The organism is Janthinobacterium sp. GW823-FHT03B06 (assembly GCF_058796955.1).
This window is the reverse complement of sequence record NZ_JBXAJE010000003.1, coordinates 464,663-522,333: the sequence shown is the minus strand read 5'-3', so window position 1 is coordinate 522,333 and position 57,671 is coordinate 464,663. Positions and strand designations below refer to the sequence as shown.

Annotated in this window: 48 protein-coding genes and 1 tRNA gene (1 of these 49 cut by a window edge); 38 read left to right on the top strand and 11 right to left on the bottom strand. The window is 62.7% G+C overall.

Annotated elements, in window-relative coordinates:
- The first annotated feature begins 37 nt into the window (after positions 1 to 37).
- Positions 38 to 2,113 carry a M13 family metallopeptidase gene (locus AC1RBA_RS13400; protein WP_492418605.1) on the top strand — a complete coding sequence of 692 codons (2,076 nt, stop codon included), beginning with the start codon at positions 38 to 40 and terminating at the stop codon, positions 2,111 to 2,113.
- Positions 2,114 to 2,422: 309 nt separating this feature from the next.
- Here AC1RBA_RS13400 and AC1RBA_RS13395 read toward each other — a convergent pair whose 3' ends face one another.
- On the bottom strand, positions 2,423 to 2,986 hold the full coding sequence (locus AC1RBA_RS13395) for a c-type cytochrome (RefSeq protein WP_070219012.1): 564 nt from the start codon (positions 2,984 to 2,986) through the stop codon (positions 2,423 to 2,425).
- Between the two features lie 199 nt (positions 2,987 to 3,185).
- Between AC1RBA_RS13395 and AC1RBA_RS13390 the strand changes: the two genes are divergently transcribed.
- From AC1RBA_RS13390 to AC1RBA_RS13305, 18 genes are all read left to right on the top strand, one after another.
- Positions 3,186 to 3,261: transfer RNA gene (locus AC1RBA_RS13390), tRNA-Arg, on the top strand.
- 195 nt (positions 3,262 to 3,456) lie between these two features.
- Entirely contained in the window at positions 3,457 to 3,921 is a 465-nt protein-coding gene (locus AC1RBA_RS13385) for a helix-turn-helix domain-containing protein (RefSeq protein ID WP_230504224.1), read from the top strand.
- 476 nt (positions 3,922 to 4,397) lie between these two features.
- Positions 4,398 to 7,055, top strand: coding sequence for a TonB-dependent receptor (locus AC1RBA_RS13380; protein WP_492418603.1), 2,658 nt, complete (start codon positions 4,398 to 4,400; stop codon positions 7,053 to 7,055).
- 109 nt (positions 7,056 to 7,164) lie between these two features.
- Entirely contained in the window at positions 7,165 to 8,517 is a 1,353-nt protein-coding gene (locus AC1RBA_RS13375) for an MFS transporter (protein ID WP_492418601.1), read from the top strand.
- 24 nt (positions 8,518 to 8,541) lie between these two features.
- Complete coding sequence (locus AC1RBA_RS13370; protein WP_492418600.1) at positions 8,542 to 9,489, top strand: glycoside hydrolase family 43 protein; 948 nt, start codon at positions 8,542 to 8,544, stop codon at positions 9,487 to 9,489.
- An 18-nt stretch (positions 9,490 to 9,507) separates the two neighbouring features.
- Positions 9,508 to 10,578: an aldose epimerase family protein gene (locus tag AC1RBA_RS13365; RefSeq protein ID WP_492418598.1), complete on the top strand. Its 1,071-nt coding sequence runs from the start codon at positions 9,508 to 9,510 to the stop codon at positions 10,576 to 10,578.
- Between the two features lie 273 nt (positions 10,579 to 10,851).
- Entirely contained in the window at positions 10,852 to 12,594 is a 1,743-nt protein-coding gene (locus AC1RBA_RS13360) for an IlvD/Edd family dehydratase (RefSeq protein WP_070289427.1), read from the top strand.
- 12 nt (positions 12,595 to 12,606) lie between these two features.
- Positions 12,607 to 13,599 carry an AraD1 family protein gene (gene araD1, locus AC1RBA_RS13355; protein ID WP_070289428.1) on the top strand — a complete coding sequence of 331 codons (993 nt, stop codon included), beginning with the start codon at positions 12,607 to 12,609 and terminating at the stop codon, positions 13,597 to 13,599.
- A complete protein-coding gene (locus AC1RBA_RS13350) occupies positions 13,596 to 15,173 on the top strand; it encodes an aldehyde dehydrogenase (NADP(+)) (protein ID WP_492418596.1) in 1,578 nt (525 codons plus the stop codon). The genes araD1 and AC1RBA_RS13350 overlap by 4 nt, the downstream gene beginning before the upstream one ends.
- Before the next feature lie 75 nt (positions 15,174 to 15,248).
- Positions 15,249 to 16,016, top strand: a complete 768-nt coding sequence (locus AC1RBA_RS13345) for an SDR family NAD(P)-dependent oxidoreductase (RefSeq protein WP_492418595.1) — start codon at positions 15,249 to 15,251, stop codon at positions 16,014 to 16,016.
- 208 nt (positions 16,017 to 16,224) lie between these two features.
- Positions 16,225 to 17,775, top strand: coding sequence for an alpha-N-arabinofuranosidase (locus AC1RBA_RS13340; RefSeq protein WP_492418593.1), 1,551 nt, complete (start codon positions 16,225 to 16,227; stop codon positions 17,773 to 17,775).
- Between the two features lie 65 nt (positions 17,776 to 17,840).
- Positions 17,841 to 18,866, top strand: coding sequence for an arabinan endo-1,5-alpha-L-arabinosidase (locus AC1RBA_RS13335; RefSeq protein WP_492418591.1), 1,026 nt, complete (start codon positions 17,841 to 17,843; stop codon positions 18,864 to 18,866).
- A 161-nt stretch (positions 18,867 to 19,027) separates the two neighbouring features.
- Positions 19,028 to 20,002 carry an ABC transporter substrate-binding protein gene (locus AC1RBA_RS13330; RefSeq protein WP_070313064.1) on the top strand — a complete coding sequence of 325 codons (975 nt, stop codon included), beginning with the start codon at positions 19,028 to 19,030 and terminating at the stop codon, positions 20,000 to 20,002.
- A 9-nt stretch (positions 20,003 to 20,011) separates the two neighbouring features.
- Entirely contained in the window at positions 20,012 to 21,553 is a 1,542-nt protein-coding gene (locus tag AC1RBA_RS13325; protein WP_492418589.1) for a sugar ABC transporter ATP-binding protein, read from the top strand.
- Positions 21,550 to 22,635 carry an ABC transporter permease gene (locus AC1RBA_RS13320; protein ID WP_070289434.1) on the top strand — a complete coding sequence of 362 codons (1,086 nt, stop codon included), beginning with the start codon at positions 21,550 to 21,552 and terminating at the stop codon, positions 22,633 to 22,635. The genes AC1RBA_RS13325 and AC1RBA_RS13320 overlap by 4 nt, the downstream gene beginning before the upstream one ends.
- Complete coding sequence (gene yjfF / locus AC1RBA_RS13315) at positions 22,632 to 23,606, top strand: galactofuranose ABC transporter, permease protein YjfF (RefSeq protein WP_070289435.1); 975 nt, start codon at positions 22,632 to 22,634, stop codon at positions 23,604 to 23,606. The genes AC1RBA_RS13320 and yjfF overlap by 4 nt, the downstream gene beginning before the upstream one ends.
- Before the next feature lie 4 nt (positions 23,607 to 23,610).
- Entirely contained in the window at positions 23,611 to 24,582 is a 972-nt protein-coding gene (locus AC1RBA_RS13310; protein WP_070289436.1) for a glycoside hydrolase family 43 protein, read from the top strand.
- A 93-nt stretch (positions 24,583 to 24,675) separates the two neighbouring features.
- Positions 24,676 to 25,617 carry a LysR family transcriptional regulator gene (locus tag AC1RBA_RS13305; protein WP_070219038.1) on the top strand — a complete coding sequence of 314 codons (942 nt, stop codon included), beginning with the start codon at positions 24,676 to 24,678 and terminating at the stop codon, positions 25,615 to 25,617.
- Between the two features lie 115 nt (positions 25,618 to 25,732).
- Here the strand turns inward: AC1RBA_RS13305 and AC1RBA_RS13300 are convergent, their stop codons facing one another.
- The 4 genes from AC1RBA_RS13300 to AC1RBA_RS13285 form a co-directional block, all read right to left on the bottom strand.
- On the bottom strand, positions 25,733 to 26,998 hold the full coding sequence (locus AC1RBA_RS13300) for a DUF6445 family protein (protein WP_492418586.1): 1,266 nt from the start codon (positions 26,996 to 26,998) through the stop codon (positions 25,733 to 25,735).
- A gap of 46 nt (positions 26,999 to 27,044) precedes the next feature.
- Positions 27,045 to 27,776, bottom strand: a complete 732-nt coding sequence (locus AC1RBA_RS13295; RefSeq protein ID WP_492418584.1) for a hypothetical protein — start codon at positions 27,774 to 27,776, stop codon at positions 27,045 to 27,047.
- Positions 27,777 to 27,951: 175 nt separating this feature from the next.
- Positions 27,952 to 28,779 (bottom strand): hypothetical protein, encoded by an 828-nt coding sequence (locus tag AC1RBA_RS13290; RefSeq protein WP_492418582.1) that lies wholly within the window; start codon positions 28,777 to 28,779, stop codon positions 27,952 to 27,954.
- 85 nt (positions 28,780 to 28,864) lie between these two features.
- Complete coding sequence (locus tag AC1RBA_RS13285; RefSeq protein WP_492418581.1) at positions 28,865 to 30,253, bottom strand: caspase family protein; 1,389 nt, start codon at positions 30,251 to 30,253, stop codon at positions 28,865 to 28,867.
- Positions 30,254 to 30,428: 175 nt separating this feature from the next.
- Here AC1RBA_RS13285 and AC1RBA_RS13280 point away from each other — a divergent pair, with 175 nt between their 5' ends.
- The 14 genes from AC1RBA_RS13280 (at position 30,429) to AC1RBA_RS13215 (ending at position 45,355) form a co-directional block, all read left to right on the top strand.
- Positions 30,429 to 31,193 carry a hypothetical protein gene (locus AC1RBA_RS13280; protein ID WP_492418580.1) on the top strand — a complete coding sequence of 255 codons (765 nt, stop codon included), beginning with the start codon at positions 30,429 to 30,431 and terminating at the stop codon, positions 31,191 to 31,193.
- Positions 31,190 to 32,215, top strand: a complete 1,026-nt coding sequence (locus tag AC1RBA_RS13275; RefSeq protein ID WP_492418578.1) for a hypothetical protein — start codon at positions 31,190 to 31,192, stop codon at positions 32,213 to 32,215. Before AC1RBA_RS13280 ends, AC1RBA_RS13275 begins: the two co-directional genes overlap by 4 nt.
- A gap of 28 nt (positions 32,216 to 32,243) precedes the next feature.
- Positions 32,244 to 33,095, top strand: a complete 852-nt coding sequence (locus AC1RBA_RS13270) for a hypothetical protein (RefSeq protein WP_492418576.1) — start codon at positions 32,244 to 32,246, stop codon at positions 33,093 to 33,095.
- A 1-nt stretch (position 33,096) separates the two neighbouring features.
- Positions 33,097 to 34,737 (top strand): hypothetical protein, encoded by a 1,641-nt coding sequence (locus tag AC1RBA_RS13265; protein ID WP_230504189.1) that lies wholly within the window; start codon positions 33,097 to 33,099, stop codon positions 34,735 to 34,737.
- Positions 34,712 to 35,623 (top strand): glycerophosphodiester phosphodiesterase, encoded by a 912-nt coding sequence (locus tag AC1RBA_RS13260; protein ID WP_492418574.1) that lies wholly within the window; start codon positions 34,712 to 34,714, stop codon positions 35,621 to 35,623. Before AC1RBA_RS13265 ends, AC1RBA_RS13260 begins: the two co-directional genes overlap by 26 nt.
- Positions 35,624 to 35,651: 28 nt before the next feature.
- A complete protein-coding gene (locus AC1RBA_RS13255; RefSeq protein ID WP_492418573.1) occupies positions 35,652 to 36,248 on the top strand; it encodes a hypothetical protein in 597 nt (198 codons plus the stop codon).
- A 160-nt stretch (positions 36,249 to 36,408) separates the two neighbouring features.
- The gene (locus tag AC1RBA_RS13250) at positions 36,409 to 37,434 is read left to right on the top strand and encodes a LacI family DNA-binding transcriptional regulator (protein ID WP_492418571.1); all 1,026 of its coding nucleotides are present in this window, start codon (positions 36,409 to 36,411) and stop codon (positions 37,432 to 37,434) included.
- A complete protein-coding gene (locus tag AC1RBA_RS13245) occupies positions 37,434 to 38,921 on the top strand; it encodes a sugar ABC transporter ATP-binding protein (RefSeq protein WP_492418569.1) in 1,488 nt (495 codons plus the stop codon). Before AC1RBA_RS13250 ends, AC1RBA_RS13245 begins: the two co-directional genes overlap by 1 nt.
- Complete coding sequence (locus AC1RBA_RS13240; protein WP_492418568.1) at positions 38,902 to 39,909, top strand: ABC transporter permease; 1,008 nt, start codon at positions 38,902 to 38,904, stop codon at positions 39,907 to 39,909. Before AC1RBA_RS13245 ends, AC1RBA_RS13240 begins: the two co-directional genes overlap by 20 nt.
- 61 nt (positions 39,910 to 39,970) lie before the next feature.
- On the top strand, positions 39,971 to 40,939 hold the full coding sequence (locus tag AC1RBA_RS13235; protein ID WP_492418566.1) for a substrate-binding domain-containing protein: 969 nt from the start codon (positions 39,971 to 39,973) through the stop codon (positions 40,937 to 40,939).
- Positions 40,940 to 41,032: 93 nt separating this feature from the next.
- Positions 41,033 to 42,085 carry a sugar phosphate isomerase/epimerase family protein gene (locus AC1RBA_RS13230; protein WP_492418564.1) on the top strand — a complete coding sequence of 351 codons (1,053 nt, stop codon included), beginning with the start codon at positions 41,033 to 41,035 and terminating at the stop codon, positions 42,083 to 42,085.
- Positions 42,086 to 42,094: 9 nt separating this feature from the next.
- A complete protein-coding gene (locus AC1RBA_RS13225) occupies positions 42,095 to 43,243 on the top strand; it encodes a Gfo/Idh/MocA family protein (RefSeq protein WP_492418562.1) in 1,149 nt (382 codons plus the stop codon).
- Positions 43,244 to 43,259: 16 nt separating this feature from the next.
- The gene (locus AC1RBA_RS13220; protein WP_492418560.1) at positions 43,260 to 43,562 is read left to right on the top strand and encodes a 2Fe-2S iron-sulfur cluster-binding protein; all 303 of its coding nucleotides are present in this window, start codon (positions 43,260 to 43,262) and stop codon (positions 43,560 to 43,562) included.
- A 116-nt stretch (positions 43,563 to 43,678) separates the two neighbouring features.
- A complete protein-coding gene (locus AC1RBA_RS13215) occupies positions 43,679 to 45,355 on the top strand; it encodes an outer membrane protein assembly factor BamB family protein (protein WP_492418558.1) in 1,677 nt (558 codons plus the stop codon).
- An 18-nt stretch (positions 45,356 to 45,373) separates the two neighbouring features.
- Here AC1RBA_RS13215 and AC1RBA_RS13210 read toward each other — a convergent pair whose 3' ends face one another.
- Positions 45,374 to 45,685: a hypothetical protein gene (locus AC1RBA_RS13210; RefSeq protein ID WP_070219056.1), complete on the bottom strand. Its 312-nt coding sequence runs from the start codon at positions 45,683 to 45,685 to the stop codon at positions 45,374 to 45,376.
- Between the two features lie 102 nt (positions 45,686 to 45,787).
- On the opposite strand from AC1RBA_RS13210, the gene AC1RBA_RS13205 reads away from it, so the two are divergent.
- Both AC1RBA_RS13205 and AC1RBA_RS13200 read left to right on the top strand, forming a co-directional pair.
- On the top strand, positions 45,788 to 46,057 hold the full coding sequence (locus tag AC1RBA_RS13205; RefSeq protein ID WP_121670862.1) for a MoaD/ThiS family protein: 270 nt from the start codon (positions 45,788 to 45,790) through the stop codon (positions 46,055 to 46,057).
- 2 nt (positions 46,058 to 46,059) lie between these two features.
- The gene (locus AC1RBA_RS13200) at positions 46,060 to 47,169 is read left to right on the top strand and encodes a WD40/YVTN/BNR-like repeat-containing protein (RefSeq protein ID WP_492418556.1); all 1,110 of its coding nucleotides are present in this window, start codon (positions 46,060 to 46,062) and stop codon (positions 47,167 to 47,169) included.
- Here the strand turns inward: AC1RBA_RS13200 and AC1RBA_RS13195 are convergent.
- On the bottom strand, positions 47,142 to 47,765 hold the full coding sequence (locus AC1RBA_RS13195; RefSeq protein ID WP_070219059.1) for a TetR/AcrR family transcriptional regulator: 624 nt from the start codon (positions 47,763 to 47,765) through the stop codon (positions 47,142 to 47,144). The genes AC1RBA_RS13200 and AC1RBA_RS13195 overlap by 28 nt on opposite strands.
- 151 nt (positions 47,766 to 47,916) lie before the next feature.
- On the opposite strand from AC1RBA_RS13195, the gene AC1RBA_RS13190 reads away from it, so the two are divergent.
- Positions 47,917 to 48,960 (top strand): MBL fold metallo-hydrolase, encoded by a 1,044-nt coding sequence (locus AC1RBA_RS13190; RefSeq protein ID WP_492418554.1) that lies wholly within the window; start codon positions 47,917 to 47,919, stop codon positions 48,958 to 48,960.
- A gap of 6 nt (positions 48,961 to 48,966) precedes the next feature.
- Here the strand turns inward: AC1RBA_RS13190 and AC1RBA_RS13185 are convergent, their stop codons facing one another.
- Positions 48,967 to 49,299, bottom strand: a complete 333-nt coding sequence (locus tag AC1RBA_RS13185; protein WP_070219120.1) for a hypothetical protein — start codon at positions 49,297 to 49,299, stop codon at positions 48,967 to 48,969.
- 435 nt (positions 49,300 to 49,734) lie between these two features.
- Here AC1RBA_RS13185 and AC1RBA_RS13180 point away from each other — a divergent pair, with 435 nt between their 5' ends.
- Entirely contained in the window at positions 49,735 to 50,745 is a 1,011-nt protein-coding gene (locus tag AC1RBA_RS13180; RefSeq protein ID WP_492418552.1) for a substrate-binding domain-containing protein, read from the top strand.
- 32 nt (positions 50,746 to 50,777) lie between these two features.
- Here the strand turns inward: AC1RBA_RS13180 and AC1RBA_RS13175 are convergent, their stop codons facing one another.
- From AC1RBA_RS13175 to AC1RBA_RS13165, 3 genes are all read right to left on the bottom strand, one after another.
- Positions 50,778 to 54,374, bottom strand: a complete 3,597-nt coding sequence (locus AC1RBA_RS13175; RefSeq protein WP_492418550.1) for an indolepyruvate ferredoxin oxidoreductase family protein — start codon at positions 54,372 to 54,374, stop codon at positions 50,778 to 50,780.
- 242 nt (positions 54,375 to 54,616) lie between these two features.
- Positions 54,617 to 55,759 (bottom strand): hypothetical protein, encoded by a 1,143-nt coding sequence (locus AC1RBA_RS13170; protein ID WP_492418548.1) that lies wholly within the window; start codon positions 55,757 to 55,759, stop codon positions 54,617 to 54,619.
- Between the two features lie 74 nt (positions 55,760 to 55,833).
- Positions 55,834 to 56,763, bottom strand: coding sequence for a LysR substrate-binding domain-containing protein (locus AC1RBA_RS13165; RefSeq protein ID WP_070219121.1), 930 nt, complete (start codon positions 56,761 to 56,763; stop codon positions 55,834 to 55,836).
- A 138-nt stretch (positions 56,764 to 56,901) separates the two neighbouring features.
- Between AC1RBA_RS13165 and AC1RBA_RS13160 the strand changes: the two genes are divergently transcribed.
- Positions 56,902 to 57,671, top strand: the 5' portion of a protein-coding gene (locus AC1RBA_RS13160; protein ID WP_070289458.1) for an HD-GYP domain-containing protein. Its footprint extends 457 nt past the window's final position; the window shows 770 of its 1,227 coding nt (coding positions 1-770); the start codon lies at positions 56,902 to 56,904; its stop codon lies off the right edge, out of view.

Below are 57,671 nucleotides of genomic sequence, written 5' to 3'. Positions count from 1 at the left end.
CCCTTATATTTCACACAATACAATATAGAGGACAACCGTGAATCGTTATTTGTTAAGTGCATTGACCCTGAGTTTGCTGGCTGGCGTGTCCGGCATGGCTGGCGCCGCTGATTCTGCCAAGAAAGCCGCCGCCGCTCCCGCCACGGCCGCCGCATCGGCCGCGCTGACCTCCGGCATCGCCATCGAATACGTCGACCCTGCCGTGCGCGCGCAGGACGATTTGTTCCAGCACCTGAACGGCAAATGGCTGGCGGAAACCGTGATTCCTGCTGACAAGTCGAGCTGGGGCAGCTTTGCCAAGCTGGCCGACGATACGCAAACGCAGCTGCGCGGCATCGTCGAAGGCGCTGCCGCCGACAAGGCCCGCGCGGCCGGTTCGAATGCGCAGAAAATCGGTGATTTCTATAACAGCTTCATGGATGAAGCCAAGCTGGAAAGCCTGGGCCTGACGCCCTTGAACGCGGAACTGGCGAAGATCGCCGCGCTGCAGGACAAGGCGGAGTTGCCTGCCGTGATCGCCCACTTCAGCAAGCTGGGCGTGACCTCGCCGTACGACTTCGGCATCCACCAGGACGCCAAGGATTCCACCAAATACGTGGCGGACATCGTGCAAAGCGGCCTGGGCCTGCCTGACCGCGATTACTACCTGGAAGAGGGCAAGGCCGATACGCGCGCCAAATACCTGGCCCACGTGGAAAAAATGCTCAGTTTGGCCGGCGACGCGAACGCGGCCGCGAATGCGAAAGCCATCCTCGCGCTGGAAACGGAGCTGGCCAAGGCGCAATGGAGCAATGTGCAGAACCGTGATCCCGTCAAGACCTACAACAAGGTGGAGCTGGCGAAACTGGCCGCCGTGGCGCCAGGCTACGACTGGGCCCGCTACCTGAAGGACACGGGCATCGCCGGCAAGGTCAATTATGTGATCGTCAGCCAGCCCAGCTACCTGAAAGGTTTTGCCGAGATCGCCAACAAGACGCCGCTGGAAACGTGGAAAGCCTATTTCCAGTGGCACTTGCTGCATGCTAACGCCGGTTACTTGCCGAAAGCCTACGTCGACGAAAACTTCGCGTTCTATGGCACCACCCTGACGGGCGTGACGGAAATGCGTCCGCGCTGGAAACGCGGCGTGGGCGCCGTCGAAGGCGCGCTGGGCGAAGCCGTCGGTCAATTGTACGTGGAGCAGTATTTCCCGGCCGAGCGCAAGGTGCGCATGGAAGCGCTGGTGAAAAACCTGATGACGGCCTACAAGCAAAGCATCGACAAGCTCGACTGGATGAGCCCTGTCACCAAGAAACAGGCGCAAATCAAGCTGGCCAAGTTCACCACCAAGATCGGCTACCCGAACAAATGGCGCGATTACTCGGGCCTGACGGTGGCGCCCGATGATTTGATCGGCAACATCCAGCGTTCGCACCTGCTCAATTACAATCGCGAATTGAACAAGCTGGGTCAGCCTATCGACCGCGACGAGTGGGGCATGACGCCGCAGACCGTGAACGCCTATTACAACCCGGAACTGAACGAAATCGTCTTCCCGGCTGCCATCCTGCAAGCGCCGTTCTTTGACGCCAAGGCGGACGACGCCGTCAACTACGGCGCCATCGGCGGCGTGATCGGCCATGAAATCAGCCACGGCTTCGACGACCAGGGCGCCCAGTACGACGGCGACGGCAATCTGCGCGACTGGTGGACCAAGGCCGACCATAAAAACTTCGCCAAGAAAACCAAGCAGCTGGTGGCGCAGTACAACGGCTTCAGCCCCGTCAAAGGCCACTTCGTCAACGGCGAACTGACCCTGGGCGAGAACATCGCCGACAATTCCGGCGTGGCAATTGCCTACAAGGCGTACAAATTGTCGCTGAACGGCAAGCAAGCCCCCGTCATCGACGGTTTCACGGGCGAACAGCGCTTCTACGCGGGCTTTGCCCAGGTATGGCGCATGAAGATGCGTGAAGCGCAGCAACTGGTGTTGCTGAAAACGGACCCGCATTCGCCAGGCCAGTTCCGCGCCAACGGCACCATGCGCAACCAGCCAGGTTTCTATCAAGCCTTCGACGTGAAACCTGGCGACAAGATGTATCTGCCGCCGAAAGACCGCGTCATCATGTGGTAAGACGCTAAGTAATCCTCGGGGAAATTAGTGTGAATTTATGACGAATAGAACCGGATGCTATGCAAGGCGCTCACTGCGACGCAGTGCGAGCACTGCTAGCGGCGAGCAAGCCTCGTCGGCCACCTTGCAGAGCGCCGGTTATAGAAGTCAGAAATCACAATAATTTATTGGGGGTTACTTAGTTCAAGGCATAAGTTGCCAGCCGCCCCGCGCAAGCCGGGCGGCTTTTTTACGGCCTGATGTAACGCAAACGCCGGGCGAAAAAAAACCGCCCCTGCGGGCGGTTCCTCGATACGGGTGCTGCGCTGCTTACTTGGCAGGCTCGGCGGCTGGTGCACTGGCGCCGTCAGCGGCTGCGGCCGGTGCCGGCACTTCCGGTTCCTTGAACTTGCCGCCCGACGCGTTGGCGATGTAGACCACGGCGCGCGCCACTTCCACATCGTCGAGGTCGGGATTGCCGCCCTTGGCCGGCATCGCGCGCAGGCCTTCGATCGCGTGTTTCAGGACCGTATCGTAGCCCTGGGCCAGGCGGGCCGACCAGCTGCCCGCATCGCCAAATTTCGGTGCACCGGCCACGCCGGCGCCATGGCAGGCCACGCAGGTGGCCGTGTAGACGGCTTCACCGCTTTGCAGCACTTTCGGGCCGCTGGCATCCTTGAAGGTAAAGCCTTCATTGGCCACCGGGCTCAAGCGGGCATCGATGGCTTCCGGCGACTGGCTGTCCGTCCCGGCGCCCGTCAGTTTTTGCGCCGTGACGAACTGCACCAGCAGGATGATGCCGATGACGGTGACGAGGAAGAAGCCCGCTACGGCGGCAAGCAATTGTTTAGGCGTTTTGATCGCTGATTGTTGTTCGTTATGTGCGTCGCTCATGATGTCCTTAGTCCAGATTTGAAACTGATGGCCGTGTAAGGTAGCATTTTTACATGCTTGTATGTAAACCTTTATGAAACCCACAATTATAGGCACAAAAATTGAGCAGTGACATGCAATTGCCAGCGATACGACAGTTTCCGTAGACGTAGGTAAAGAAAAACGGTATCCTTCGCATCACTTCAGAAATTCCCCCTACGCGGCTGTAGCTCAGTGGATAGAGTATTGGCCTCCGAAGCCAAGGGTCGTGGGTTCGATCCCCGCCAGCCGCACCAAGATTTTCCTCATCGTATCCAGATCGTTTCTCCACCATGTCGCGGTTGATGGCACTGACTTTCTGTCGGCCTGTATCTGTTCGCCTTGCCGTTAAAACGTCGTGTCGTACTTGTCCTTGCACAAATTGTTATACTAATTTGGTTGCGTTTATTGCGTTTGCTTCGTAAGCTTCAATGGAAAGTAGGGAGGATGCCATGTCGAATGTGCTTGATCGTCTGGACAATAAAGAAGACCTGGAACTGGCGAAGGCGGCACAGCGCTGCCTGGTGAGTGCGCTTGATCATTCTCGTGCCGTGCAGATTGCGGTTCTGGAAGAGGGCGCGCAGGACTTGGGTGATGTTCCCTTGCTGCGTTTGCCGCCGAATGTGTTGCGCCTGTTTGCCGACGTCTTAGGTACCTTGGCCCAAGGTAAAGCCGTGACGGTCATGCCGAAGGAGCATGACGTGACGACACAGGAAGCGGCCATGTACCTGAATATGTCACGTCCCTACCTGGTGCGCCTGCTTGAGGCAGGGAAGATTCCCCATCATAAGGTGGGTACGCACAGGCGGCTGCGCTTTGAGGATGTGGTGCAGTACAAGGATGAGCGCAAACGGCGTTCGCAACAGGCCTTGCAGGCCTTGGCAGATCAGGCGCAGGAGCTTGAACTGGGGTACTGATGGCTGGATACTACCGTTACACTGCCGTCCTCGATGCCTGTGTGTTGTATCCGGCCCCCTTGCGCGATCTATTGAATCCCTCATATCCGCTACCGAATTGATTGCCACTTACGAAGCGCAAGGTTTGCCGCAGCTGGGCACGTTGCTGCGTTCCGCGGTCGCCTTGCTTTAGCGTCTGCTTCAGCAACCCGGCAATAGCCGCTCCACCGCTCCACCTCCCCTTTAAATACATGCCTCCGCGTCCTGGAGCGTGTACTGCCGTTTTTTTAGGCATGATCACGCCTGAAATGTCCCTGACGCCCCTGCCGTTGTCGCTTCACACCCTCCAAAGCCCCTCCACCGCCGATATCGAAATTGATATCAAAACAGTGGAAAAATTGATTGGAGAGATTATCGCCCAGCCCCTAAGATAAACGCCGAGCATGCGCACGACATGCAAGCGGCATAAAAAATATCAATACAATATCTGGAGATTCATGATGCGCAACGCCACCGGCCCGCTCGCGGCCACTTCCCCTCGTCCATTCACCTTGAAGGCAGCCGTTGCGGCATTGGCCGGTATTGGCTTGCTGAGCACGGCTTCGGTCCGGGCGCAGGATGCGGTGGCGGCCGATGCCGGTGCCGAGCCTGTCGCGGAAGTGGCTGTCGTGACCGTCAGCGGCGTGCGCCGTTCGGCGCAAAACTCGCAGCAGATCAAGATGCGCTCGGACCAGGTCATCGATTCCATCGTGGCCGACGACATCGGCAAGTTTCCGGACAATAACGTGGCCGAGACCCTGGCGCGCATTTCCGGCATCCAGATCCGCCGCGATTCGGGCGAAGCGAGCGCCGTCATGATCCGCGGCTTGCGCGATGTCACGACCCTGCTCAACGGCCGCGAACTGTTCACCACCACGGGCCGCTACGTCAACCTGGCCGACATTCCCGCCACCATGCTGCAGCGCGTGGACGTGTACAAGTCGCAGGGCGCGGACCAGGTCGAAGGCGGCGTGGCCGGCATCATCGACGTGCGCACGAATCGCCCGTTCGATTTCAAGGAGTTCACCGCCAGCGTCAACGCGCGCGCCGTCTACAGCGACAAATCCAGGGCCACCGATCCGAACATCAGCGGCATGCTGTCGAACCGCTGGAGGACGGGCATCGGTGAAGTGGGCGCGCTGCTGGGCTTGTCGCAGCAGCAGCACCGTTACCATGAGGAGCGCGCGTTCAGTACGGCCCCCGTGGATAAAAGTTTCCTGTCGCCGGGTTTGACGGGGCCGGACCAGGTGGGCTTGCTGCCGATCAAGGGCGACCGCCGCCGCAGCACCGCCAATGCCGTGCTGCAATGGCGTCCGAACGCCGACGTCGAACTGTACGCCGAAGGCATGGCCACGCGCTTCCTGCTCGATGCCGAATCCGACTACTTTGTCGGCTTGCCCTGGTGGGGCACGCCCGTGTCGGCCACCAAAATTCCCGGCAGCAACCAGCTGCAAACGCTGACCTCCAAAAACGTCAACACCATCATGTCGACGCAGGCGAACAAGAACCAGACCAAGACGCATCAGTTTGCCGTGGGCGGTTTGTGGGATATCAATCCGGAATGGCGTTTCACGTCGGAAGTGGCCAGCACCAAAAGCAGCTATACCTGGCGCAACCCGATCCTCGATGCGATCACCGTCGTGCCGAACGCCAGCATCAATACCAACCGGAACGGCACCCTGCACGTCGACTACACGGGCATCGATCTGCAAGACCCGTCGAACTACTATCTGAAGGGCTTTTTCGACCGCTACGGCAAAGACAAGGGCAGCGCGAACGATGTGCGCGCCGACCTGGCGTACACGCCGAGTGCCGGCGGTATCTTCAAGGAAATCAGCGTCGGCGTGCGCGGCGTCAAGCGCGAAGCCGAATCGATCAAGAGCTTCGAAGGCAATGCGGAAGCTCCGGACGTGTCCGGCGCGGCGTTTCCGTTCAGCCGCCAGAGCGTGACGTCGATTCCCGGCTTGAATTGCCTGTCGGAACCAATGTCCAGTGGCGGTCCCGACTATGGCTTGAAGCAGTGGTACACGCCATGCGCCAGCTTCCTGCTCAATAACACGGGTACCATCCGCCAAGCCGTCACGGGCAGCAGCGCGGCGCGCGCCATGGACCCGGGCTCGTTCTTCAAGGATACGGAAAAGACGTATTCCATCTACACCAAGGCGAAGATCGCTTTTAAACTGGGCGCCTACCCCGTCGACGGCACCGTCGGCGTGCGCGTCGTGCGCACGGAGCAAAGCCTGCAAGGCAACAGTTCGCAGGATGGCGTCTACACGCCCGTCATCAGCGACACGGCCAGCACCGACGTGTTGCCCAGCGTGGCGCTGAAAATCAAGCTGCGCGCCGACCTGGTCGGCCGCTTCGCTGCGGGCCGCACGATCAGCCGCCCCGGCTTTGCCCAGCTGAACCCGGGCGTGGCTCTGGTCAATTCGACGGAAACGGTGAAGGCGACGGGCGCGGGCGGCAATCCGAATCTGAAACCGGTGACGGGCGACAATGTCGATGCGGCACTGGAATGGTATTTCGCGCCGGCCGGTTCCGTCACGGCCACCGTGTTCCACCACAAGTTCGACGGCTATATCCAGCAACGCATTGCCAGCGAAACCATCGCCGGCAAGACTTATGACGTGGACCGTCCGTACAACACGGCCGCCGGCAAGCTGCAAGGCCTGGAAATTGGCTACCAGCAGTTTTATGACGGCTTGCCGGGTATCTTGAGCGGCCTGGGCTTGCAGGCGAACGGCACTTACATGAGCGGCACCACCGACGACGAGACGGGCAGCCATGCCATCACGGGCGTGTCGCGCTATGCCTACAACCTGGTCGTGCTGTACGAAAAGGACGCCTGGTCGGGCCGCCTGGCTTACAACTGGCGCTCGAAATTCATCGACAGCTACAAGCAGGGCGGCCCCGGCCTGGACTTGAAAGTGGCGCCGACGGCCCAGCTTGACGGTTCGCTGTCATACAAGATCAACGAGCAGTTCACCGTGACCCTCGATGGGAATAACTTGCTCGACACCAAGTTCAAGGATTACTGGAACGAGCCGGGCGTGTATGCGCGCGATACGCGGCGCTATGACCGGACCGTTGGCGTATCACTGCGCTGGAAAATGTAAGTTGATCACATCGTAAAAAATCAAGGGCGTTGCCATGGTTTCGGCCGGCAACGCCCCTGTCAGTTGGGCAGTCACGCACGATTCATCATCAAAAGAATGGACGGAAAGCATGGAGACGCAAAAATTATCCACCGTTGAAAAGGTCGGCTTCGGCGCCGGCGACATGGCGCTCAATGTCGTCATCTCGTCGATGATGCTGATCATCACCTTTTTCTATACCGATATCTATGGCTTGAAAACCACGGACCTGGCCCTGCTGTTCGTGGCCGTGAAAGTCATCGGCGCCATCGCCGACCTGGTCATGGGCCAGATCACCGACCGCTACAGCTTTGCCTCGGGCCGCTACCGCCCGTATCTGCTGTGGCTGGCCGTGCCGTACGGCGTCAGCGTCTTCTTCGTCTTCAGCACGCCCGAGTGGCAGTATGACGCCAAGCTGATCTGGGCATATTCGACGTATATTTTGATGACCATCATGACGGCTGGCGTGGGCATTCCCTACATTTCCCTGATCAGCGGCCTGACCAGCGACCCCCAGGACCGCCTGTCGGCCAACGGCTACCGCCTGTTCTTCGCCAAGATCGGCGCCTTCATGGTGACCATCGTCGTGCCTATCCTGTCGCAGCGCTGGGGCGGCGGCAACCCGGCCGTCGGCTATCAGGCGGCCATGGCCGTGATGGCCGTCATGGGCGTGGCCCTGTTCCTGTTCTGCTATTTCTCCACCACCGAGCGCGTGGTGCACGTGGTGGAAAAGCAATCGTTGCTGGCGCAGTTGAAAGTGCTGCTGCAGAACGACCAGTGGCTGGTACTGTGCGGTGTGTGCGTCACGGGCACCATCGGCTACGTGGTGCGCGGCTCCGTCGCCATTTATTACGCGAAATACTATCTGGGCGGCAGCACGGAAACGGTGGCCGCTTTCCTCACGACCGGCGTGGTGGCCGCCATCCTTGCCATGATCGCCTCGACCTGGATCACCAAGTTTTACTGCAAGGTAAAGCTGTTCCGCTACACGCAGATCGGCGTCGCACTGATCAGCCTGGCGATCTATTTCTTTGTGAAACCGAGCGACACCGTGCTGGCCTTCGCGCTGTATTTCCTGCTGTCCTTTGTCGTGGACTTGCATGCGCCCGTGTTCTGGTCGGCCATCGCGGAAACCATCGATTACGGTCAAGTCAAGACGGGCAAGCGCGTCTCCGGCTTCGCCTTTGGCGGCATCTCCGTCTGCCAGAAGGCGGGCATGGCGGTGGCGGGCGGCCTGGTGGGCGTGCTGCTCGCGTATTTCGACTACCAGCCCAACCATGAGCAAACGCAATTCGCCCTGAACGGCATCGCCCTGATGCTGTCGATCATCCCCGGCTTCTTCCACCTGTTGATGGGCTTGCTGATGTTCAAGTACCGCATCAGCGACAGCTATTACACGGGCGTGAAAACCGAAATGCACAAGCGCGGCTACGTGGCTGCGTAAGAATAATTGAATGGAGCAAGCAACATGGCAGACGTCTTGACCCCGCTGATCGAACAGCGCGCCGACCCGCATATCTACCGCCACAGCGACGGCTATTATTACTTCACGGCCTCCGTGCCCCAGTACGACCGCATCGAACTGCGCCGCGCCGCCAGCATCGCGGGCCTGGCCGACGCGCAAACGGTCGATGTGTGGCACAAGCCAGACACGGGACCGTACAGCGAACTGGTGTGGGCACCTGAGCTGCACTTCAACCAGGGCGCCTGGTATGTGTATTTTGCCGCCGCGCCGAGCTGCGAAATCAAACATAAACTTTTCCAGCACCGCATGTATGCGATCCGTAACACGAACGCCAACCCGCTGGAAGGCGAGTGGGAATTCATGGGACAGATCGACACGGGCATCGACACCTTCTGCCTGGACGCCACCACGTTCGAACACGACGGCGTGCTGTACTACCTGTGGGCGCAGAAGGATGTGGCCATCGAAGGCAATTCCAACCTCTACATCGCACCGATGGCCACGCCGTGGCAGCTGGCCGGCCCGCCCGTCATGCTGAGCAAGCCGGAATTCGACTGGGAAATCCGTGGCTTCTGGGTCAACGAGGGACCGTCCGTGCTGAAACGCAATGGCAAGATCTTCATCAGCTACTCGGCCAGCGCTACCGATGAAAACTATGCGATGGGTCTGCTGTGGGCTGACGAGTCCGCCGACTTGCTCGACCCGTTTTCCTGGACCAAGTCGCCTGATCCCGTGTTTGCCACCTGCTACGAGCACGGCATCTACGGCCCCGGCCACAACAGCTTTACCACGGCCGACGACGGCGACGGCGTATTGCTGGTGTACCATGCCCGCACCTACACGGAAATCGTCGGCGACCCGCTGTGGAACCCGGATCGTCACACCTTTGTGAAGCCGCTGCGCTGGGATGCGCAAGGCATGCCCGTGTTTGGCCGCTCATCGACCCTGTAACGTTCCGGACCCGACGCCATGACCCCAGTTGATTCTGTTTCAGTGACGCAAGCGCCGTTCGGCATCCTGCCCGATGGCCAACAAGTGACGGCCTTTACCCTGACGAACCGCCAGGGCATGCAGGTGAAAGTGCTCGACTTTGGCGCCATCATCAGCGAAATCCACGTGCCTGACCGCGACGGCCGCTTTGCCGACGTGGTGCTCGGTTTCGATCGCCTCGAACCGTATTTGCACAACAGCGCTTTCCTGGGCGCCGTCATCGGCCGTTACGGCAACCGCATCGCGGCGGGCCGTTTCAGTCTCGACGGCAAGGATTACCAGCTGGCCGTGAATAACCCGCCCAATCATTTGCATGGCGGCAACCAGGGCTTTCACCAGGTCATGTGGCAGGCCGCGCCGTTCGCGAACGATGACGCGGTGGGCATCACGTTCACGCGCAGCAGCCCGGACGGCGAAGATGGCTACCCGGGCAAGCTCGACGTCACCTTGACCTATGCACTGGACAACGACAATGCGCTGAGCCTGCGCTACCACGCCGTCACGGACCAGGCCACGCCCATCAACTTGACTAACCACAGCTATTTCAATCTGGCGGGGCAGGGCACTATCCTCGGCCATGTGCTGTCCGTCAACGCGGACCGCTACCTGCCCGTCGACGCGGGGTCGATTCCCACGGGCGAATTGGCGGACGTGGCCGGCACGCCGTTCGACTTGCGCCAGAGTACCGTCATCGGCGACAGCATCGCCTTGCCGCATGAACAGCTGCGCATCGGCCGCGGCTACGACCATAACTTCGTGCTGAATCAAAAGCCGGGGCAGTTGCTGAACCTGGCCGCCACCGTGCGCGAGCCGCAATCGGGGCGGGTGATGCAGGTGTACACACAGGAGCCGGGCATCCAGTTTTATTCGGGCAATTTCCTCGACGGCAGCCAGCACGGCAAGCGGGGCGCCAACAGTTATCGCAGCGCGCTGTGCCTGGAAACCCAGCATTTCCCGGATTCACCGAACCAGGCGCATTTCCCGAACACCATTTTGCGCCCGGGTCAGGTGTATCAGACGGAGACCGTGTACCGGTTTTCCGCAGATTAATCGTCTAACACCAAACGAAATCCGGGGACGTTCCCTGCGGGATCGGAATGCGCCCATTGGACGCATTCCCCCTCAGGGTACGCCGCCCAATACCTTTCACGCCCTGCCGCCATGCGCCCGCAGGGCGTTTTCATTGGCGCATGGTGATATCGTTTTCGATATCGGAACGCATTAAAAATTGATTGGAAAGGCATGGCAGGATTCTTTAGTATTCCAACATCGCTGCCCGGGCCGACGACCTTAGATCCGGCATGGCACAACCAGGAGAATGGCATGTCTGAGACAAAAAAGAAGGTAGCCCTGCGCTCGGCCGAGTGGTTCGGCTCGCAGGACAAGAACGGCTTCATGTACCGCAGCTGGATGAAAAACCAGGGCATACCTGACCATGAATTTCACGGCAAGCCCATCATCGGCATCTGCAATACCTGGTCCGAACTGACGCCCTGCAACGCGCATTTCCGCCAGCTGGCTGAACACGTCAAGCGCGGCATCCTGGAAGCGGGCGGTTTCCCAGTGGAATTCCCCGTCTTCTCGAACGGCGAATCGAATCTGCGCCCGACAGCCATGCTGACGCGCAACTTGGCCTCGATGGACGTGGAAGAATCGATCCGCGGCAATCCGATGGACGCCGTCGTGCTGCTGGTCGGCTGCGACAAGACGACACCGGCATTGCTGATGGGCGCGGCCAGCGTCGACATTCCCACCATCGTCGTCAGCGGCGGCCCCATGCTGAACGGCAAACTCAATGGCAAGGACATCGGTTCCGGCACGGCCGTATGGCAGCTGCACGAGCAGATGAAGGCGGGATCGATCACCTTGCACCAGTTCATGTCGGCCGAATCGGGCATGTCGCGCTCGGCCGGTACCTGCAACACCATGGGCACGGCTTCGACGATGGCCAGCATGGCCGAAGCGCTGGGCACGTCCTTGCCGCACAACGCGGCCATCCCAGCCGTCGATTCGCGCCGCTACGTGCTGGCGCACATGTCGGGCATCCGCATCGTTGAAATGGTGCACGAAGACCTGCGCCTGTCGAAAGTGCTGACGCGCGAGGCATTTGAAAACGCCATCAAGGTCAATGCGGCCATCGGCGGCTCGACCAATGCCGTAATCCACCTGAAGGCGATTGCCGGACGCATCGGCGTGCCTTTGGAACTGGAAGACTGGACGAAAACGGGCCGCGGCACGCCGACCATCGTCGACCTGCTGCCGTCGGGCCGTTTCCTGATGGAAGAGTTTTACTACGCGGGCGGCTTGCCGGCCGTGATACGCCGCCTGGGCGAGGGCGATTTGCTGCCGCACAAGAATGCGCTGACCGTCAACGGCAAGTCGATCTGGGACAACTGCGTCGAAGCGCCGATCTACAACGACGAAGTGGTGCGCACCCTGGACAACCCGTTGCTGGCCGATGGCGGCATCTGCGTGCTGCGCGGCAACCTGGCACCGCGCGGCGCCGTGCTGAAACCATCGGCCGCCTCGCCGCATTTGATGCAGCACCGGGGCAAGGCCGTCGTCTTCGAGGATTTCGAGCACTATAAATCGCGCATCCTCGATCCGGACCTCGACGTGGACGCCAATTCCGTGCTGGTGATGAAAAATTGCGGCCCGAAAGGTTATCCGGGCATGGCGGAAGTGGGCAATATGGGCTTGCCGCCGAAACTGCTGGCGCAAGGCATCACCGACATGGTGCGCATTTCGGATGCGCGCATGAGCGGCACGGCCTACGGCACCGTCGTGCTGCACGTGGCGCCGGAAGCCATGGCGGGCGGCCCGCTGGGCATTGTGCGCGACGGCGACATGATCGCCCTCGATTGCCACGCCGGCAGCCTGAACATCGACATCAGCGACGCGGAAATAGCCGAGCGCCTGGCGGCCCGCGAACTGGGCAGCGCGCCCGGCCCGAAGAGCGGCTACCAGCAGCTGTACATCGAACACGTGTTGCAGGCCGACGAAGGCTGCGATTTCGACTTCCTGGTCGGCAATCGCGGTTCCGCCGTGCCGCGCCACTCACATTAAGCGGAGAATCCCATGCTGTTGCTGCAATTTACGAATGAACATGGCGGCCGCCTCGTCGGTCTGCTGCAAGACGACCAGATCCGCGTCATTGAAGGCTACAACACGACGTATGCGCTGGCGCAAGACGCCATCCGCAAGCGTATCAATCTGGCGGAACTGGTGAACGCCAGCGTCGGCAACACCACGCATGCGTATGCGGACGTGGCCGCCAGCGGCCGCCTGCTGGCGCCGCTCGACCATGCGGACGAGGCGCACTGCTACGTGACGGGCACGGGCCTGACCCATTTGGGCAGCGCCGGCGCGCGCGACGCCATGCACAAGAAGATCGGCGGCGACGCCGAATCCTTGAGCGACTCGATGAAAATGTTCCGCCTGGGCGTGGAAGGCGGCAAGCCCGCCGACGGCACGGCCGGCGCCCAGCCCGAGTGGTTCTACAAGGGCGACGGCTCCATCGTGCGCGCTGGCGGCCAGCCCCTGCGCATGCCGGACTTTGCCCTCGATGGCGGCGAAGAGCCTGAAATTGCCGGCCTGTACGTGATCGGCGATGACGGCCAGCCCTACCGGGTCGGCTACGCCATCGGCAATGAATTCTCGGACCACGTGACGGAACGCCAGAACTATCTGTACCTGGCCCACTCGAAGCTGCGCGTCTGCAGCGTGGGCCCGGCCCTGCTGGTGGGCGAATTGCCCGCGCATATCGCCGGCACCTCGCGCGTGCTCGATACGGCCGGCAATGTGCGCTGGGAAAAAGCGTTCGTCAGCGGCGAAGACAATATGTCGCACACGATCGCCAACCTCGAGCACCATCACTTCAAGTATCCGCTGTTCAAGCGCCCTGGCGACGTGCACGTGCACTTCTTCGGCACGGCCACCCTGAGCTTTGCCGATGGCGTGAGCGTGGCGCCGGGCGAAACCTTTGAAATCGAAGCGCCGGCCTTTGGCCCTGCCTTGCGCAACCGCCTCGACGTCTTCCCAACCGAATTTGCGAAAGTGAGCACATTATGAGTTTCAATATCACCGGTGATGCATTGATCGGCGGCGTCGCCGTCAAGGGCAATGGCGGCTCCTTCGAAGCGTGGGACCCGGCCGCGCGCGCGCACATCGCGCCCGCCTTCCACATGGTTGACGTAGCGCAAATCGACGAAGCCTGCCGTCTGGCGCAAGCCGCGTTCGACCCGTTTCGCGCCACCAGCGATGCGCAGCGTGCCGACTTCCTCGACACCATCGCCGCGCAAATCCTGGAACTGGGCGATGATTTGATCGTGCGCGCCATGACGGAAAGCGGCTTGCCGCGCGCGCGCCTGGAAGGCGAACGCGGCCGCACCGTCGGTCAATTAAAACTGTTTGCGGGCTTGCTGCGCGAGGGTTCCTGGACCGATGCACGCATCGATTCGGCCTTGCCCGACCGCGTGCCGCCGCGTCCTGATTTGCGCTTGCGCATGATCGGCCTGGGCCCCGTCGCCGTGTTTGCGGCCAGTAACTTCCCGCTGGCCTTCTCCGTGGCCGGCGGCGATACGGCCTCGGCCTTGGCTGCCGGCTGCCCCGTCGTCCTGAAAGCCCATTCGGCCCATCCCGGCACGTCCGAGCTGGTGGCGCGCGCCATCGTCAAGGCGATTGAACTCTGCAAGCTGCCGGCAGGCGTGTTCGCCCTGCTGACGGGCACGGGCAACGGTATCGGCCAGGCGCTGGTCGCCCATCCGGCCATCCAGGCCGTGGGCTTTACGGGTTCGCGTTCGGGCGGTATCGCCCTGATGAAGGTGGCGGCCGAACGTCCGCAGCCGATCCCCGTGTATGCGGAAATGAGCAGCATCAACCCCGTGTTCGTGCTGCCGCAAGCCTTGGCTGCCCGTGGCGCGGCGATCGCCAGCGGTTTTGCCGCCTCGCTGACGATGGGCGTGGGCCAGTTCTGCACCAATCCCGGCCTCGTGCTGGGCCTGGAAGGCCCTGACTTCACGGCGTTTGCCGCCGCTGCCGCCGAAGCGCTGGCGCCGGCCCCGGCCGCCACCATGTTGACGGCCGGTATCGCCAGCAGCTATGCCAAGGGCGTCGCCGCGCTGGCGCAGCACGCCGATGTGACGCCGCTGGTGCAAAACACGGGCGAGGAAGGCAAGGGCGCCGCCGCCCTGTTCGTCACCTCGGGCGAGGCCTTCCTGGCCAGGCACGATTTGCGCGATGAAGTGTTCGGTCCCGCCTCCCTGCTGGTGGCGTGCCGCGACATGGAGCAAATGCTGGCGATCACGGAAAGCCTGGAAGGCCAGCTGACGGCCACCTTGCAGATGGATGCGGGCGACCTGGAAGACGCGCGCCGTTTGCTGCCCGTGCTGGAACGCCGCGTGGGCCGCATCCTGGCCAACGGTTTCCCGACGGGCGTGGAAGTGTCGACGGCCATGGTGCACGGCGGCCCGTTCCCGGCCACCTCGGACGGCCGCAGCACCTCGGTAGGCACGGCGGCCATCAACCGCTTCCTGCGTCCCGTGTCGTACCAGAACCTGCCGCAGGACTTGCTGCCGGAGTCGCTGCGCGATGATAATCCGCTCAGTATCTGGCGCCGCAAGGACGGCGTGTTGGGCAAGGAATAACAACACGGCGAGCCGCATATCGAATGCGGTACGCTGTGGTGCACGTGTACATAAAAATAAACAGGCGGAGACAAGATGAAGCAATTGGCGAAATATGGCAGCTTGCAGGGCAAGCGCGTGTTCATCACGGGCGGCGGCAGCGGCATCGGCGAATCCCTGGTGGCGGAGTTTGCCGCCCAGGGTGCGCTGGTGGCGTTTGTCGACATCGCCGTGGAAGCGAGCGAGGCCCTGTGCCGCCGCCTGGCTGAAGCGGGCATGACGGCGCCCCTGTTCCGCTATTGCGACATCACGGATATTCCGTCCTTGCAAGCCGTCATGGCGGAACTGGCGCAGAAGCTGGGCGACTTCGATATTCTCGTCAACAATGCCGCCAACGACCAGCGCCACCAGGCGCAGGACGTCACCCTGGAATACTGGAACGAGCGCATTGCGATCAATCAACGTCCCATGTTCTTCACCTGCCAGGCCGTCTTCGAAGGCATGAAGCGCAAGGGCGGCGGTTCCATCATTAACGTCAGCTCGATTTCCTGGCACATGAAGTCGGGCGGCTATCCTGTGTACGCCACCACCAAGGCGGCCGTCGTGGGCCTCACGCGGGGCCTGGCGCGCGATTACGGCGCTCACAATATCCGCGTCAACACGGTCACGCCCGGCTGGGTCATGACGCAGCGCCAGATCGAGCTGTGGGTCGACGACGCGGCGGAAGTGGAAATCAAGAAAAGCCAGTGCTTGCCCAATAAACTGATGCCGCAGGACATCGCCGCCATGGTGCTGTTCCTTGCGTCGGACGACGGCGCGATGTGCTCCTCCCAGGAATTCATCGTCGATGCCGGCTGGGTCTGACAAAACGTCCAGGGCGTTGTTGCCTTGCCTAGCCGTACTGTCGTACTGTCTTCGGCAAGGCGCCTAGCCCTGGACGTTTTGTCGGCCGCGGGCCTTCCCGCCTTACCCCATTCGTGTATGCCTCCCACTCCGTAGCCGGAGAGGCATCGCCACATCCATTGCCGGCTTGATCCCGGCCCTTGCTTTTCACTAAAAAACAGGAGACAGCATGAAATTCATCCATACCAGCATCGTGGCCCTCAGCCTGGCCATGGCCGTCGGCAGCGCCTTTGCCGCGCCCGTCAATGTCACCATCGACGTGGCCAGGCCCGGTTCCGTGATCAACAAGAACATCTACGGCCAGTTCGCTGAACACCTGGGCACCGGCATCTACGAAGGCATGTGGGTGGGGCCGGAGTCGCCGATCCCGAACACCAAGGGCTGGCGCAATGACGTGCTGGGCGCGCTGAAACAGTTGCACGTGCCGCTGGTGCGCTGGCCGGGCGGCTGCTTTGCCGATGAATACCACTGGAAGGATGGCATCGGCGCGCGCGACAAGCGCCCGACCAAGGTCAACACCAACTGGGGCGGCGTGGAAGAGTCGAATGCCGTCGGCACGCATGAATTCTTCGACCTGGCCGAGCTGCTGGGCGCACAGACCTATATCAACGGCAACCTCGGTTCCGGCACGCCGCAGGAAATGTCCGAATGGCTCGAATACATGACGTCGGACAGCAAATCGACCCTGGCCGAGCTGCGCCGCAAGAATGGCCGCGCCCAGCCGTACAAGGTCGATTATTTCGGCATCGGCAACGAAGCGTGGGGGTGCGGCGGCAACATGCGCCCGCAGTACTATGCCGACCTGTACAAGCACTATCACACCTTCATGAAGACGCCGGAAAGCGCGCGCCCGAAATTCATCGCCAGCGGCGGCAATGACGACGACATCAGCTGGTCCAGCACCCTGAGCCGCGAGATCAAGCCGAACATGATGGATGCCATCAGTTTCCACTACTACACGGTGCCGACCGGTGTGTGGGAAAAGAAGGGCTCCGCCACGGGCTTTGGCGAAAATGAGTGGATTTCCGCCCTGAGCCGCACCCTGCGCATCGATAGCTTGATCAAGAATAATCTCGCCGCCATCGACAAGAACGACCCGTCGAAAAAGACGGGCCTGTACGTCGATGAATGGGGCACTTGGTACGACGTGGAGCCGGGCACCAACACGGGTTTCCTGTTCCAGCAAAACAGCTTGCGCGATGCGCTCGTGGCCGCCTTGAACTTCAATATCTTCCATGCCCACGCGGACAGGGTGCGCATGACGAATATCGCGCAAATGGTCAACGTGCTGCAGGCCATGATCATCACGGACAAGGACAAATATTTCCTCACGCCTACGTATCACGCGTTTGAAATGTACGTGCCGTTTCAAGATGCCACGTCCTTGCCGGTTGCCATTAGCGGCAATGGCAAGTACAGCCTGGGCAAGGTCAGCATTCCTGAAGTGAGCGCCTCGGCCGCGCGCGCCAAGGATGGCAAGGTGTATCTGTCGCTGGTCAACACGAACCCGCACAAGGCCGTCGACGTGAGCGTGGCGCTGGCAGGTCAAAAAGTGACAGCCGTGAATGGCCGCGTGCTGACCGCAGGCAAGATGGATGCCGTCAACAGCTTTGCGCAACCGCAAGCCGTGCAGCCGGTGGCGTTCAATGCCCAGGCGCAAGGCGGCAAGCTGACCGTGTCGGTGCCCGCCAAGGCGGTGGTGGTGGTGGCGGTCGAATAAACCTGCCGGTTTTGATGTATCCAGCCGGCCCGCATGACGGGCCGGCTGGCCATGTGGAGAACACGATGCAATTTTCGACAATGATGGCCTTGGCGGCCATGCTTGCGTTCAGCCCCGTCCAGGCGGCCCAGGTCAGCGTGCACGACCCCGTGATGGCCAAGGAAGGCGACACGTATTATTTGTACAGCACGGGTCCCGGCATCACTTTCTACAGCTCGAGGAATATGCGCGACTGGCAGCCGGAAGGGCGCGTCTTCGCGGGCCAGCCGACCTGGGCCAAGACGGCCGCACCGTCGTTTGACGACCATATCTGGGCGCCCGACGTCCAGTTCCATGACGGCAAATATTACCTGTACTACTCGGTGTCCGGCTTCGGCAAGAACACGTCCGGCATCGGCGTAACCGTCAACACCACCCTGAATCCCCGCTCGCCCGATTACCGCTGGGTCGACCAGGGCATGCTGCTGCAATCGGTGCCCGAGCGCGACGAGTGGAATGCCATCGACTCGAACATCGTCATCGATGCCAAAGGCACGCCGTGGATGGCCTTCGGCTCGTTCTGGAACGGCATCAAGCTGGTGAAACTCAACGCCGACTGGAAAACCATTGCGGAACCGCAAGAGTGGCATTCGCTGGCGCGCCGCGCGCCGCTGCCGCCACGGGCAGGCGAATTCAAGCCCGCGCCCGAGGAAATCGAGGCGCCGTTCATCTTCCAGCGCGGCAACGATTACTTCCTCTTCGTCTCCTGGGGTTTGTGCTGCCAGAAGGAAAAAAGCACGTATCACTTGGCCGTGGGCCGTGCCAAGAGCGTGACGGGGCCGTATCTGGACAAGGATGGCCGCGACATGGCGCAGGGCGGCGGCACGGTGGTATTGAAAGGCGACAAGGATTGGCAGGGACTGGGCCACAACAGCGCCTACACGTTCGATGGCAACGATTACCTGGTGCTGCACGCCTACGAAACGGCGGACAACTATTTGCAGAAGCTCAAGATATTGCCCATGACGTGGGACAAGGAGGGCTGGCCGCAGGTGGACCCGCGCGACTTGAACCGCTACCAGAGCCGCGAATTGCCGGCCGCCAAACGGTAAGCGGAGCAGGGGATGGGCGGCAGGTGATACGTAAATCGGTATCGCAAGCGAAAAAGAATTGATTGGATGGCTATGTTGCTTTCTCCTACCATGGGTTCATAAAAAACCGCCCATCCGGCATCCGGCTGTGATGGTATTCCAAAAAAAAACTGGAGACAAGAATGAAATTGACACGCCGTACACTCCTCGCCAGCGCCATGCTGCTGGCCGCTTCCGCCACCACCTTCGCTACCTCGTCCGCGTTTGCCGCCAAGCCTCTCGTCATGGGCTTTTCGCAGGTAGGCGCCGAGAGCGAATGGCGCACCGCCAATACCGTCTCCATCAAGGAGGCGGCCAAGAAAGATGGCGTCACCCTGAAATTTGCCGATGCGCAGCAAAAACAGGAAAACCAGGTCAAGGCCCTGCGCTCGTTCATCGCGCAAAAGGTCGACGTGATCGCCTTCTCCCCGGTCGTGGAATCGGGCTGGGATACGGTGCTGCGCGAAGCCAAGGCTGCCAAGATCCCCGTCATCCTGACGGACCGCGCCGTTAACGTGGCCGATAAATCGCTGTACGTGACCTTCATCGGTTCCGATTTCGTGGAAGAGGGCCGCCGCGCCGGCCAGTGGCTGCTCGAGTACGCCAAGAAAACCCCGGACGCGCAACTGAACATCGTCGAATTGCAAGGTACGGTCGGTTCCGCGCCGGCCATCGACCGCAAGGAAGGCTTCCAGGAAGTCATCGGCAAGAATCCCAAGCTGAAGATCATCCGTTCGCAAACGGGCGACTTTACGCGCGCCAAGGGCAAGGAAGTGATGGAAGCGTTCCTCAAGGCGGAAGGCAAGAAGATCAACGTGCTCTACGCGCACAATGACGACATGGCCATCGGCGCCATCCAGGCCATTGAAGAAGCGGGCATGAAACCGGGCAAGGACATCATCATCATCTCCATCGATGGCGTCAAAGGCGCGTTCGAAGCCATGATCGCCGGCAAGCTGAACGTCACCGTCGAGTGCAGCCCGCTGCTGGGCCCGCAACTGATGTCCATCGCCCGCGATGTGGTGGCCGGCAAACCCGTGCCAGCGCGCATCACGACGGTGGAAGGCGTGTTCCCTGCCGAGGTGGCCGCCAAGGAATTTCCGAACCGTAAGTACTAAGCTTGCCGCATGATGAACACGCAAGCGCATCACACTGCCGCGCCAGCTCCCTTGCTGGAGTTGCGCGGCATCAGCAAAGCCTTTCCCGGCGTCAAAGCCCTCAGCGATGTTGCCCTGCGCCTGTATCCGGGCGAAGTGCACACTTTGATGGGGCAGAACGGCGCGGGAAAGTCGACCCTGATCAAGGTGCTGACGGGCGTCTACACGCCCGACAGCGGCCAGATTCTGTTTGACGGCAAGCCCATCGCCCCCGCCTCCACCTCGGATGCGCAGGCGCTCGGCATCAGCACCGTGTACCAGGAAGTCAATCTGTGTCCGAACCTGTCGGTGGCGGAAAACATCTTTATCGGCCGCTACCCGCGCCGTTTTGGGGCTATCGACTGGCGTGCCATGCAGCAACAGGCGCGTGCCTTGCTGCAGCAATTGCAGATCGATATCGATGTCACGGCGCAACTGTCCAGTTTTCCGCTGGCCATCCAGCAAATGGTGGCCATTTCGCGCGCGCTGAATATTTCTGCCCGCGTGCTGATCCTCGACGAACCCACGTCCAGCCTGGACGAGGCGGAAGTCCATCTGCTGTTTTCCGTGCTGCGCCGCCTGCGCGAGCAGGGCATGGCGATCCTGTTCGTGACGCACTTCCTCGACCAGACCTACGCCATTTCCGACCGCATCACGGTCATGCGCAACGGCGAGCGCGAAGGCGAATACGCGTGCAGCGAACTGTCGCGCCTGGCGCTGGTGAACAAGATGATCGGCGTGGCGGCCGATACCGTGGCGCAAGAGCTTGATCTGGCGCAAGAAGCGGGCGCCGCCAGCTTCGGCCCGACTGTGCTGGAAGCAACAGGACTGGGCCGCAAGGGCGCCTTGCTGCCCATGGATTTCCACATCCGCCAGGGTGAATTGCTGGGCCTGGCGGGTTTGCTCGGTTCAGGCCGCACGGAACTGGCGCGCTTGCTGTTTGGCGCAGACAAGGCGGACTCGGGCACGATCACCATGCATGGCCAGCCGCGCCAGTTCGCCGTGCCGCGCGACGCGATTGCCCGCGATATCGGTTTTTGCTCGGAAGACCGCAAGCACGAGGGGGCGATTTTGTCGCTGTCCGTGCGCGAAAACATCATCCTGGCCTTGCAAGCCCGTACGGGCTTGCTGCGCGCCATCCCGTTCAAACGCCAGCAGGCGCTGGCCGACGAATATGTGAAAGCGCTGGGCATCAAGACGGCCAGCATCGAAACGCCGATCGGCAGCCTGTCGGGCGGCAATCAGCAGAAGGCCTTGCTGGCGCGCTGGCTGGTGACCTCGCCCGCCATGCTGATTCTCGACGAACCGACGCGCGGCATCGACGTGCGCGCCAAGCAGGAAATCATGAGTTATGTCAGCAAGCTGTGCCGCAAGGGCATGGCGATTCTGTTCATCTCGTCCGAATTGCCCGAAGTGCTGCGCTGCAGCGACCGTATTGTCGTCATGCGCGACCGCAAGGCCTGCGGCGACTATGCGCGGGGCGAGCTCGATGACAGTTCCGTGCTGCAAGTGATTGCCGGAGAGACAGCATGAGCATGACCACACCGTCGCCCGCCACCCCTGCGGCGCGGGCGGCTGCCACCACGGATTCTTCCATTGTGCATACCGTTTTACACCACCCCCTGAGCCGGCCCCTGGCCGCGCTGTGCTTGCTGCTGCTGGTCGATCTTTTTGCCATCCCCGGCTTTTTCCATCTGGAAGTGCGCGATGGCCACCTGTACGGCAGCGTGATCGACATCGTCAACCGCGCCGCACCGCTGATGCTGGCCGCGCTGGGCATGACCCTCGTCATCGCCACGCGCGGCATCGACATTTCCGTGGGCGCCGTCGTGGCCCTGTCGGGCACCGTGGCCGCCATGCTGATCGGCGGCACCATGGTGATGGACAACGGCGTGCCCACTTACGTCAGCAACATCCCCATGGGCTGGGCCCTGGCGGCGGCGCTGGGCGCGGCCCTGCTGTGCGGCGCCTGGAACGGCGTGCTGGTGGCTGGCCTGGGCTTGCAGCCCATCGTCGCCACCCTGATCCTGATGGTGGCGGGGCGTGGCCTGGCGCAATTGCTGACCGATGGCCAGATCGTCACCGTCTACTATCAGCCGTTCTTTTTCATCGGCAGCGGCTACCTGTTCGGCTTGCCGTTCTCCCTGTTCCTCGTCGCGGCCGTGTTTATCATCACCGCCGTGCTGATGCGGAAAACCGCTTTGGGCCTGTTCATCCAGGCCGTCGGCATCAACCCCGTCGCCGCGCGTCTGGCCGGCATCCGGACGGCGACATTGATTTTCTTTGTCTACGTGTTTTGCGCCGCCTGCGCGGGCTTGTCGGGCTTGATGATCAGCTCGAACATCAAGAGCGCGGACGCGAACAATGCGGGCCTGATGCTGGAACTCGACGCCATCCTGGCCGTCACCTTGGGCGGCACGTCCCTGGCCGGCGGCAAGTTCAGCTTGGTCGGCAGCATGATAGGCGCGCTCATCATTCAGACCCTGACCTACACGATCTATTCGCTCGGCGTGCCGCCCGAAGTGAACATGGTCGTCAAGTCGGTCGTCGTCTTCCTCGTCTGCCTGTCGCAATCGTCGGAATTCAAGCAATTGCTGCATCGGAGAAAAGCATGAAGGGCTTGCTGCACACCCCGTATTTCACCTCGCTCGTCACGGTCTTGCTGCTGGTGGTGATGCTGGGCCTGGGCGGCGCCGCCTATCCGGGCTTGCTGTCGACGCAAGTGATCTTTAACCTGTTGATCGATAACGCCTTTTTGCTGGTGATCGCCGTCGGCATGACCTTCGTCATCGTTTCCGGCGGCATCGACCTGTCCGTCGGTTCCGTGTTGGCCCTGTCGACCATGATCGCCGCCTGGCTGCTGAACGTGGCGCACTGGCCGCCGCTCCTGGTGATCGTCACCGTGCTGGCGCTGGGCACCGTGTTTGGCGCCGGCATGGGCGCGCTGATCCATTATTTCAAGTTGCAGCCCTTCATCGTCACCCTGGCCGGCATGTTTTTGGCGCGCGGACTGTGCTATTTGATCAGCATCAACTCCATCACCATCGACGATCCGCTGTTCGTCGCCATGTCGCAGACGCAACTGGGCTTTCTCGGCGGTTTTGTGTCGCCCGGCGTCGTCATCGCCGTGCTGACCCTGCTGCTGGCCATCTGGCTGGCGCACGCCACGCCGTTCGGCCGCGCCGTGTATGCGATCGGCGGCAATGAGCAGTCGGCCCTGATGATGGGCTTGCCCGTGGGCCGCACCAAGGTCTTCATTTATGCCTTCAGCGGCTTTTGTGCTTCGCTCGGCGGCGTGCTGTTTTCGTTCTACATGCTGTCCGGCTATGGCTTGCATGCGCAAGGCACGGAACTGGACGCGATTGCCGCCGTCGTCATCGGCGGCACCCTGCTCAGCGGCGGCTACGGCTATGTGGCGGGCGCCCTGTCCGGCGTGCTGGTGCTGGGCACCATCCAGACCCTGATCGCCTTCGACGGCACGCTCAGTTCGTGGTGGACCAAGATCGTCATCGGCGGCCTGCTGTTCGTCTTTTGCGTCGTGCAAAGACTGATGGCCATGGGCCAGAAAAATACCAACGGGAGTTAATCTGATGTTCAAGCAACACACACGTGCCGCCATCGGCATGGCGGCGGTGCTCGCCTGTGCGGCATGCGGCGCGCAGGCGGCCAACCCCATCGTGAAAAATATCTACACGGGCGATCCGGCCGCGCTGGTCGACAATGGCAGGGTTTATCTGTACGTGGGTCACGATGAAGCGAGCGCCACGGATACGGATTACCGCATGAACGAGTGGCGCGTGTATTCCTCGTGCGACATGGCGAACTGGACCGACCACGGCTCGCCCGTGCGCTTTTCCACTTTTGCCTGGGCCGGCAAGGATGCGTGGGCGGGCGACATCGTCAAGCGCGGCAGCAAGTATTATTTTTACTCGACCGTCGACCATAAAACCATCCCCGGCAAGGCCATCGGCGTGGCCGTGTCCGACAGCCCCACCGGCCCCTTCGTCGACGCGCGCGGCAGCGCCCTGATCACGAATGACATGACGAAACAGACGGCGATCCCGTGGGACGACATCGACCCGGCCGTCTTCATCGATACGGATGGCCAGGCCTACATTTATTGGGGCAACACGGTCTTGAAATACGCCAAGCTCAAGGCCAACATGACGGAGCTCGACGGTCCGATATTGACCTTAGGCATGGATGCGTTTACGGAAGCGGCCTATATGCACAAGCATGCGGGCACGTATTACCTGTCGTACTCGCGTAACTTCCCGGAAGAAACGGCATATTCGACGGGACCCACGCCCACGGGGCCGTGGCATTTCCGTGGCGCCATCATGGACAAGAATGCCGTCGTGAAAACCATCCACCAGGCCATCATCGAGTTCAACGGCAAGTCCTACATCTTCTATCACAACGACAAGTTGCCCGGCGGCGGCGAATACCGGCGCTCCGTGGCCGTGGAAGAGCTGAAATACAAGCCGGACGGCACGATCGAATTCATCCAGCAAACGGCTGGCCCGGCCGCCAACCCGAGCGCCGCCTGCAAGGCATCGTGACCGCTCGTTGACGACGCTCAAAAAGGAGACACACCGATATCAATAAGATCGATATCAGTGAGAAACTGATATCGATCATGATATGATTTATTCATGGATACCCTCAACCCCAACTGGTTCTTGCGAGCCCGCCTGAAGACGCGGCAATTGCTGCTGTTGATCGCCCTTGACGAGCAGCGCAACATCCATCGCGCGGCGGAAGAATTGCACATGACGCAGCCGGCCGCGTCCAAGCAAATCAAGGATCTGGAAGAGATGCTGGACGTGCGCCTGTTCGACAGGTTGCCGCGCGGCATGGAGCCGACCATCTACGGCGAAACGATGATACGCCACGCGCGCATGGCCCTGACGAGTCTATCCTTGGCGCATGACGACATCGTCGCCCTGAAGTCAGGCCTGACGGGCCAGGTGGAAGTGGGCGTCATCATGACGCCGGCCATGGCCTTGCTGCCGCGCGCGATTGCCCGCATCAAGCAGCAGGCGCCGCTGATGCGCATCGGCGTGCACCTGGAGCACAGCAATACCCTGATGGACATGCTGCAGCACGGTACCCTGGATTTCATGATCGGGCGCATCCTGGAAAAGGAAAGCAGCGCCGGCCTCATCTATGAAGAATTGACGGAAGAGCCGGCCAGCGCCGTGGCGCGCAATGGCCATCCGCTGCTGTCGCGCAAGAATCTGCAATTGAAGGACCTGGCGGCCCAGCCGTGGATATTGCCGCCGCAAGGCAGCATCCTGCGCCACCGTTTCGACATGATGTTCCGCCGCGCCAGCCTGGAGCCGCCCGTCGACGTGGTCGACACGACGGCCTTGCTCTTGATCACGTCATTGCTGCAGCAGACGGATTCCCTGCACGTGATGCCGACGGAAGTCGCCCATTACTATGAATCGCTGAACGTGCTGAGCATTTTGCCCATCGAGCTACCGTGCAAGATGGATGCCTTCGGCATCATCCGCCAGCAGGATCATTTGCTGTCGCCGGGGGCGGATATGTTGTTGAAAGCGGTACGGGCGACGGCCGCCGACATGTATTGACCCGAGGCGGTGGTTGTGTCGGATTACGCGTTCCGCTAATCCGACCTACGCATGGTCCGGTGACTGGTAGGTCGGATTAGCCCGCAGGGCGTAATCCGACAATTGCCCGTTACGCCTAATCCGGCACCTCAAAGAAAAACAGCTGCACCAATCGTCCATTTTCCGGCGTGTCGCCAAACACATTGCTGATCGAGTGAAAGTAGTGGCCCTTGTACACGATCAACCGGTTGTGGCGCATCGGCACTTCCAGCAGCGCTTGCCAACTGTCGCGCTGTTCCTGTAAGTCGTTGAATTTCTGTACTTTACTGTTCGGCAGCCAGCGTTTCTGGAAATCCTTGAAGCTGGCGTAGCCGCCCGCTTTCACGTCCGCCTCGGGCAATCGCCGGTACCAGCCGCTGGGCTGGTGGCGCCAGAACGTGGTGCCGCCCTGGCACTGTTCGGGCGGGTTCAGATACAGCACGCCCGCATAGAAATTGAAGTTATTCCCCGTCTCGTTGTCCACGTGGATATCCGTGCGCGCCATCGCGTCCGCATAGCTGAGGCGATACGAGCCATTGTCGGGCGAAATGAAACGGATGGGGCGGCCCAGCGCCGTGGCGATGCGCTCCATGATGGCTTGACTGGGCTGGCCCGCCGTCTGGCTGCCCGGATAATTCTGTCCCGCATAGCGCTGCTGCTCGAACGGCAGCGCCAGCGCCTGCGCGCGCCAGGCGGCCGGATCGGGCAGGAAATCGTCGAGGATGTGCAGGTCGGTTTCACGGATAAAATCGTGCAGGGTGTCCGCGACATTGAGCGGCGTCAATGTTTCTGCCTGTTCCGCTTGCGGACTGGCAAAGCCGATGCAGCACGTTTGCGCCAGCGCCGGATGCAGCGCCAGGGCTTGCGCATAGCGGGCCAAGGCCAGTTCCTGCTGTCCCGTGCGGTAATACAGTTCGGCCAGGCCCTGCAGGGTTTGCCAGCGCTGGGGGCGCAGGGCGTGGGCACGTTCCAGTTCCGCGATGGTCTCCATCAGCCGCTGTTTCCCCATCAGCAATTCGGCATGGCTGATGGCGAAATCGTGTTCGTGCGGCGCCAGCCGCGCCGCCATGGCGTAGCTGGCCAGCGCCGCCTCGCTGTCCGTGCCGCGCAGCACGTTGCCGAGGTTGTAGTGGAACAGAGGGTTCTCCGGCTGCTGCCTGAGCGACAGTTTCAACAGGCCCAGGCCGAAGGCGCCCTGGCCCAGTTCCAGCATCGCCAGGCCCTGGAAATGCTGCGCTTCGGCCAGGGCCGGGTCTTGTTGATACGCGGCCTGGTAGGCGTTGATCGCTTCGATCAGCTTGCCTTGCTGCTGCAGTTGCCGGCCCTTGGCCAGCTGTTGTTCCGCCAGTGTCTGTTCGCCCATGTCGCTATCCCGATGCAATGTGGCGAACAGTGTAACCGAGCTCGTTCTACAGTGCCTGGCTGACAGGAATTTCCTGCCCGTTCAGCTTGATCGCCACCTTGACGATCTGCGCCTTGACCTGGTTGCTGGCCATGTCCGCTTCCTGGGCGTAGGCGTACACGATGATGGCGAAATCCTTGTAGCCGCTGCGCGCCGCCTCGATCTTGCGCGCCGCGTCCTGGTCCACCTTCAGCAGCGCGTAGCCGTCGCCGTTGGTAAATGCCAGCTTGTAGTCGCCGTTGTCGTACATGTAGTAATACGTGCCCGCTTCGGCGAACTTGGCGGGGAAGGCGGCCTTGTCCATCGCGTACGGCGACAGCGCGCCCTGGCCGTTGATCTGATAGCGCAGGTAGCGTTTCGTCTTCGCTTCATTGACCTTGGCGTCGATCTGCGGTTTCAGCGCGTCGAGCACTTCCTGCTTGCGGAAGGCGTCGTTGCTGCCCGCATATTCGCGCGAGACGCGCTGCGCCACGGCCGCATAGTCGGGCGGCACGCCGGACAGGGCGATGTAGCTGTACATCAGCTGGTTGCCGCTGGTGATGTCGACATAGCTGGCGCTTGGCGTGGCCGGGTCCGCTTGCGGCAGGCTGGCGGCCGCCGCTTTTACCTGGGCCTTGGCAGCCATGTCGGCCACGCTGGTGGCGGGCGCCGAGGCCGCAGGCGTTGCATGGTCGGAAGGCTTGCCGCAGGCAGTCAGCAGGACGGCGATGGCGAGCAGAGCGGGCAGGGTACGGTGCATGATATTTCCTTTAAGATCAGTTAAAAGGTAGTGTCGGTTTTAATTTTTAGGGTTGTGAAAGTCACGGCAGCGCTGAAAACCGTAGCGAGCAAGCCCAATGCCGGGTTGAGTAGCGGAACCGTACTTTATGTACGGTGAGCAACGCCGACCCGGAAGTGGGCTGCGCAGTAGGTTTTCAGTGCTTGCCTCCTAAGCGTTTGTATTCGCCTACGCCGTAAGCGGCCAGGACAATGCTGGCCGCCAGCACCAGGTAAAAGCCGATGCCGAACGACAGCCCCTGCCACACTTGTCCCAGCATTTCGCTGGCCATCTGTTCGGCCATGCGGGCCGCGCGGCTGCCCATGATGCCGCCCATGGCGTTGCCCGCGTCGCTGACGGCGCCCTTGATCTTGATGAACAGCAAGCTGCTGTGGACGATGATGAACAGCAGCGGCGCGCACTTGCCCAGCGCCGCTTTCGGGTGGTTGCTGGCCATGGTGGCGCAGCAGGCGGCAATGGCCAGCAGGAAGAAGAATTGGGCCGAGGTAAAACCGCTGCCGCCATCGCGGGCAAAACTTTCCAGGCTGTCGGCGGACAGGCCCAGCAGCTGCCAATAGGTGCGCGAGACGGAGGCGAACAAACGGATGCCGATGGTGTTGAAGATGAAGGCGCCGGCGATCAGCACGCCCAGGCTGGCCAGCACCTGGATGCCGAGCGCCGAGACGGCCCGGCCCCACAGTTGCTGGCCCTTGTCGCGCGCCAGCTTGGCGGCACCGGCCATGTCTTCCTGGGCCAGTTGCTGGGCGGGAATGGCCGTGACGGTGGCGAGGCCGCCGGCATCATCGAAGCGCACGTCGACGACGGCGTTGATGGCGGGCGCCACGTCCGAGCGCCAGTGGGTGGCCACGTCGAAGGCATGCTGGATGCCGGCCACGCTGACGGAACCCTGTCCGCTCGGTTGATAGGCGAGGATACGGCCCCGTTGGCCGGTGGTAATGGTTGCTGCCGGGCTGGATGTGTGCATAAGATTTCCCTGGTCACTGTCATGCTGTATTGCATGTACCCACGGATAACGGGGGCAGTTCAGGGAAATCCAAAATTATTTGCAATTATTTTTTCGGTGGCTGTAATACGTCCTTGGCGGCGCCCTGGTAATCCTTCATCAAGCCCATGAAAGCGTCCTGCAAATGGCGGGCCGCATCCTGCGGCGGTGCGCCCGTGCGCCGCGCCAGGTCGAATTTATACGCATGGGCGGGGCTGTAGCCGGCTTGCGAGGCGGCGTCCAGCAGCACGCCCGCCCGTTTCAATGACGCCGGGTCACCCTTGACCATCAGCAATTCGGCCAGGTAGGTTTGGGCGATAGGAAAATCTTTCGCGGCCGCCTTTTCCAGCCATTGCATGCCCGCCTTCGGCTGTTTTATTCCCGCATCGCCGCCGCCGATGCCGTAGCCGAGCGCCGTCAGCGCCACCAGATCGCCGCCCCGTGCGCGCTTTTCCAGCTGCTGGCGGGGAAACGGCCGTGCCGCGATCTGCATGCGGATTTCATAGTTGATGTCTTGCAGCACATTGCCTGGCCACACCTTGGCCCCCGGTGCGGCCGGCTTTTCCACCGCTGGGGCAGGCGCCGGGACCGGTGCGCGCATGCCGCCCTGTCCTTGCGCGCCGGCCAGCACGCTGGCTGGAGGCTGGCTGACGCCTTTGCCGCTGCCCATGTTCAGCACGAGGCGCGCCGACGTTTCGCCAAATGACACGCGCGGTTTTTGCACGTCGTGCGTCATGGTGGCGACCCTGGCCGCCACTTGCGAGAACACGTCGCTCATCGGCAGACCCGGGGCGTCGAGCGCGTCGAGCAGGGCGCTGGTATACGGGCTGTTGCGCGAATCGGGCGACCAGAAATCGCGCGCCAGGGCGCCGGGACCGGCAGAATAGGCGATCACCACGCCGCGTGGCGCTTGCGTGTCGGCAAAGCCGTGGCTGGCCGCATTGCCGCCGCCAGGGACCATCACGGCGCCGCCGCGCGTATATTCCTGGCGGCAAGCGTCGAGGATCAGCACAGCGCCGCGCGCGCCCGTGCGCTGCAGGTCGCCCGCCAGGCTGGAGACGGACACGCCCTGCGCGGCGATGGCCGCCGCATTCAGCGTATTCATGTTGGCGCCCAGCGGCAACACATAATTGGTTTCGCCCGCCTGTGCGCCGTGGCCCGCGTAAAACACGAGGGCGATATCGGCACCGCGCGCCTGCGTGGAAAACTCGGCCGACGCCTTTTGCAGCTGTTGCGCATTGATGTCCGTGCGCAACAGCACTTCAAAGCCCAGGCGGCGCAGGCGCTCGGCCATGGCGCGCGCATCGTTTACGGGGTTCAATAGCGGCTGCGGATAGGCCGCGTTGCCGATCACCAGGGCGATGCGCTTGCCGGGGGGCGCAGGCGCGGCGGCGTGCGCGACGTTGCTGAGCAGTAAAAAGAACAGGCTGAAAAACAGGGGAATCAGGCGTTGCATCGGGGTCTCGGGGATTGTCGTGAAAGTAACAAAAGTTAGCGATTTTTACTGTGATATGAGAAAATTGCCTAAATGCATTTTACCTTACTGACAAGTTTCTCTTGTCTGGCCAGCGCACGGTGGGTATCGCCGCCGGCCAGTGGCGCGTGCCGCCCAACACACGATCGGACCGGCTTTGCAATCGGAACAATTTGAACGGATTCATGACTTCTGGACGCGCCGCCAGCGGCTGACACAAGGCGAACTGGGCGAGTTTTACCAGCGCGTCATTGCCGCGCTGACGCCGTGCCGCCCGCGCGAGACGGCCTCGCTCGGCGACTCGCTGGCCGACTTGCGCCACCAGTTCTTCATTGAAAAAGTCCTGCACGGCGACAGCGACGCCGCGCCCCACCACGTCGGCGCCTTGTACCTGTACTTCAAGCGCTTCATCATCGACCAGCTGCGCAAACAGCGCGATGACGACGACGCCGATGCGCAGGAGGGCTGCGACTTGCAGGCGCCCGACGCCTATGCCGCGCCGCTGCGCGACTACCAGTTGACTCCGGCATCGGTGCGCGAAGCGGCCGACGTTTTTATCGCCACCTTGCCCCGCGATTTGATCTTGCTGCTGCGCCATTGCGGCTGCGGCGGCATGCCCGTCAAAGAACTGGCCGAGCAGATCGCTTCCGCGCATTATCACGGCGGAAAATTAGGCCTCGTGCACCGGCAGAAGGGCGAGCCCGCCAGCGCGGGACGGCAGATCGTCGAGCCGGCCCACCGCGCCACCTTGCTGGGCAGCTGGGTCTTGACCCTGCTCAAGCTGCGCGTGGGCGATGCGCTGACCGCGCGCGACCTGCAGGCGGCGCAAATAGTTTTGGATATTCTGTGCGTGGCCGCGTTATCCCTGCACATGGACCCCGTGTCCACCCACCCGAACCCTGATGAAAGGCCACCGGCATGACTGCATTGACGCCCTCGCTGGCCATCGTTGCCGCGCGCCTGCCATCGCCGCGGACTTCCGCCGAGCTGCTGGACGCGGACGTGGCGGGTACTCCCCCCGACTGGCGCGGCATTGCCGTGCCGGAGCACTTGATGGAACGCTTTGCGCGCCGCAGCGACGCGGCGCCCTTGGTCGGGCGGCCCATCGCGGGCGGACAAATCCACCTGCTGGCGCGTTGCCCCGGCTTTGGCGCCGTGCTGCTCGACGCCTGGGACAGTTCGGGACAGCGCTGGCGCGGCTGGCTCGTCACGCCCGATACCGCGTATGCGGATGCCTGCGGCCTCGTGGTCGAGGAGCGCGACGCGCCCGCCGACCCCCGCGCGGGCCTGGTGCTGTGCGACATGCCCGTGACCGTGGCCGTGACGGACCTGGGCGCCTGTCTGGGCGTGTTCAGCCAGGAGCGCCTGCAGGCGGCGCGCTGGCTGGAGCTGCATGGCCGTTCCAATGGGGCCACGGCGGCGCCCGGCGTGATCGCCCGCGTGGCCTTGCCCGGCGACGATTACGCCTTGACGGGCACGCCCCTGTCGAGCGAGCTGGGCAAGGATGGCCGCGTGGCGTACCGGCAACTGCTGCGCCAGGGGCTGCAGCAGTTGCAGATCGCTTCGGCCGATGCCGCCGCGCCACAGTTGACGCCAATCAAGGCGGCCAATGCGAACCGCTGGCTGAAAATTGTCACGGCCGTGGCCGCCAGCGTGATGGTGGTGCAATCGGCGTGGCTGTTCCTGCCGAAAGATCAGGCTGTCGTCGGCAATGCGGAATTCCGCAGCGGCAGTGGCAGCGGCGTCGAGACGGGCGTGCGCACGCGCGTGCTGTTCCGCGCCGAGGCGACGGAGGCGGAGATCCGCACCTGGCTGCAGCGCGAGCAGCTGGAAATCGTCGCCGGGCCGGACACCCTGGGCGCCTTCACCGTGCTGTCGCGCAACCGCCAGAAAGTCTTGCCGCCGCCAGGCCCGGGCAATCCGCTGGCCGTCATCAATCCCTGAATCCTGAAATAAGAGAAAGTTATCGAGCATGACAACGTATAAGAGTTTTGCATCCGCGCACTGGCGCACACTGGCCATGGGTGTGGCCGCCGGCATCCTGCTGACGGGTTGCGCCATGACGCCGAACGGCCGTGGCGGCGTGATGATGGGCCTCGATACGGCCGAGCTGTTCGGCACGCCGCTGTCCACCTTCCGCCTGCGCGACGGCACGGAAGGCACCTTGCGCAAGGATCCGCAAGGCAAGTATTCGATCAAGCTGTCGCAGGCGTTTCGCGTCGTGCCGCTGGCCAACGCGATCACGGCCCGCGTGGCGCGCGTGGAAAACGTGGGCGAGCGCACCGTGGTGATCGTGGAAACGCAGGAGCGCGGCTGCGCCTACCGCTATGAAGTGCTGGCTTTCCAGGGCACGGACGTGCTGCAGTGGACGGTGGGCAATTGCAAGGACCGCCCCCGCGTGGAACTGGCGGCGGACGCGAAATCGCTCAATATCGACTTTCCCAACTACAACCGCCTGTCGCGCATGATCTACACGGACAACCGCCTGCTCAACGCCAGCGTGGCCGTGCCGCCCGGCGTCGATACCCGCGCCCAGCCGTTTGCCGACGACGGCTTGCGCGGTACCGGCCCCGTCATCGCCGTCACGCCCGGCAGCGACAGCGGCCGCGTGATTCCCGCGCCGCCGGCCCCGGCATCGGCCCCGGCCGCCGCGCCGAAAGCGGGCAGCCGCGCCAGCGCCAAGCCGCGCCGCCAGGAAACTCCGGCCAGGGCGGCGGCACCCGCCATCAGCGTGCCCGCCCCGCGCGGTGCCGCGCCGGCGGCCGCGCCGATGATCTTCCAGGCTGAAGAGATCAAGCCCGTCGTCATCGATCTGAGGAAATAAGATGGCCGCGAGTCTGCGCAGTCTGCAAATCCGGCAGACCTTGATCCTGATCGTCCTGACGATCATTTATTTGTGCTGCGAGCTGGGCTTCAATGCCCGTTTGCTCGACGTGGTGGGCGGCGACGTCAAGCCGCACGACGTGGAAGGCGTGGAATTCTATGGCCGCAGCCTGTCGGGCATCGCCGCCGCGCTGGTGGTGCTGCAACTGATGTGGCGCCGCCGGCTGAAGAACAATGGCAGCGGCCCCAGCTGGAAAAAGATCATCTTCTGCTGCATCGCCACGGCCGCGGTCGTATTCGGCATCCTGAAGACGACGGTCACGGTGCTGGTGGAAACGCGCGATGCGCAATTTCGCCGCCTGGCCTTCAACACCACCCTGATGCAGCGCTCGCTGGTGGGCGGCAGCCTGCAATTGCAGGGCCTGGTCGACGATGCCACCCTGTTTGCCAAGCCGGAAGGCAAGGCTTTCCTCGCCCTGTTTCCGTTTCTGGCCGTGTCGGTGGGCCACCTCGACGAGCGCATGGAGCCGGCCAAGGAACAGTTGATCAATTTTAACGTCCGCAAGATCGCCGGCGGCGCGGCCGGCTACTACGACAAGTACCAGCAGGCGATCGGCGAAGTGCATGACAAGTGGAAATTGTATTCGGGTATCATTCCCGACGACGACGCGGGCTTGCGCCAGCAGCAGGAATCGGCGTGGAACGATTACCGGCAAAGCCTGTCGCGCCACGGCTGGCAGCCGCATTCCGTGCCGGCGCGGCGCAAGGCGGCCGTCGTCAACAATGTGCGCAAGAAGGTACCCGTGTCGGCCAACTGGCATCCCGCCGATCAGTTGAGCTTCCGCGCCGCCGTCAAGCGCCGCTATGCGTCGGAAGCGGCCGGCAAGGGCTTGACTATCAAAGGCGACCGCATTCCGCCGGGCCTGTCCTTCCCCGCCTTCGTGGCGCGCCCCGGCATCCAGGCCGTGCTGCGCGACGGGCCGGACGGTGGCGACGGCAGCGAGGCGAGCAAGGGCTTGCGGCTGCCGAAGGGCGCCGTGGTGCAGGACGCGTATGCGAGCCCGGCCGAGTTCAGCCGCCTGTTCGACCAGTTCGCCGCGCGCCAGACGGCGGAAAAGCTGGTCGAGTACCGCGCCAGCCGCAGCGATTTCGAAGTGCATGGCAAGTATTATGCGGAGGGCAAGGAAGCGGCGCGCGCGGCCATCGTGCCGCCCGTGGCCCTGTTCTTTTCGCTCCTGGGCGCCATCGGCCACTTTTCGAAACTGCTGTACCTGATCGCCACCGTGGGCTTGCTGGTGCTGGCGGCGCGCCGGGGCGAGCAGGCGGGCGCCGATGGCCAGCTGAGCCGTCGTTCCGCGTGGATCGCCACGGGCGTGCTGGCCGGCGCCTTCCTGGGAACCTGGGGTATTTTTAGCCTGTCGGACAACAATGTCACGAAGAGCGAGCTGTTCCGCCAGATGCTGGACTGGAACCGCCAGGCCGACGGCGACAGCACGCGCTGGCAAATCGCCGGCAAGGGCTTGCTGGCCAATATCACGCACGTCGTGGCGGTGGGGCAGGGCTACAGCTACCCCGTCAACGAAGCGATCCGCATCAATATTTTGCAGGGACTCGAATATGGTTATCACCCGGAAAAGAAATAAGGCGGCCGCCTTGGGCTTGCTGCTGTGCATGGCCAGCACGGCCGTCCAGGCCGACTGCCTGGGCATGAAGGTGCATGCCCACCGTGGCGCCGGCAATGCGCCGGAAAACTCGCTGAGTGCCCTGCGCAACACGTATTTCGGCACCTGGGACGGCGTCGAGACGGATTTGCAGCTGCTCGGTGACGGCAGCTGGGTGGTGCACCACGATCTGCTGACGGGCCGGGTCGTCGACACGGGATCGCCCCGCACCGTGAAACAATTGACGGCCGACGACTGGCGCGCGGCCAGCATGAAGAACCGTGGCGTGGCCACGCCGGAAACGCCGCCGTTCGTCAGCGATGTGGCCGACCTGGCCACGGCGTTCCCGGCCAAGACCCTGAATGCGGAAATCAAGGATGTCGTGCCGTCGTGCGCGCCCATCAATACGCTGGTGGCGCAGTTGCGCGCCAACATCAAGCATGGCAACTGGTTTTTGACCTCGGGCGTGCCGAACAACCTCGCTTGCGCGCGCCGCGCCGATCCGCAGGGTTACCTCGGTCTGCTCGTGTTTGATGCGCGCAATGCGCAGGCGGCCGGCGCCAACCGGGTCAGCCGCTATATCGCGAAAAACGCCCGTCCGCCCAAGCTGGACAAGCCCTGGCTGCAGCGCGTGCAGCAGCAGATCGGCATGCCCACGGGCGTGCACGTGGACGCGCGCAGCCTCGACGCCAATCCGAATTTGCTGGCCGATGCGGCCAGCCTGAACATGCCCGTCTTCGTGTATGCCGTCGACGGCGACTCGGCCCTGGCCGCGTCCCTGCTGCGCGCCCAGCAGCGCAGCCACCGCTGGCCAAGCGGCGTCATCCTTGACGGCAATCCGGAAACGTTTTGCGCGATGATGAAGTAATCACTTTGATTGACCGGGAGACCCTGCCATGACCCTGACACAGACCGCACAGACCGACCCTGCCGCCGCCCTTGCCCGCAGCGCCATCGGCGCCATGTTCTTTTCCGTGTTTGGCGGCCTGTGGGTTGCCGCCTGGTGCGTGCAGACGTATGGCGCGCATCCCTTAAGGTTGCTACCCATTGCCGCCATCACCGTCCTGCTGTTCATGCTGGCGTGGCGCCAGTTCAGCCGCTACCGGGCCGCGCATGCGGCGGCGGAACAGACGCCGGAAGCGAAGCGCGTGGGCCGGCTGTTCAATATCGTGAACGCGGGGCAATGGATTGCCATCTTTATCGTCGGCAATGTCCTGAAAAACTTGGGCTTGCAGGCGTGGTTCATTCCCGCCGTCATTCTGATCGTGGGCCTGCATTTCTTTCCGCTGGCCTGGCTGTTCAAGGCGCGCCGCCATGTGGCCATCGGCATGGCGCTGTGCGTGTGGGCCATCGGCTATCCGTTCACCGTGCGCCACGGCCCCATCCATCCTATCGGTTGCCTCGGTGCCGGCCTGATCCTGTGGGTGGCGGCCCTGTCCGCCGTGCGCGCCGGTTTTGCCGTGCAGCAGAACACCTTCCAAGTCCAGAAGTAGCTGCGTCAGACGGCCCGCGCAGGGCCGTTTTTGTCCCCGTTCGGTCTCCGTTTTTTCTCTTTTCCTGCCTGTTTTTTGCGCATTGCAGCATCGATAATGTTTGCATCGCGCGCCCGGCTGGCCTATAAATGTAATCGATTACATTTATATGAAAAACCCCATGCCGCCAGCCGTCCCGTCTTCCTTGCCCACAGAAACCGTCTCCATCAGCGCCGTCGCCGCGCATGCGGGCGTGTCGGTGGCCACCGTCTCGCGCGTGATGAACGAGCAGGCAGGCGTGCGGGCGCCCACGCGCGACAAGGTGCTCGCGTCCGTGGCCGCGCTCGGCTACCGCATGAACCACCTGGCGCGCAGCCTGCGCACTGCCGAGAGCCGCATGCTGCTCACCATGGTGCCCGACGTGGGCAACCCCTTCTATGCGCAGATCGTGCGCGGCATCGATACGGTGGCGCGCGAGCACGGCTACTTCGTCTTGCTGTGCGACACGGGCGCCGATGCGGGCCGCGAGCGTTCCTATTTCGACCTGCTGCGCATGCACCGCGCCGACGGCGCCATCTGCCTCGATCCGGACACGGTGCAGCATGCCTTGTCGCATGAATCCGTCAGCCTGCCGTGGGTGGCGTGCTGCGAATTCGACCCCGCCGTGGCCGTGCCCTATGTCGGCATCGACAACCACCGGGCCGCGTCCGACGCCGTCGCGCACCTGCTGTCGCGCGGCCACACGCGCATCGGCCTGATCAATTCTGACGAACGCTATCTGTATGCGCGGCAACGCCAGCAAGGCTATCTGGACACACTGGCGGGGGCCGGCCTGCCCGTGCGGCCGCAGTGGGTGCACACGGTGCAAAGCCTCGACTATGAAGCGGGCACGGCCGCCACCTTGCGCATGATGGCGGGGCCTGATGCGCCGACGGCCATCTTTGCCGTCTCCGACACCCTGGCCATTGGCGTGCTGAGCGCGCTGCGCCAGCTGAAAAAACGCGTGCCCGAAGACGTGGCCGTCATCGGCTTCGATGATATCGCCATCGCCGCGCAGATCGACCCGGGTTTGACCACCATCGCGCAGCCGATGCGCGAACTGGGCGAGACGGCGGCGCGCCTGCTGCTGCAGCGGCTGGCTAACCCGGCAGCCAGCGTGCCGGGCGTGCTGCTGGAACATAACTTGGTCTTGCGAGGGAGTGCATAGTGAGCGTTGCCGTCGGTTTCGAGGGAGTGTGCAAGGATTTCGGCCCCGTGCGCGTCTTGCATGGCGTCAGTTTTACCCTGGCGCCCGGGCGCGTGTATGGCTTGCTGGGCGAAAACGGCGCCGGCAAGTCGACCCTGATGAAAATCCTCGCCGGCTACGAGGGCGTGAGCGAAGGCCAGCTGCTGATCGATGGCCAGCCCCGGCGCTTCGCCAGTTCGCGCGCGGCGGAGGCCGCCGGTATCGTGCTGATCCACCAGGAATTCAACCTGGCCGAGCACCTGACGGTGGCGCAAAACATGTTTTTAGGCCACGAAAAGACGCGCGGCTGGCTGCTCGACGAGGCTGCCATGCGCGAGGAAGCGTCGCGCTATTTGAAACAGGTGGGCCTGGACGTGTCGCCCGACACGAAGATCCGCGACCTCATCGTCGCCGAGAAACAGCTGGTGGAAATCGCCAAGGCCCTGTCGCGCCGCGCCCGCTTCCTGATCATGGACGAGCCGACCGCCACCCTGACGTCGTCGGAAACCCAGCGCCTGTTCGCCGTCATGGCGCAGCTGAAAAGCGATGGCGTCACCATCCTCTATATTTCCCACAAGCTCGACGAAGTGGAACGCAACACGGACGAAGTCATCGTCATGCGCGATGGGCGCTTCGTCACGCGCGAGCCGACGGCCAGCCTCACGCGTCAGCAGATGGCGAACCTGATGGTGGGGCGCGAATTGTCCGACATGTTCCCCGCCAAGGTGGCGCTGCCGAAAGAAGCTCCTGTGTTGCTGAAAGTCGAGGGGCTGACGGTGCCGGGTTGGTCCAGGGACTTGTCCTTCGAGGTGCGCGCCGGCGAAGTGCTGGGCTTTGCGGGCCTGGTGGGCGCGGGGCGCACGGAATCGTTCGAGGCGCTGCTGGGCCTGCGCCCGCGCAGCGCGGGCACGATCCATCTCAATGGTCAGCCCGTGGACATCCGCACGCCCAGGCAAGCGATGCAGCACGGCATGACGTATCTGAGCGAAGACCGCAAGGGAAAAGGACTGCACGTAAACCTGGGCTTGCGCGAAAACCTCACGATGATGACGATGGAGCGCTATGCGCGGCCGTGGCTCGACGTGAAGGGCGAGAAACAGGCGCTGGCCAGGGCTGTCGAGGATTTCAATATCCGCACGGGCGACCTGGACAGCCGCGCGCGCATGCTGTCCGGCGGCAACCAGCAAAAGCTGGCGCTGGCGAAATACCTGCATTCGGACCCCCGCGTCGTCGTGCTCGATGAACCGAGCCGTGGCGTGGACGTGGGCGCCAAGCGCGATATTTACTTTCTGATCCACCGCCTGGCCGCCGAAGGGCGCGCCGTGATCGTGATTTCATCGGAATTGATCGAATTGATCGGCCTGTGCCACCGGGTCGCCGTGATGCGCGCCGGCACCTTGCAAGCCACCCTGTCTGCTGACCACCTGACCGAAGAGGAGTTGATTGCCCATGCAACCGGCACGCACTGACACCACCGTATCCCCAATCTCCCGATTCGGCGCGCGCATCAAGGGCTTCGGCCCCGTGCTGGGCTTGTTATCTCTGTGCATCGCGGGCACCTTGCTCAATGGCGACTTCGCCACCGTGGACAACCTGATGAACGTGCTCACGCGCACGGCCTTCATCGGCATCATCGCCGTCGGCATGACCTTCGTCATCATCTCGGGCGGCATCGATCTGTCGGTCGGCTCCATGGCGGCGCTGATCGCCGGCTGCATGATTTATTTCATGAATGCGCTGGCGCAAGGCGCGGGCGGCAACCTGGCACCGATCACCATGCTGGTGCTGGGCATCGCCATGGCCTTGATCCTCGGTGCCGGTTTCGGCCTGATGCACGGTTTATTAATCAGCAAGGGCAATATCGAACCGTTCATCGTGACCCTGGGCACCCTGGGCATCTTCCGCGCCGTGCTCACATATCTGGCCGACGGCGGCGCGCTGACCCTGGACGCCACCTTGTCCGAGCTGTACAGCCCCGTCTACTACACGAGCGTGCTGGGCGCGCCGATCCCGATCTGGATCTTCCTGTTCGTTGCGGCAGCCGGCGCCGTCATATTGAACCGCACCACGTTCGGCCGCCACGTGCAGGCGATTGGTTCCAACGAGCAAGTGGCGCGCTATGCGGCCATCAACGTCGACAGAGTCAAGATCGCCACCTACATGCTGCTGGGCGTGTGCGTCGGCATCGCCACGGTGCTGTACGTGCCGCGCCTGGGCTCGGCCACGCCGACCACGGGCTTGCTGTGGGAACTCGAAGCGATCGCCGCCGTCGTCGTCGGCGGCACGGCCCTGAAAGGGGGAGAAGGGCGCATCGTCGGCACCGTGATCGGCGCCATCCTGCTCTCCGTGATCAGCAATATCCTGAATTTGACCAGCATCATCAGTGTCTACCTGAATGCCGCAGTGCAAGGCGTGGTGATCATCGCCGTCGCCTTCCTGCAGCGAGGCCGCAAATAAAACAAGAGCGGCGTTCTGAAAGGGCGGCCAACGGGCGCCCACAACCTTGGAGGAGAGCAGCATGAAGAGCTTTATACGGGTAGCAGGAATGGCAGTGCTGGTGATGCAGGCGTGGGCGCTGCCGATGGGGCCGGCGCAAGCCGCTGACAAGCTCGTCGTCGGCGTGGCCATCCCCACGGCCACGCACAGTTTTACCTCGGGCATCGTCTGGTGGGCGAACCAGGCCAAGGCGGAGCTGGAAAAAGCCCATCCTGGCGTGAAAATCATCGTCAAGACGGCCGCCACGGCGCCCGAGCAGGCGAACCAGCTGCAGGATATGTTGACGGTGAACAAGATCAACACCCTGGTGATCTTCCCCATCGAATCGGCCTCGCTGACGCAGCCCGTCGCGCAAGTGAAAAGCAAGGGCGTGTATGTGACGGTGGTGGACCGTGGCTTGACGAACACGCAGTCGCAGGATGCGTACATCGCGGGCGACAACACGGCCTTCGGCAAGCTGCCGGCCGAATACCTGGCGAAAAGCCTGAATGGCAAGGGCAATATCGTCGTGTTGCGCGGCATGCCGACCACGCTCGACAACGAGCGCTTTGACGCGTTTTCCGCCGTGATGAAGGGCCATCCCGATATCAAGGTGCTCGACGCCAAGTACGGCAACTGGAACCGCGACGATGCCTTCAAGGTCATGCAGGATTACCTGACCCGTTTCAAGCAGATCGACGCCGTCTGGGCCGCCGATGACGACATGGCCATCGGCGTGCAGAAAGCCATCGCGCAAGCCAAGCGCACGGACATCAAGCAGGTGTTCGGCGGCGCGGGCGCGAAGGGCGCGGTGAAAAAGATCATGGACGGTTCCGACCCTCTGATCGTGGCTGACGTGTCGTACTCGCCGAAATTCATGTACGACGCCATCAAGCTGACGACGGAAGCGCGCCTGAAAGGTGATAAATTGCCGGCCAACACGATCATCCCCTCGGTGCTGATCACGCGCGAGAACGCCAAGCAGTTTTACTTTCCGAACTCGCCTTTTTAAATTCTGGGGTCAGACCCCCTCGCCCGCCAGCAATGACCTTTGCGTTAGCGGCATTGAGGGTCTGACCCCGGCTTTCTCCAACAGGACATTGACATGAAAACCATCCAGGGCCCGGCCATTTTCCTGGCCCAGTTTCTCGGCGACGCGCCGCCGTTCGACTCGCTCGAGCACCTGGCGCAATGGGCGGCCGGCCTGGGCTACAAGGGCTTGCAGCTGCCGACGGCGCCGCGTTTGTTCGACCTGGAGCAGGCGGCCGCCAGCCAGCAGTACTGCGACGACGTGGTCGCCTTGCTGGCGCGCCACGGCTTGCAGGTGACGGAATTGTCGACGCATTTGCAGGGCCAGCTGATCGCCGTGCATCCGGCCTACGACGCGCTGTTCGACGGCTTTGCGCCAGAACAGGTCCGCGGTGATCCTGCCGCGCGCACGGCCTGGGCCACGCAGCAGCTGCTGTGGGCGGCCACCGCCTCGCGGCGCCTGGGTTTGCAGGCGCACGTGACGTTTTCCGGCGCGCTGGCCTGGCCGTATCTGTATCCGTGGCCGCAGCGCCCGGCCGGACTGGTGGAGACGGCATTTGCCGAGCTGGCGAAACGCTGGCTGCCCATCCTCGACGCGTTCGACGCGGCCGGCGTGGACCTTTGCTATGAATTGCATCCGGGCGAGGACTTGCACGACGGCGTGACCTTCGAGCGTTTCCTGGCCGCCGTCCACGACCACCCGCGCGCCTCGATTCTGTACGACCCCAGCCACTTCGTGCTGCAGCAGCTCGATTACCTGGCGTTCATCGACATCTATCATGCGCGCATCAAGGCCTTCCACGTCAAGGACGCGGAGTTCCGGCCCAACGGGCGCCAGGGCGTGTATGGCGGCTATGGCGACTGGCAAGACCGGGCCGGACGCTTCCGCTCGCTCGGTGACGGGCAGATCGACTTCAAGGCGATTTTCTCGAAGATGGCGCAGTACGACTTCCCCGGCTGGGCCGTGCTGGAGTGGGAATGCTGTTTGAAACACCCGGAGGACGGGGCGGCCGAAGGGGCGCGTTTCATCCGTGACCACATCATCCACGTGGCCGAACATGCGTTCGACGATTTCGCGGGCAGCGCGGTAGACCAGGGCCAGATCAACCATTTGTTGGGATTGAAATAGGGAGACGACATGCAGCGACGCTTACGGCTGGGCATGGTAGGGGGCGGGCAGGGCGCATTTATCGGCGCCGTGCACCGTATCGCGGCGCGCATCGACGACCAGTACGAACTGGTGGCGGGCGCCCTGTCGTCCGACCCGCAGCGCGCGCGCGACAGCGGCGCGGCGCTGCACCTGGCGCCCGACCGTTGCTACAGCGATTACCGCGCCATGGCGCAGGCGGAAAGCCTGCGGCCCGACGGCATCGAGGCCGTGGCCATCGTCACGCCGAATCACCTGCATGCGCCCGTCGCCACGGCGTTCCTGGAAGCGGGCATCCACGTGATCTGCGACAAGCCGCTGGGCATCTCGCTGGCGGAAGGCCAGGCGCTGGCGGCGCTGGCCAAGCAGAAAAATCTGCTGTTTGCGCTCACGCATACCTACAGTGGTTATCCGCTGCTGCGCCACGCGAAAGCCATGGTCGAGGCGGGCGACATCGGCGAGCTGCGCCTTGTGCAGGTGGAATATTCACAGGACTGGCTGGCCGACGCGATACACGCGGGTGGCATGAGCGAAGGCAACTGGCATAACGACCCGCAGAAGGCCGGCCCGGGCGGCACCCTGCTCGACGTGGGCTTGCACGCGTATCACCTGGCGCAGTTCGTCAGCGGCTTGACGCCGCATGCCGTGCTGGCGGAATTGTCGACTTTTGTTCCGCACCGCACCCTGGACGACCACGTGCAGGTGATGCTGCGCTATGCCAATGGGGCCAAGGGCACCCTGTGGGCCAGCCAGGTGGCGACCGGTTGCGAAAACACGGTGCGCTTGCGCCTGTTCGGCAGCAAGGCGCAGCTGGACTTCGACCAGGAACAGCCGAACGCGTTATGGTTCACGCCGCAGGGCGGCAACCGCAAGCTGCTGCGTCCGGGCCGGGTCGACAGCGCCGCCGCGCGCCACGCCACGCGCGTGCCGGCCGGCCATCCGGAAGGGTATCTGGAAGCGTTCGCCCAGCTGTACCTCGATGCTGCCTTGGCCATTCGCGCCCTGCAGGCGGAGACGCCGATACCGGAAGCGGCGCGCTGGCTGCCGACGGTGGCCGATGGCGTGGCGGGTCTGGCCTTTGCGGAGGCCGTGCTGCGCAGCCATGCGGGAGGGGGGCGCTGGACGACCCTGGCAAGCTGACTGTTACACTGGGCGCATGAGCGCGCCCCTCACCATCCCCACCTTTACCGTCACCATCGTCCCGCAAGGCTGGCAATTCCCGGCCGAGGCGGGCACCACCGTGCTGGCCGCCGCCGAGCTGGCCGGCATCCGCCTGCTCAGTTCCTGCCGCAACGGCACGTGCCGCACGTGCATTTGTCACATGCCCGAAGGAAAGATCCGCTACACGGTGGACTGGCCCGGCATCAGCCCCGATGAACGGCTCGACGGCTACATCCTGCCCTGCGTGGCCGTGGCCGAAAGCGATATCACCATCCAGGCGCGCGCCGTGCGCAAGTAAAGCGTTGTTGTGAGTATCTGTTAGATTTTAACAATGTTTCTCATGCTATAACATTCAGTCCAGGTTTCCAGCACACCTCCATTGGGGAGGAAATGAAACCTCAACATGGACATTGCATGCGCACATTATTCCCTTCGTTGTGGCAGGCCGCCGCATTGGCGTTGGCCATCATGACTACCTTGTCCGCCTGTGGCGGCGGTTCCGGCAGCGCCGTTGGCGTGCCGCCTGGCTTGCAAGAAAAACCCGGCATGACGCTGGCGGAGGTGAGCGGCAGCTGCACGGCCCAGCCTGGTGCCACCTGCGATGATATTCGCGTGACAGTGCGCCTGGCCGATGGCGTGAGCGATGCGCGTCCCCAGCCGCAGGAAAAACCCGCCAGCGGCACGGCGCTCGTGCTGCAGGCGGCCGACCGCCAGAAGCAGGCCGATGGCAGCTGGCGGCTGACGTTCAAAACGGTGCCTGGCCTGCTTCCCGGCGAGTACACGGGCAAGATCGAGCTGTTCTTGCCCGCCACGGTAGGCCTGTACAAGACGGAAAGCATGGATTACAAGGTCATTGTCGCGCCGCTCGCCGGCAGCATGGGCGCCTTGCAAGCCCTGCCCGGCGTGGACGACTGGGAAGGCGTGAATGGCAATGCCGCGCATACGGGCCTGGTGCCGGCCACCTTCGACAGCCGCCGCTTCACGCGCCGCTGGACCTGGCTGGGCGCGAGCTCCCCGCGCGCGGTCGTCGGCAGTCCCGTGGTGACGGCCAACGGCCTCGTGTATGTCAGCCAGCAGTCCGCCGCGCCGGCGGACGGCAGAAGCAAATATGTGACCACGTCGACGGTGACGGCGCTCAGCGAGAGCGACAGCCAGGCGCGCTGGACCCAGTCGCTCACGTCGGACGGTTACCTGGGCGCGCCGGCCGTGTCGGGCGGCAAGCTGGCCATGGCGGGCAGCGATACCGTGTATGTCTTTGACGCGCTTGCTGGTGGCGCGCCGCTCGGCGTGCGTCCGCCGAATACGAATGGCGCACTGCTGGGTGTTTCCCTGGCGACGGCGCCCACCTTTTTGGACGGCAATGTCTACCTGGGCGGGAATAACGACGTAAGTGCCATCGGTGCGGCGACGGGCCAGACACGCTGGTCTGCCAGTCTGGGCTTGTCCAAGCTGGGCAATGTTGATGAGTGGACACCCGCCGTCAATGCGAGCACGGTGTACAGCCATGCGGCAGGGACATTGACGGCGTTCAATATCGCCGATGGCACGACGCGCTTCAGCGTGGCGGTGCCGGGCCAGGTGCTGGGCGGCTTGAACAAGAGCAGCCTGCGCCAGGCGCCCGTGCTGGCCGAGGCGGGCAGCGTGCTGGTGCTCAATCAGCGACCGCTGGCCGGCGAGGCGGCGGATAACAGCCTGAGCCTGGTTGACGTGGATAGCCGCGCCGTGCGCTGGACGGTGCAGGGGCAGTTCAGCACGCAGCCAGTGGTGGCGCGGGGCGTCGTGTACGTGGGCAACCAGGCCGGTCAGGCGCTCGAAGCACGCCAGCTCGCCGACGGTGCGCTCCTATGGCGCTGGCCCCTGGATACGGCCCTTGATGGGTATTTTGGCGGCGATCTGATCGTCACCGGCAATCTGCTGTTTGTTGGCGGGCGCAACAATACCTATGCGATCGACCTGGCCAGCCGCAAGACCGTCTGGACCTACCGCATGGGCGGCAGCCTGGCGCTGTCGCGGCATGGCGTGCTGTACATCCGCCAAGGCACGGATTTACCTGGCAGCAGCATGGTGTTGACCGCCATCAACCTGCAATAGCGGCTTGCCGCGCCGTAGTCAGGGCTTGCCCGGGTTCTTCAAACGCTGCAGCAGCGCTTCCACGCCGTCGCTGACGGGCAAGCCGTGGCGGCGCAGCAACTGCACGTGCAATACGAGGTTTTCCAGCACCAGCTTGGCCGCCACGGCCAGCAGGGCCAGGTTGCGGTCTTCCGGGCTGAAACTTTCCATGGCGTCGGCCATCTCGCACAGGTGGTTGGCGATCAGTCCGCGCAATTCCTGCTCGTTGAAGGGCAGGTCGGCAAAATCGATCGGGTCGGCCACTTCCACTTCCTGCATCAGCACCGCTAGTTCTTCCGGGGTAATCGTCATGCCTGGCCTCCTTGTGTGCTTGCCGCTATTTTAGCGGTATCGTCGTTGCATCGTCGGCGAATCGGACTAGAATGAGTCCAGGCCGATGACGTCGAAGGCAGCATGGCGCAATTGCATTTTACCCAACAACTGGCACGCTTCCTGAACGTCCCCTCGGTGGACGTGTCCGCGCCACGCCTGCGTGCCGCCTTGGACAGCGTCTTTGCCCAGCAGCCGCGCCTGCGCGGCTACGTGCTCGACGAACAGGGCGCGTTGCGTCCCAATGTGGTGATCTTCATCGACGGCGTGCGCTGCCGCGAGCGCAGCGTGCTGGACGACGCCTTGCGGCCCGACAGCCAGGTATACATCTTGCAGGCACTTTCCGGAGGTTAATCATGGGACCAGGCAGGGCGCAACGCGCGTATTTCGGCACCCGCAAGGGGCTGTTCCGGTTCGATGTCGATGCGGCCGGCGCCTGGCAGCTGGCGCTGGTGCAATTCGCCGGCGATCCCGTCTCCATGCTGCTGCACGATGGCCGCGACGGCACCGTGTACGCGGCCCTGAACCTGGGCCACTTCGGCGCCAAGCTGCACCGCCTCGATGCGGGCGCCGGCGCGTGGCAGGAAGTCGCCGTGCCCGCCTATCCCGCCAAGCCCGAGGGCAGCAGCGATAGCGTGGACTGGACGGTGCGGCAGATCTGGTCGCTGGCGGCCGGCGGCGCGGACCAGCCCGGCGTGCTGTGGGCGGGCACCCTGCCTGGCGGCCTGTTCCGCTCAAGCGACCGCGGCGACAGCTGGCAACTGGTGGAAGCGTTGTGGGACGTGCCGCAGCGGGCGCAGTGGTTTGGCGGCGGCTACGACGTGCCCGGCATCCACAGCATCTGCGTCGACCCGCGCGACAGCAATACCGTGCTGGTCGGCGTGTCCTGCGGCGGTGTGTGGCAAACGGCTGATGGCGGCGCCAGCTGGGCCTTGAGCGCGACGGGCATGCGCGCCGACTACATGCCGCCCGAACTCGATGAAAACGAGGCCGTGCAAGACCCGCACCGCATCGTGCGCAGCGCCGGCACGCCGGACGCGTTGTGGTGCCAGCACCATAACGGTATCTGGCGCTCGCTTGACGCGGGCTGGCACTGGCAGGAAGTGACGACGGCGCCGCTGTCGCATTTCGGCTTTGCCGTGGCCGTGCATCCGCGCGATGGCGACACGGCCTGGTTCGTGCCGGCGCAGGCGGACGTGCTGCGCATACCCATCGATGGCGCGCTGGCCGTGACGCGCACGCGCGACGGCGGGAAAACGTTTGAAGTGTTGCGCGCGGGATTGCCGCAGCAGCATTGCTACGACCTCATCTACCGCCACGGGCTGGCGCTGGCCGACGACGGGCGCAGTTTATTGATGGCGTCGACGACGGGCGGCGCCTGGTATTCGGGCGACGAGGGCGAACATTGGCAGACGCTGTCTGCCCACTTGCCGCCCGTTTATGCCGTCTGTTTTGCCACGCCGTAATAGCACAGGAAGATATCGACGGCCAGTGCCGTCACTTCGCGCTGGCGTGCCGGGCTCAGCAGCGGTTCACCGAGGGTGATCTGTGGCCAGAAGGCAAAGGTCTTCAATGGAGCCATCAGCAGGTGTCCCACTTCCAGCGTCTCGCCCGCCTTGATGCGTCCGTCTTGCTGCGCCGCGCGGATCCAGATATTCAGGCCCGTTTCCTTTTCATTCAGGCGCGCCACCATCGCTTGCGCGCGCTCGGGCGAGTGGATCGTTTCGCCAAAGATCACGCGCGCCAGGTCGATGAAGGCCGGATCGCACAGCAAGGCCATCTTCTGCTCGACCAGGGCCAGCACTTGCGGGCGCAGCGGCTGGTCGGCCACATAGGGCACGGCGGGCTGGGCCATGCTGCTTTCCCACATGCGCTGCAGGATTTCCGCGAACAGCTCGTCCTTGCTGGGGAAATGGTTGTACACGGTGCGCTTGGACACGGCGGCCGTGGCGGCGATCTTGTCCATGCTGGTCGCATCGAAACCGTGCTCGCGGAACTCGGCGATGGCGGCATCGACGATGGCGACGCGCTTGCGGTCTGTGAGGCGTTGCGGTGCGGCCATGGCTGAAAATCTCCTTTGAAAACAATATTTTACACCTCCTGGTTTACTTTGCCAGAAATAGGAACTACACTGTGTAGTGTAATTTAATCCTTGTATTTTATTGACCGGGCTGCATATGTACCGCATCTTATTCTTGGGAGTTCTGATCATCATGAGTTCTTGCACCTTGCGCGCCGCGCCCGTCGCGCCGACCGAATCACCGCAACGCCTCGAAGGCAAGTTCCGCAATCCCGTGCAAATGCACAAGCTGGGCACGGCGGCAACGCTCAAGCTGATGTGGACATTTCTCTTTGATAAACCGGACAGCACGGTACCGGCTGCGGCCGTGCCCGTGCAAGCGCTGACCCGGGCGCAACTGCTGGCCGCGCCCGACAACAGCCTGTTTCGCCTCGGCCATTCGACCCTGCTGCTGAAACTGAATAACGAATTCTTCCTCACCGACCCCGTGTTTTCCGAGCGCGCCTCACCGGTGCAGTGGGCGGGACCCAAACGTTTCCACCAGCCGCCCATCAGCATCGCCGACTTGCCGCCGATCAAGGCCATCATCCTGTCGCATAACCATTACGACCACCTCGACCATGCCGCCGTGCTGCAACTGGCCGCCAAGACCGAACACTTCGTCGCGCCGCTGGGCGTGGGCGACACCTTGGTCGAATGGGGCGTGCCGAAGGACAAGGTGCAGCAGTTCGACTGGTGGCAGGGGACGACGATTGCGGGCGTGAAACTCGTCGCCACGCCATCGCAGCATTTCTCGGGACGGGGCTTGTTTGACAGCAATCAAACCCTGTGGGCGTCGTGGGTCATCGACGCGCCCGAGGTGCGCGTGTTTTTCAGCGGCGACTCCGGCTATTTCGACGGTTTCAAGCAGATCGGCGCCAAGTACGGCCCGTTCGACGTGACCATGATCGAGACGGGCGCCTACGACAAGCTGTGGCCGGACGTGCACATGCAGCCGGAGGAAACCCTGCAAGCGCACCTGGACTTGCGCGGCAAGTGGCTCATGCCCGTGCACAACGGCACCTTCGATCTGGGTCTGCACGCCTGGCACGAACCGTTCGACCGCATCACGGGACTGGCGGCCAAGCAGGGCGTGAACCTGGCCACGCCGCAGATGGGCGAGGCGGTCGACCTGGCGCAGCCGAAGAAGGGGGAAAAGTGGTGGCTGGCGATGCTGGAAGAGGAGATGGCGAAGTAAACTGGCTTAAGCCGTCACATCGATCAGACGTCCCAGGGTCTGGCCATAGCCGTTCAGCTGGGGCGTGCTTTTCGGTGCGGCGGGGGCTGCTTGTTGCGGCACGGCTACCTTGATCGCCTGGTCCAGCTGCGGCGCCTTGATGGCGGCCGGGGCATCGGCCTGCGCTTGCTGGCTGCTGCGCTGGGTCTGGCTCAGCGATTCCTGCTCCCGCGCCAGCAACTGGCGGCTTTGCGCCAGCTGTTCGCTGTCGCGCTGTACCTGGTTCTGGCCTTGTTCGACCCGGCGCTGCGCCGTGGCCAGCGAGGCTTGCAGATTGTTGACGGACGTTAGCGATACCACATTGTTCACCTTTGAAAGTATGCCCAGGCGTGTACACAAGAGGAAGAATGCAGGCCAGGGGCTGCGGCATGTCTGCAGGCAATCTTTACCTTAGTCAAGAGTAGGATAAATTCTCGCACAGTTCCAGTGAATTATGTTTTCTTGATAATCTTATCGTGCGCGCTATGCCGTGCCGAAGCGGCATGCTGCACGTGGCGCGATAGAGAGTAAAGTAAGTACACGCTATCGATAACAGCATTTGTTTTCGTGCCATTCATCATGCCATGTTGCTGACTCGGCAAACACGTTCGTTTTTCAAAAGACAATTTTTAAAAATCTAATAAGTTGTTGTTTTTCTACCATGTTGGCGCACGGTCATGTGCCGCCTGTTTGGCGCTCTGGGCTATAATGGACGGTCAGAGTTGGTTTCTTTTGCCATACAGACAGGTAGTTAACATGAATCTCAAGAGCCTCGCAATTGCCCTCGGCATGTCGAAAACGACAGTCAGCAGGGCGTTGAACGGCTATCCGGAAGTCAATTCCCGCACCCGTGAAATCGTCCTGGCCGCCGCCAAGAAAGTCGGCTACCGGCCCAACCCCCTGGCGCGCAGCCTGGCCGTCGGCCGCACGAATGTGCTCGGCATGATCTATCCGCTGCTGCCCAGCGACCTGGGCGACAGCGTCTTCCTTTCCGTCGTGAATGGCATGTCGGACGCCGTCGAAGCGTTGAAGATGAGCCTGATCATCGCCCCCGTCTCGCCGCAGAACGAACAGCCGTCATATGAAAACATGGTGCGCGGGCGCCAGGTCGATGGCCTCGTGGTGGGCCGCACCAAGGTGGTCGACGAACGCATCGCGTATTTGACGAAAGTCGGCTTTCCCTTTGTCGCGAACGGCCGCACGCGCATCGACGCGCCCTACGCGTATTTTGATTACGACAACGACACGGGCATCGACCTGGCCGTGTCTTTCTTGGCGGCGCATGGCCACCAGCGCATCGCCTTGCTGAGCGCGCCGCTGGAGCTGCACTTTGCTTATGAGCGCAAGGAAAGCTTTATCCGCTGCATGGCGCAAGCGGGCTTGCCGCTGGACCCCAACTATCTGCTCGACAATACTTTTGATCGCCGCAGCGGTTACCAGGCCATGCAGCAATTGCTGGCCTGCTCGCCGCGCCCGACGGCCGTCATCGTCGACAACCACCTGTCCGGCGTGGGCGTGGTGCGCGCGCTGATGGATGCGGGCATCGAGATCGGCAAGGAGATCTCCGTCATCGTCTGGGGCAATGTGGAAGATACCTTGATCGGCATCAACGTCACCACCATCGACCAGCCCGACCTGCGCCGCGCCGGCGCCAAGATGGTGGAAATGCTGCAATCCTTGCTGGCCGGCACGCCGCCGGAACGCTTGCAGGAAATCTGGCAACCGGTGCTGTTGCCGGGCGCCACCGTGGGGCGCTGCCCGGAATAAAAAAACGCAGAGCCGAGGCTCTGCGTTGTCTTTTATGCCGCGTGCTTGCTTCCATCCGCCAGCACGGCCAGCAACCTCGCCTTGTCCTTGCGGTAAGTATCGACGGCCGCTTCCTTGACGTGGCCGAAGCCGCGGATTTTTTCGGGCAAGGATGCCAGTTCCACGCAAGTGGACAGGTTGTCCGCCGTCAGGTTGACCAGCAGGCCGGCCAGCAGTTCGCGGTATTCGACGATCAGCGCGCGTTCCATCTTGCGCTCGGCCGTATAACCGAAGACGTCGAAGGTGCCGCCGCGCAAGCCTTTTGCTTTGGCCAGCAGCTGGAAGGCGCGCCACATCCAGGAACCGAACTCCGCTTTCACCAGATGCCCCTTCGCATCTTTCTTGGCAAACAGCGGCGGCGCCAGGTTGAATTTCACGGAGAAATTACCCTCGAACTGCTGTTGCAACTGCTCGACGAAACGGCCATCCGTGTACAAACGCGCCACTTCATACTCGTCCTTGTAGGCTAGCAACTTGAAATAGCTCTTGGCGACGGCCGTCGACAGCTTCTGGCCCAGCCCCAGGGTATTTTCGCGGTCGCGCACCTGTTTCACCAGGGTGGCATAACCATCCGCATACGCGGCGTTTTGATACGCGGTGAGGAATTCCACGCGCTTTTTGATGACGCTATCGAGGCTTTGCGGCATTTGCACGATGATCGCTTGCGCCGGCGTGGCAATTTGCGTGACACGGCGCACGTCGACGGCGGCGCGGCGGCCCCACAAAAAGCTTTTCTTGTTCGATTCGATCCCCACGCCGTTCAATTCGATGGCGCGTAGCAGGGCCGCCTCCGTCAACGGAATGCGGCCCTTTTGCCAGGCGTAGCCGAGCATGAACAGGTTGGCGGCGATCGAGTCGCCCATCAGCGCGGTGGCCAATTTCGTCGCGTCGATGAAGTCGGCCGCGTCGGCGCCGCCCACGGATTCCTCGATCAGCTGGCGCACTTCCGCCGTTGGATATTGCCAGTCCGCATTTTGCGCAAATGTGCCCGGCGGTTGCTCGTGCAGGTTGACGACGGCCAGGCTGCGGCCAGGACGCATTTTTGACACGGCATCCTGCGCGCCGGCCGTCAGCATGTCGCAGCCCAGGATCAGGTCCGCTTCGCCCGTGGCGATGCGCTGGGCGCGGATGTGCGCCGGGGACTTGGCGATCTTCACGTGCGAGGTGACGGAGCCGTTCTTTTGCGACATGCCCGTCATGTCCAGCACGGACGCGCCCTTGCCTTCCAGGTGGGCCGCCATGCCCATCAGGGCGCCCACGGTGATCACGCCCGTGCCGCCGATGCCGTTGATCAGGATGTTGTACGGCGCGTCGCAATCGGGTAATACAGGTTCCGGCAGCGGCCCGAAGTCATCCGTCTCGCCCGGCTTGTTCGCGCCCGTCTTGGTCTTTTTCAGGCTGCCGCCTTCGACGGTGACGAAGCTGGGGCAGAAACCCTTGGCGCACGAGTAATCCTTGTTGCACGACGATTGGTCGATGGTGCGCTTGCGGCCAAATTCCGTTTCCTTCGGCAAGATCGACACGCAGTTCGACTGCACGCCGCAGTCGCCGCAGCCTTCGCAGACGGCGTCGTTGATGACCATGCGCTTCGGCAAATCGGGATACTCGCCCTTTTTCCTGCGCCGGCGTTTCTCGGCGGCACAGGTCTGGTCGTAGATCAGCACGGACACGCCGGGTACCTCGCGCAATTCGCGCTGCACGGCATCCATGTCCTTGCGGTCGTGCAAGGTGAGGTGGGCGGACAGCTTGCTGCGGTCGCTGTAGCGTGATAAATCTTCCGTGACCAGCGCGATGCGGGCGATGCCTTCGGCCGCCACTTGCTGCGCCATCATGGGCACGGTGATCAGGCCGTCCACGGGCTGGCCGCCCGTCATGGCGACGGCGTCGTTGTACAGAATCTTGTAGGTGATGTTGACCTTGGCCGCCTGGGCGGCGCGGATGGCCAGGTAGCCCGAATGAAAGTAGGTGCCGTCACCGAGGTTCTGGAACACGTGCGGCAATTCCGAGAACGCGGCCTGGCCGATCCACGGCGCGCCTTCGCCGCCCATGTGCGTGGTCAGCTTGTTCATTTCCGGGTAAATCGACGTGGCCATCACGTGGCAGCCGATGCCGGCCAGCGCCAGGCTGCCGTCCGGCACCTTGGTCGACGTATTGTGCGGGCAGCCGGAGCAGTAGAACGCGGGGCGGAACGGCGTATTCACGGCCTTTTTCAATACCGCATCCTTGGCGTCGAGGAAGCTGAGTCTCGCCTTGATCAGGTCGCAGGTGACGGGATCGGAAATCAGGCGCGCGATGCGGCTGGCGATGACACGCGCCACTTGCGAGACGGAAAAATCCGCCTTCGAGGTCAGCAGCCATTCGCCGCGCGGCGCCACCCATTCGCCTTTTTCGTCGAACTTGCCGATGACACGCGGGCGCACGTCGTCGCGCCAGTTGTACAGCTGTTCCTTGAGCTGGTATTCGACGATCTGCCGCTTCTCTTCGACCACGAGAATTTCATCGAGACCTTGCGCAAACTCGCGCACGCTGTCCGGTTCCAGCGGCCACGGCATGGCTACCTTGAACAGGCGCATGCCGACATCGGCCGCCATCTGCTCGTCGATGCCCAGCTCTTCCAGCGCTTCGAGCACGTCCAGGTAGGATTTGCCGGAGGCGATGATGCCCAGCTTGGCGTTCGGACTGTCGATGGTCGTATGGTTGAGCTTGTTTTCGCGCGCGTAGGCCAGGGCCGCATAGATCTTGTAGTCCTGCATCAGCGCTTCCTGGTTGCGCGCCTGCTGGCCCAGCGGGATGCTCGACAGGCGCGCATTCAGGCCGCCTTCGGGCATGACGAAGTCCTGCGGAATCTTGACTTCCACGCGGAACGGGTCGGCGTCGATGGAGGCCGACGATTCGACCGTGTCGGCCAGGGCCTTGAAGGCCACCGTGCAGCCTGAAAAGCGCGACATGGCCCAGCCGTGGATGCCCAGGTCCAGGTATTCCTGCACATTGCATGGATACAGGACGGGGATCATCGAGGCGGAGAACAGATGGTCGGACTGGTGCGGCAGGGTCGATGAGTATGCGCCATGGTCGTCGCCGGCCACCAGCAGCACGCCGCCCAGTTTGGATGTGCCCGCATGGTTCATGTGCTTGAAGACATCGCCGCAGCGGTCCACGCCCGGACCCTTGCCGTACCACATGGCGAACACGCCGTCGTACTTGGCCGGGCCGATCAGGTCGACCTGCTGCGAACCCCAGACGGCCGTGGCCGCCAAGTCTTCGTTGACGCCGGGCACGAACTGCACGTGGTGCGCTTCCAGCTGCTTTTTCGCTTTCCACAGGTTTTCGTCGAGGCCGCCCAGCGGTGAGCCGCGGTAGCCGGAAATGAAACCGGCCGTGTTCAGGCCGGCAGCCTGGTCGCGCAAGCGCTGCATCATGGGCAGGCGCACGAGGGCCTGGATGCCGGACAGAAAGATGGCGCCGGATGTGGCCGTGTATTTGTCGTCGAGGCTGACGGTGGTCAAACGGGATGTGTCGGGGGGCGTAGATGGCGCGGCACCGGCGTTTCTAGCGAACGCTGCGGAGCCGTTTTCCGTGGTCACGGACATGGCTGTCTCCAAAAGGGTGTTTCAGATATCGGCTGTACCAGAGGCGCGCCCGGTAAGGCGCGCGCGGTGCAGACGGGATGGCCGCGTGTGGGCGGCACATAACTAGTTTAAATTTAAAATAGTTAATGTGGTCAGTGTAGAACGACCGTGAGGAAGGGGCAAATACGCTTTGGCGATGGGGGTATAAGAAAAAATGATGGCCTGCCTCGCGCCGCAAGACAGGCCATGTCTGCCGTGCCCGCTTAGGGCTGCGTCCATTGCAGCTTGCGCGCGCGCAAGGGATAGGCGACGGGCGTCAACTCGGGCAGCAGGGCATTGAGCGAGTCTTGCGTCAGTTCCAGGGCTTTTTGGGGGCTAAGCTCATTGACGCTGAGACTACTCATGAAACCTGTATCAACGCTCAGGTATACGGGAGGACCATTTTCCTTGATATTGACGGTCGTGCGCTTTTTGTAGAAGGCGAGCTCGTATGTGCCCGGTGCCAGCTCCAGCGCCACATGTGTCCTGGAATCATGATAGTAGAGGTTTTTTTTCGCGCTGCCCTGCAGATGGCTGGTCTCGATAGTGTAGAAGGTGCTGCCATCTTCGAATTTCTCGCTATCTACCGTTTCTTGCGGCATGCGGTTAAAGAGGATCAGATTGGCTTTTCTGTTGAGTACCGTGCCCGCTTGCCCAGGCGCATTTGACGGCTCCAGGGCGGTCGTGCGGCGCATGCCTTGTTCCTCTGCTTCGTGCTGGGCTTTGTGCCCCATGATCCCATTCAGCGCAATAGAGACGTTAAGTGGCCCCATGGATCTGGCCTCTTTTGCATCGTAGTGAAGGTCCTTCATGGTGGCACGCGTCGTTTCTATGGAATGCCAAATGGTTTTACCCGCCACTCGGTCATATACCACCGCTTCAATGAGCATAATGAGGGAGGAATGGCAGCCATAGCTATTACATTTTCCTAGCGTGGTATCGGCATATTTCCAGTCGATCAACGCCACGTAGCGCCGCCCCGTCGTGCTGGCAGGCAGTCCCTGCACGGTGTCGAGGATGGATGGTCGCTTGAACGCGGGTGGCATGGGGACGAAGGCGAGTTCTTCTTTCGGATCCTTGGCAGTGTCGAGATAGGCACGGCAAGCCCAGCTTTTGAACAGGGAGGTGTTGTCCGACGAGACGATGGTACCCCAGGTACTTTCATGGGTCTTGGGCGTGCAACTTTCCGGCGCAATAAATACCACCACCTCGATTTCTTTTCTTTCGATGGGCTGCGCAACATCGCTGAGCAGCACCTCGCGCAAGGGAAATTCGGATTGAGGGCGGGCGGCTTGGGCGCCCTGCATCAGTAGCAGCAGGGCGGCGCTTGCCGCCAGACGGCGCAAGGAAGTGGTAAGCAAGAACATGATGACGATGGTGAAATGAATAAGACCATCATTTTATTTCTTTTGAGAAATTATTGTTGGAAAAATAATTTACGCTACAGCACGTGCGCCCCCACCCAGCGTCCGCTGCCGCACAGTTCGGCGGCCACTTGCAGCACGAGGTTTTTCACGGCGTTGCCTGCATTGGTGAGGGGAATGTTTTTCGAGGCGCACAGGGCCACCGTGCGCGACAGCACGGGGCTGTGGATGGCGTAGCTGCGCATGGCGCCGCTGTCCAGTTCGGCCAGCAGGGGCGCGGCCGGCAGGATGGTGGCGCCCATGCCGGCCAGGATGGCCGATTTCAGGATGGCGATCGAGTTGATCTCGATCACGTTCGCCGTCTCCAGTGCCAGTTCGCGGGCGCGGCTGTCGATGCGGGGGCGCACGCCATGCTGCAGGCCCGGCAGGATCAGGGTGGCGCTCAATGCCTGCGCGAATGACAGCGCCGTGCCCGGGGGCGCGAACGGCGAATCGCTGCGGCAGATAAAACGCATTTCTTCCTCCACCAGGGGGCAGCAGGAAAACGGCGTCAGCTGGCCATCGTCGAACAGCACGGCCAGATTGATGCGGCCTGATTTGAGCTGTGCATTGAGGTTGCCCGTGATTTCTTCCGTCAGTTGCAGGGTGATCTCGGGATAGCGTTCGCGCGCGGCCAGCAGCAGGGGCAGGGCCAGCGCGCCGGAGATACTGTGCGGCAAGCCCAGGGTGACATTGCCGGACGGCCGCGTGGCGCTTTGCGTAACGGCCGAGCGGGCGTCCGCCACCTGTTTCAGGATCGCCTGCGCATGTTCGTAAAACACCTTGCCCGCATCCGTGCTGAGCACGCCCTGGGCCGAGCGGTGCAGCAGCTGCACGCCCAGTTCCTCTTCCAGTTGGCGCAGCTGCTGCGTCAGGGCCGGCTGCGCCACGTGCAGGATCAGGGCCGCGCGCGACAGCGAGCCGTGGTCGACGATGGCGACAAAGTAGCGTAATTGGCGCAGTTCCATGGGTCCCAATAGCGGTGCGGTGAGCGGAAAAAACAGGGTGTTGCGCCGCAGCGCCGAACGCGGCCAGCAGAATAACAATTTTGTTATACTCATTCTAGCGCCTTCGGTGCTCCAGCCGCGTATTTGTGGGATGACAGCATGCTCAAGAAAGTTGATTCGTCTCAATTAAAAGTGGGCATGTACATTCATGACCTCAGTTGTGACTGGATGACGCATCCGTTCGTGCGCAACCGTTTTCTGTTGCGCAGCGACGATGAAATCCGCAAGATCGTGCAGGCCGGCATCCACGACGTGGTGATCGACAGCGGCAAGGGCCTCGACGTGCAGGATGCGCCCACCGTAGCGCAGGCGCGCGCCGAGACCGAGCGCGAACTGGTGCAGATCGCCGCGGCGCCGCAGGTGGTCACGCGCGTGTCGTTGGGCATGGAACTGGCGCGCGCCGCGCAGGTGCGGCGCCAGGCGGCGAGCCTGGTACGCACGGTGATGGCCGACGTGCGCCTGGGCAAGGCGGTCGAGCTCGACCGCGTGCAGCACACGGTGCAAGATATTACCGAATCGATCCTGCGCAATCCCGGCGCCCTCGTCGGCTTGTTGCGCATCAAGACCAAGGATGACTACACCTTCCTGCATTCCGTCAGCGTGTGCGCGCTGCTGGTGGCGTTTTGCCGCTCGCGCGGCATCGATGCGGCCACCACGCACCAGGCGGGCCTGGGCGGCCTGCTGCACGACACGGGCAAGGCGCTGGTGCCCGACAGCGTGCTGAACAAGCCCGGTCCCCTCACGTCCGAGGAATTTGCCCTGATCAAGCGCCATCCGCGCGATGGCTACGAGATCCTGCTGCAGTCGCCCGAGCTGGGCGCCATTCCGCTCGACATCGCCTTGCACCACCACGAGCGGCGCGACGGCAG

Bases quoted from the DNA above. Each gene is read 5' to 3' on its own strand.
- AC1RBA_RS13395 (WP_070219012.1), bottom strand. From the start codon at position 2,986: ATGAGCGACGCACATAACGAACAACAATCAGCGATCAAAACGCCTAAA.
- AC1RBA_RS13385 (WP_230504224.1), top strand. From the start codon at position 3,457: ATGTCGAATGTGCTTGATCGTCTGGACAATAAAGAAGACCTGGAACTG.
- AC1RBA_RS13380 (WP_492418603.1), top strand. From the start codon at position 4,398: ATGATGCGCAACGCCACCGGCCCGCTCGCGGCCACTTCCCCTCGTCCA.
- AC1RBA_RS13375 (WP_492418601.1), top strand. From the start codon at position 7,165: ATGGAGACGCAAAAATTATCCACCGTTGAAAAGGTCGGCTTCGGCGCC.
- AC1RBA_RS13370 (WP_492418600.1), top strand. From the start codon at position 8,542: ATGGCAGACGTCTTGACCCCGCTGATCGAACAGCGCGCCGACCCGCAT.
- AC1RBA_RS13365 (WP_492418598.1), top strand. From the start codon at position 9,508: ATGACCCCAGTTGATTCTGTTTCAGTGACGCAAGCGCCGTTCGGCATC.
- AC1RBA_RS13360 (WP_070289427.1), top strand. From the start codon at position 10,852: ATGTCTGAGACAAAAAAGAAGGTAGCCCTGCGCTCGGCCGAGTGGTTC.
- araD1 (WP_070289428.1), top strand. From the start codon at position 12,607: ATGCTGTTGCTGCAATTTACGAATGAACATGGCGGCCGCCTCGTCGGT.
- AC1RBA_RS13350 (WP_492418596.1), top strand. From the start codon at position 13,596: ATGAGTTTCAATATCACCGGTGATGCATTGATCGGCGGCGTCGCCGTC.
- AC1RBA_RS13345 (WP_492418595.1), top strand. From the start codon at position 15,249: ATGAAGCAATTGGCGAAATATGGCAGCTTGCAGGGCAAGCGCGTGTTC.
- AC1RBA_RS13340 (WP_492418593.1), top strand. From the start codon at position 16,225: ATGAAATTCATCCATACCAGCATCGTGGCCCTCAGCCTGGCCATGGCC.
- AC1RBA_RS13335 (WP_492418591.1), top strand. From the start codon at position 17,841: ATGCAATTTTCGACAATGATGGCCTTGGCGGCCATGCTTGCGTTCAGC.
- AC1RBA_RS13330 (WP_070313064.1), top strand. From the start codon at position 19,028: ATGAAATTGACACGCCGTACACTCCTCGCCAGCGCCATGCTGCTGGCC.
- AC1RBA_RS13325 (WP_492418589.1), top strand. From the start codon at position 20,012: ATGATGAACACGCAAGCGCATCACACTGCCGCGCCAGCTCCCTTGCTG.
- AC1RBA_RS13320 (WP_070289434.1), top strand. From the start codon at position 21,550: ATGAGCATGACCACACCGTCGCCCGCCACCCCTGCGGCGCGGGCGGCT.
- yjfF (WP_070289435.1), top strand. From the start codon at position 22,632: ATGAAGGGCTTGCTGCACACCCCGTATTTCACCTCGCTCGTCACGGTC.
- AC1RBA_RS13310 (WP_070289436.1), top strand. From the start codon at position 23,611: ATGTTCAAGCAACACACACGTGCCGCCATCGGCATGGCGGCGGTGCTC.
- AC1RBA_RS13305 (WP_070219038.1), top strand. From the start codon at position 24,676: ATGGATACCCTCAACCCCAACTGGTTCTTGCGAGCCCGCCTGAAGACG.
- AC1RBA_RS13300 (WP_492418586.1), bottom strand. From the start codon at position 26,998: ATGGGCGAACAGACACTGGCGGAACAACAGCTGGCCAAGGGCCGGCAA.
- AC1RBA_RS13295 (WP_492418584.1), bottom strand. From the start codon at position 27,776: ATGCACCGTACCCTGCCCGCTCTGCTCGCCATCGCCGTCCTGCTGACT.
- AC1RBA_RS13290 (WP_492418582.1), bottom strand. From the start codon at position 28,779: ATGCACACATCCAGCCCGGCAGCAACCATTACCACCGGCCAACGGGGC.
- AC1RBA_RS13285 (WP_492418581.1), bottom strand. From the start codon at position 30,253: ATGCAACGCCTGATTCCCCTGTTTTTCAGCCTGTTCTTTTTACTGCTC.
- AC1RBA_RS13275 (WP_492418578.1), top strand. From the start codon at position 31,190: ATGACTGCATTGACGCCCTCGCTGGCCATCGTTGCCGCGCGCCTGCCA.
- AC1RBA_RS13270 (WP_492418576.1), top strand. From the start codon at position 32,244: ATGACAACGTATAAGAGTTTTGCATCCGCGCACTGGCGCACACTGGCC.
- AC1RBA_RS13265 (WP_230504189.1), top strand. From the start codon at position 33,097: ATGGCCGCGAGTCTGCGCAGTCTGCAAATCCGGCAGACCTTGATCCTG.
- AC1RBA_RS13260 (WP_492418574.1), top strand. From the start codon at position 34,712: ATGGTTATCACCCGGAAAAGAAATAAGGCGGCCGCCTTGGGCTTGCTG.
- AC1RBA_RS13255 (WP_492418573.1), top strand. From the start codon at position 35,652: ATGACCCTGACACAGACCGCACAGACCGACCCTGCCGCCGCCCTTGCC.
- AC1RBA_RS13250 (WP_492418571.1), top strand. From the start codon at position 36,409: ATGCCGCCAGCCGTCCCGTCTTCCTTGCCCACAGAAACCGTCTCCATC.
- AC1RBA_RS13240 (WP_492418568.1), top strand. From the start codon at position 38,902: ATGCAACCGGCACGCACTGACACCACCGTATCCCCAATCTCCCGATTC.
- AC1RBA_RS13235 (WP_492418566.1), top strand. From the start codon at position 39,971: ATGAAGAGCTTTATACGGGTAGCAGGAATGGCAGTGCTGGTGATGCAG.
- AC1RBA_RS13230 (WP_492418564.1), top strand. From the start codon at position 41,033: ATGAAAACCATCCAGGGCCCGGCCATTTTCCTGGCCCAGTTTCTCGGC.
- AC1RBA_RS13225 (WP_492418562.1), top strand. From the start codon at position 42,095: ATGCAGCGACGCTTACGGCTGGGCATGGTAGGGGGCGGGCAGGGCGCA.
- AC1RBA_RS13220 (WP_492418560.1), top strand. From the start codon at position 43,260: ATGAGCGCGCCCCTCACCATCCCCACCTTTACCGTCACCATCGTCCCG.
- AC1RBA_RS13215 (WP_492418558.1), top strand. From the start codon at position 43,679: ATGCGCACATTATTCCCTTCGTTGTGGCAGGCCGCCGCATTGGCGTTG.
- AC1RBA_RS13210 (WP_070219056.1), bottom strand. From the start codon at position 45,685: ATGACGATTACCCCGGAAGAACTAGCGGTGCTGATGCAGGAAGTGGAA.
- AC1RBA_RS13205 (WP_121670862.1), top strand. From the start codon at position 45,788: ATGGCGCAATTGCATTTTACCCAACAACTGGCACGCTTCCTGAACGTC.
- AC1RBA_RS13200 (WP_492418556.1), top strand. From the start codon at position 46,060: ATGGGACCAGGCAGGGCGCAACGCGCGTATTTCGGCACCCGCAAGGGG.
- AC1RBA_RS13195 (WP_070219059.1), bottom strand. From the start codon at position 47,765: ATGGCCGCACCGCAACGCCTCACAGACCGCAAGCGCGTCGCCATCGTC.
- AC1RBA_RS13190 (WP_492418554.1), top strand. From the start codon at position 47,917: ATGAGTTCTTGCACCTTGCGCGCCGCGCCCGTCGCGCCGACCGAATCA.
- AC1RBA_RS13180 (WP_492418552.1), top strand. From the start codon at position 49,735: ATGAATCTCAAGAGCCTCGCAATTGCCCTCGGCATGTCGAAAACGACA.
- AC1RBA_RS13175 (WP_492418550.1), bottom strand. From the start codon at position 54,374: ATGTCCGTGACCACGGAAAACGGCTCCGCAGCGTTCGCTAGAAACGCC.
- AC1RBA_RS13170 (WP_492418548.1), bottom strand. From the start codon at position 55,759: ATGTTCTTGCTTACCACTTCCTTGCGCCGTCTGGCGGCAAGCGCCGCC.
- AC1RBA_RS13165 (WP_070219121.1), bottom strand. From the start codon at position 56,763: ATGGAACTGCGCCAATTACGCTACTTTGTCGCCATCGTCGACCACGGC.